Raw genomic sequence first — 57,671 nt, 5'->3', positions numbered from 1 at the left:
TGCATCAGTGCCCCGGCCAGCCCGAGGGCCGCGCCCGCGGTGAGCCCGAGCGCGGTGCGCGGGACGCGCGCCGACCAGACGACGTTGTCCACGAACCGGCTCGGCGCGTCGCCGAACAGAGCCGAGATCACCTGGTCCGGCGGGATGTTGGCCGCGCCGAGCGCCAGTGACAGCAGACACAGGACGGCCAGGACGGTACCCAGCAGTGTCACGAGAAGGACAGGGCGCACTCTCTTGCCCGTCACCTTGCGGTCTCCAACGGCCAGCTCCCTTAGGTTAGGCAGGCCTTAATCGTAGTGGGGATCACGTGGTCCGCCGAGACTGGGCCTTTTGGTTAGGTAATCCTTACCTTAGTATGACCTGCGGTCCTCCGGCTGAGCCGGTTCCGCACACTCTGGAGGCACGGTCAGCTGTGTCCGGTTTCGAATCGCGTGTGTCCGGTGTCGACGAGGTTGACGCGACGGCGTACTGGCGTCGACGGCTCGACCCCCTCCCTCAGGAGGCGGTCCTGCCCGTCGACTTCCCGTATCCGCTCAAGCCCGGCGGCGCGCCGCGCACGATCAGTCGCACCCTGGACGCGACGGCCGACGAGGTCACCCTCCTGTCCGCGTTCGTGGCGCTGCTGCACCGCTACGGCGGCGCGCACGACCTCACCGTCGGGTACGGGGGACTACCGGTCCGGGTGGCTCTCGACGGCGGAACCGGGTTCTCCGAGCTGGTCGGCCGCGTCCGTGCGGCGTGCGAGGAGGCCGTGGCCCACCGCGTCGAACCGGCCGCTCTGGTGGCCGAGTTGAGGCCGGAGCCGACCCGGGGCGGCGGGCTGCTGTTCAACACGTCATTCGGGACGGACGCGGCGTCCGGGGCGGACACGGCCTCTGCGGCGGAGGGGGGAGTCGAGTCCCGGGGCTCGCTCGACCTCGCGCTCGAAGTCCGCGCCGGTGACGTCCGGGTCACCTACCGGCCGGACCTCTTCCGGGACGGGACCGCCCTGCGGACCGCGGGTCACTACGCCACCCTGCTGGCCGACGCGATCGCCCGCCCGTACACCCCGGTCGGTGAACTGGACCTGCTGGACGCCGAGGAACGGCACCGCGTCCTGGAGGAGTGGAACGACACCGAGCACGACATCCCGCTGCGGACCTGGCCGGAGATGTTCGCCGACCAGGTACGGGAGCGGCCCGATGAGATCGCGCTCGTCTTCGAGGACACCAGACTCACCTACGCGGAACTGGACGAACGGGCCGACCGGCTGGCCCACGCCCTCGTCGCGCGCGGCGCCGGACCCGAACGCGTGGTGGCCCTCGCGGTGCCCCGCTCGGCCGAACTGATCGTCGCCGAGGTCGCCGTACTGAAGTCCGGCGCCGCCTATCTGCCGGTCGACACCGACTATCCGGCCGACCGCATCTCGTACATGCTGGCCGACGCCCGGCCCGCCTGCCTGCTCACCACCGCCGAGGTCGCGGCGGACATCCCGCCGTGCGACGGCATGGACGTCCTGGTGCTGGACGCGCCGGACACCGTACGGGAGTTGACGGAGTATCAGCCGGGCGCACCGGCCCGTTCGCTCTCCGTCGGGAACGCCGCCTACGTCATCTACACCTCCGGCTCCACCGGCCGGCCCAAGGGCGTGGTGCTCTCCCACGCGGGCGTCGCCAAGCTGGTCGCCACGCAGAGCGAGCGGTTCGGCATCGGACCGCACAGCCGCGTCCTCCAGTTCGCCTCGCCGAGCTTCGACGTGGCGTTCTGGGATCTGTGCCTCGGGCTGCTCTCCGGTGGCCGACTCGTCGTCGTACCGGCCGAGTTGAGGGTGCCCGGCGCCCCGCTCGCCGACTACGCCCACGCCAACGGCATCACTTTCATGATCCTCCCGCCGGCCCTCCTCGCCGCGATGCCCGAGGACGTCGAACTGCCGCCCGCCACCCTGCTCGCGGGCACCGAACGGGTCTCGCCCGAGCTGGTCGGCCGGTACGCGCGCGGCCGGATGATGTTCAACGCGTACGGCCCCACCGAGGCGACCACCAACTCCACCCTCGGCCTCTGCGACCCCGACACCCCCGCCGGCACCATCGTGCCGATCGGCGTCCCCGACCCCGGCACCCGCGCCTATGTGCTCGACGCCCGGCTCCAGCCCGTACCGGCCGGTGTCCCGGGAGAGCTCTACCTCGGCGGAGCCGGTCTCGCCCGCGGCTACCTCGGGCGGCCCGACCTGACGGCCGAGCGGTTCGTCGCGGACCCGTTCGGCCCGCCCGGCGAACGGCTGTACCGCACCGGCGACCTGGTGCGCTGGAAGGCCGACGGCCGGCTGGAGTTCCTGGGCCGCGCCGACGCGCAGGTGAAGATCCGCGGCTTCCGGATCGAACCCGGCGAGATCGAGTCCGTGCTGCGCGCCCACCCGGCCGTGGAGCAGGCCGCGGTCCTGGTCCGCGAGGACCGCCCCGGAGACCGCAGGCTCGCCGCCTATGTCGTTCCCTCGCTGGACGCCGACCAGGACTTCGGCGAACAGGTCCAGGAGTGGAAGGACCTGCACGAACTGCTGTACTCGGCGGCGGGATCCGAGGGCGCACGGGACGGCTCGGCGGGGCCGGGCGCCGACGCGACCGCGGGCTTCCGGGAGAACTTCGCCGGCTGGAACAGCATGTACGACGGGCTGCCCATCCCCGTCGCGGAGATGCGCGAGTGGCGCGAGGCGACCCTCGCCCGTATCGAGGAGTCGGCCCCGCGCCGCGTGCTGGAGATCGGGGTCGGCAGCGGTCTGATCCTCTCCAGGATCGCCCCCGGCTGTGAGGAGTACTGGGGCACCGACCTCTCCGAGGAGGCGGTACGGGCCCTGCGCGCCCAGGTCGACCGGGCGCCGGAGCTGGCCGGCCGGGTGCACCTGAGCGCCCGGCCCGCGCACGACACCTCCGGGCTGCCCCGGGCCCACTTCGACACCATCGTCCTCAACTCCGTCGCCCAGTACTTCCCCGGCGCCGACTACCTCACCGATGTCATCGGCGCCGCCGCCGAGCTGCTGGCCCCCGGGGGACGGCTGTTCGTCGGTGACGTGCGCAACGCCCGGCTGCTGCGCGTCCTGCGTGCCGCGGTGGAGACGCGTCGTGCGGCCGACCCGGGGGACAAGCAGGCACTGCGGGCCGCCGTGGAACGGTCGCTCGCCTGGGAGGGCGAACTCCTCCTGGACCCGGACTACTTCGCGGCCCTCGACGGCTTCGACGTCGACATCCGGGTCAAGCACGGCCACCACCACAACGAGCTGACGCGGTACCGCTACGACGTGGTGCTGACGCCGGCACGGACCGACGGCGGACCCGCCCCTCAGGGGCGCGGGGAACTGCGCGACCGAGCTGAAAGCGACGACGCCCTTTCAACCGACCTGGTCGTGGGTGACGGAACCGCCCGGCCGACCCCGGCCACGGGCGACGAGATCGCGTGGGCCGACGTGGCCGGCGGCAACGGCGACGCCCTGGACGCCCTCGCCGCCCTGCTCGCCGACCGCACGGCACCGCCCGCGGAACACACACCCCCCTTCCGTGTCACCGGTCTGCCCAACGCCCGTCTCGCCGAGGACCTGGCCGCGCTGTCCGCGCTCGACGACAGCAGCCGCGCCGCGTCCCCCGCCGACGCGCCGGACCCGGAAACCCTCCATGCCCTCGCCGCCCGGTACGGCCTGAAGGCCGCGGTCACCTGGAACGGGGTCGCCGACGACGGCAGCCTCGACGTGGTCTTCGGCCCCGCCGACAGCCTGTCCGCGACCTCGGGCGGGCTGTACCGCCCGTCCGGAACCGCCCCGCACGCCAACCGCCCCGCGCCCTTCCGTGACGTGAACTCCCTGATGAAGGCGCTGCGTTCGTACGCGTCCGAGCAACTGCCGGAGTACATGGTCCCGTCCGCCGTCGTCCCCCTGGACCGCCTCCCGGTCACCCCGAGCGGCAAGCTCGACGGCGCCGCGCTTCCCGTGCCGGACTACGGGGCCCTCAGCTCAGGACGCCCGCCGCGCGACGCCCGTGAGGAGGTGCTGTGCGCGGCCTACGCCGAAGTGCTCGGCCTGCGGTCGGCGACCATCGACGACGACTTCTTCGCCCTCGGCGGCGACAGCATCACCGCCATCCAGCTGCTCATCCACGCCCGCAGGGCCGGACTGCGGCTCAGCTCCCGTGATGTCTTCCGGCACCGGACGGTCGCGGCCCTCGCGGAGGCGGCGACCGTCCGCGCCGACGCCGAAACCGCCACGGGCGGAGGCGCGGGCTCAGGCCCGGACGCGGGTACGGGAACAGGGGCGGGCGCCTCCCATGCGCAGGCCCCGCTCGTGCGGCTCACCGACGCCGAACTCGCCGAGATCCAGGGCGAGTACCCGGTAACCGTGCAGGAGTTGCTGCCCCTGAGCCCCCTCCAGGAGGGCTTCTACTTCCACGCCCTCGTCGACGGCGCAGACCACGACGCCTACGTGGTCCAGCAGGCTCTCGAACTGTCCGGCCCCGTCGACGCCGAGGCCCTGCGCACGGCCGCCCAGCGCGTCCTCGACCGGCACGCCCCGCTGCGCGCCTGCTTCCGCCCGCTCGCCGACGGACGCCCGGTACAGATCATCACCGAGGGGCTCGAACTGCCCTGGCGCGAACTGGACCTGTCGGCGGCGTCACGCGTCGCCGACACGGAAGCCGGCAAGGCAGCCGAGGCGGCGGCCGAAACGGCGGCCGACGCCGTCGCCGCCGAGGAGCGTGCCCGCCGCTTCGACCTTGCCCGCCCGCCCCTGCTGCGCTGCGCCTTCATCAGGCTCGGCGAGGACCGCGCCCGCCTCCTGCTGACGTTCCATCACAGCGTCGCCGACGGCTGGTCGTTGCCCGTCCTGCACCGCGAACTGCTCGCTTCCTACGGCGAGAACCCGGCCCCGCTGCCCGAGGTCGCCCCGTACCACTCGTACCTGCGCACGCTCGCCGCCGCCGACCGGGACGCCGCCCGCGAGACCTGGCGTGACGCGCTCGCCGGGATCGAGGAGCCCACCCGTCTCGTCGAGACGCCCGCCGACGGCACGCCGATCACTCCCGCACAGGTCCGTGTCGAGCTGTCCGAGCAGGTCACCGCCCGCCTGTCGGCCCGCGCCCGCGAGCTGGGGGTCACCCTGGGAACGGTCGTCCAGAGCGCCTGGGGCCTGCTGATCGGACGGCTGACCGCCCGCCAGGACGTGGTGTTCGGCACCACGGTGTCCGGCCGGGACGCCGAGGTAGAGGGCATCGAGTCCATGGTCGGGCTGTTCATCAACACGCTGCCCACCCGCTTCCGTTGGGAGCCCTCGGACACCCTCGGCGGTCTTCTCGGGCGCCTCCAGGACGAGCAGGCCGCACTCCTCGACCACCAGCACCTCGGGCTCGCGGAGATCCAGCGGGTCGCCGGGCTCGCGGGCAGCGGCGAACTGTTCGACACCCTCGTCGTCTTCGAGAACTACCCGGCCGCCACCGGTCTCGCCGACCCCTCCGGCCGGGTCCGGGTCACGGGCCACGAGTTCCACGACGCCGTCCACTACCCGCTCGCCCTGATCGTGAAGCCGGGCCGCCGTCTCGACCTGCGGCTGAAGCATCACGCCCAGCGCCTCGACGCCGAGGCCGTACGCGGGATCGCCGACCGTCTCACCCGCATCCTGCACGCCGTGGCGGTGGACCCCGGGCAGTCGTCCGCCGCGCTGGAGCTGCTGTCGGCGGCGGAGCTGTCCCGGGCCCACCCGTCCGGCGAACGCCACGAGGTGCCCGACACCACTCTCGCCGCCGCCTTCGAGGCCCAGGCCGCCCGCACCCCGGCCGCCACGGCGGTCGTGTACGAGGGCGAAACACTCACGTACGCGGAACTCGAGGTGCGGGCAGCGGAGTTGGCGCGCAGACTCCGCACGGAGGGCGCCGGGCCCGGCGCCGTCGTCGCGGTCGCCGTCCCCCGCTCCGCCGACCTCATGGTCGCCCTGCTCGGCGTGCTCAAGTCCGGGGCCGCCTACCTTCCCGTCGACGTGGACTACCCCGCCGACCGGGTGACCCACATGCTCACCGACTCCGGCGCGACGACGGTCGTCACCACCTCCGGCACCGCGCACCGACTGCCCGAGATCCCGGGCCTCGCCCCCCTCCTGGTGGACGCCCCGGCCGACGAGCAGCCGGAAGCCACCGAGCGACCGGAAGCCGCCACCGCCGTCGTGGCGGGCGCCGACGACCCCGCGTACCTGATCTACACCTCCGGCTCCACCGGCCTGCCCAAGGGTGTCGTCGTCACCCATCGCGCGATCGTCAACCGGCTGGCCTGGATGCAGGGCCAGTACGGACTGGCCGCCGACGACCGGGTGCTGCAGAAGACCCCCGCCAGCTTCGACGTCAGCGTCTGGGAATTCTTCTGGGGGCTGTGCGAGGGTGCCACGGTGGTGCTCGCGCGCCCGGACGGCCACCGCGACCCCGCCTACCTCGCCGAGCTGATCCGCGAACAGGGCGTCACCACCCTGCACTTCGTGCCGTCGATGCTCGAAGCGTTCCTCCAGTCCTTCGAGCCGTCCTCCCAGCGGCCGGACGAGGTCACCTCACCTCCCGCGTGGGCCGCCTCCCTGCGGCGCGTCTTCAGCAGTGGCGAGGCCCTGCCCACCGCCGCGTCGGCCCGCTGGCTGGCCCTCACCGCGGTACCGCTGCACAACCTGTACGGCCCGACCGAGGCCGCCGTCGACGTCACGTACCACCCGTACGACCTCCACGACATCGCGCCCGGCACGACCGTGCCCATCGGGCGGCCGGTGTGGAACACGGACCTGCGCGTCCTGGACACCTGCCTGAGGCCGGTACCCCCGGGCGTGCCCGGCGAGCTGTACCTGACCGGCGTCCAGCTGGCCCGCGGCTATCACGCCCGGCCGGGCCTGACCGCCGAGCGGTTCGTCGCCGACCCGTTCGGCGGGCCCGGCGCGCGCATGTACCGCACGGGCGACCTCGTACGCCGTCGCGCCGACGGCGTCGTCGAGTACCTGGGCCGCACCGACCGCCAGGTCAAGATCCGCGGCAACCGCATCGAACTGGGCGAGATCGAGGCCGCGTTGGCCCGGCAGACGTCCGTCGCTCAGGCCGCCGTCACCGTCACCGCCACCGAGAGCGGCGGCAGCGCGCTCGTGGCGTACGTGGTCCCGGCCCGCGACGCACACCCCGAGCCCGCCGAACTCCGGACGGCCCTCGCCGACTCCCTGCCCGCCCCCATGGTCCCCGGCGCCTATGTCGTCCTGGACGCGCTCCCGCTCACCCCCAGCGGCAAGCTCGACCGCGCCGCGCTGCCCGCCCCGCAGGCGGTACGGGCCGGGGCGCGCGCACCCCGCGACGCGCGGGAGGCCGCGCTGACCGGCATCTTCGCCGCGGTGCTGAAGCTCGACGAGGTCGGTATCGACGACGACTTCTTCATGCTCGGCGGCGACAGCATCACCTCGATCGGCGTCTCCAGCCGCGCCCGCCGGGCCGGCCTCGACCTGAACCCCCGTGACGTCTTCGAGCACCGCACCCCGCTCGCCCTGGCCGCGGCGGCCACCCCGGTCGCCGAGACGCGCGCCCTGCGCTCCGACTTCGCGCTCACCGCCGAGGAGACCGAGCGCGTCCACCGGCTCAGCTCCGGCCCCGTGGACGACATCTGGCCGCTCGCCCCGCTCCAGGAAGGCCTGTTCTTCCACTCGACGTACGACGCCGGCACCCTGGACGTCTACACCGTCCACGAGTCGTTCGACATCGCGGTCCCGCTCGACACCGACCGTCTGCGCACCGCCGTACGGGTGCTGCTGGACCGCACCCCCAGCCTGCGTGCCGGGTTCACCAGCGAAGGACTGCGCCAGCCCGTGCAGTTCATCGTCCGCGACCCCGAGATCCCCCTCGAAGAGGTCGACCTCTCCGACCTGTCGGCCACCGAACAGGACATCCGCCTGCGGGAGTTGACCGAGGCCGAGCGCTCCCGCCGCTTCGACCTGACCCGCCCGCTGCTCTTCCGCATCCTGGTGATCCGGCTCGGCGAGGAACGCGGTGACCGTCTGGTCGTCGGCCGCCATCTGCTCCTGTGGGACGGCTGGTCCGCCTGGCTCTTCCTCGACCAGCTCTTCGCCCTGTACGAGTCCGGCGGCGACCCGAGCGGGCTGGCCGCCCCCGGCTCGTACCGCGACTACCTGACCTGGCTGGAGGTCCAGGACACGGCCGTCGCCACCGCTGCCTGGCGTACCGCGCTGGCCGGACTCGACGAGCCCACCCTGCTCGCCGCCGCCGACCAGGGCCTGGAGCCGGACATCCCGGAGAGCCTCGACGCCTACGTCCCGGACGAGGTCGGGACACGACTGCGCGACATCGGCCGCCGCCACGGACTGACCCTCAACACCGTGCTCAACGCCGCCTGGGGCCTGACCCTGGCGAGCGCGACCGGCCGCAGTGACGTCGTCTTCGGCACCACCGTCGCGGGCCGGCCGAGCGAGGTGCCGGAGATCGAGAACGTCATCGGCATGTTCCTCAACACCGTCCCCGCCCGTATCGCCTACGACCCGGCCGAACCCGTACTCGCCCTGCTGCGCCGCGTCCAGGACGAGCGGCTGGCCGTCATGCCGTACGAGTATCTGGGCCTCGGCGTACTGCAGGCCGAGACCGGGCACCGGCGGCTGTTCGACACCCTCTTCGTGCTGCGCAACAGCGACACCGAGGAACGGCTCGCCGAACTGAGCGACCAGCACGGGGCCACCGCCGTCGCCAACGTCGACGCCACGCACTATCCCGTCAACCTCGTCGTCACCCCGGGCCGCTCCATCCAGGTCACCCTGACCCACCGGGCCGACGTCATCGCACGGCCCCAGGCGCAGGATCTGCTCGACCGGTTCACGCTGCTCCTCGAACGGCTCACCCACGACCTCGACGCCCCGGTCGGACGACTGGACGCCCAACTCCCCGCCGAGCACGTGCGATCGGAGCGCGAAAGGGCCGAGGGACGGGTGCCCGACCCCGAGGACACCATCGCCGACCTGCTGGCGGCACAGGCCCTCGCCACGCCCGACACCACCGCGCTCGTCTTCGGCGACCAGACCCTCACCTACGCCCAGCTCGACGCCCGTATCAACCGCATGGCCCGACTGCTGATCGACCGGGGCGCCGCGCCCGAGCGGGTCGTCGCGCTCGGGCTGCCCCGCTCCCTCGACATGGTCGTCGCGCTCTTCGCCGTCCTGCGCACCGGTGCCGCGTACCTGCCCCTCGAGCTCGACTATCCGGACGACCGGCTCGTCGCGATGCTCCAGGACGCCCGGCCCACTCTGCTGCTGTCCAACACCGCCGTCTCCGAACGGCTGGCGGCGGCCGACACCCCCCGCGCCCTCCTCGACGACCTGGCGGTGACCGTCGAACTGGCCGCCTACCCGGCCGACCTGGAGCGGCGGCGCTTCAGCCTGGAGCACCCGGCGTACGTCATCTACACCTCCGGGTCCACCGGTCGGCCCAAGGGTGTCGTCACGCCCTACCGCGGCCTGACCAACATGCAGCTCAACCACCAGCGGGAGATCTTCGAACCGGCCATCGCCTCGGCGGGCGGACGCGGACTGCGCATCGCGCACACGGTGTCGTTCGCCTTCGACATGTCCTGGGAGGAGCTGCTGTGGCTCGTCGAGGGGCATGAGGTGCACATCTGCGACGAGGAGCTGCGGCGCGACGCCGAGGCCCTCGTCGCGTACTGCGAGACCCATCGCGTCGACGTCATCAACGTGACGCCCACCTACGCCCATCTCCTCATCGAGCAGGGCCTGTTGGAGGGCCACCGGCCGCCGCTCGTGCTGCTCGGCGGCGAGGCCGTGTCCGAGACCGTGTGGAACCGGCTCCGAGACACCGAGGGCACGTACGGCTACAACCTCTACGGGCCGACCGAGTACACCATCAACACTCTGGGCGGCGGCACCCTCGACAGCGCCACCCCGACCGTCGGCCGTCCGATCCGCGGAACCCGCGCCCACATCCTGGACGCCTGGCTGCGGCCGGTGCCCGAGGGCGTCCCCGGCGAGCTGTACATCGCGGGCATCGGTCTGGCCCGCGGCTACCTGGAGCGGCCGGGGCTGACCGCCGAGCGGTTCGTCGCCGACCCCTTCGGCGAGCCCGGCGAGCGCATGTACCGCACCGGCGACCTGGTACGCCGGGGCCCCGACGGCAACCTCGACTTCCTCGGCCGCACCGACGACCAGGTCAAGATCCGCGGCTACCGCGTGGAACTGGGCGAGATCGAGACCGCGCTCTCCCGGCACCCCCAGGTCGCGCACGCCGCCGTGGTCGTCCGCGACGAACGGCTCGTCGGCTATGTCGTCCCGGCCCCGCTCACCGGCGACGACCGCGACGGCGCCGAACGCGAGCAGGTCGGCGAGTGGCAGGAGATCTACTCCGACGAGTACGAGGAGATCAGCACCGCCGTCTTCACCGAGGACTACGCGGGCTGGGACTCCTCGTACGACGGGCAGCCCATCCCCTTCGAGGAGATGCGGGAGTGGCGCGAGGCCACCGTCGCCCGGATCCGCTCGCTGCGACCGCGCCGCGTCCTGGAGATCGGTGTCGGCTCCGGCCTGCTGCTGTCGAAGCTCGCGCCGGAGGCCGAGGCCTACTGGGCGACCGACTTCGCCGCCCCCGTCATCCGCAAGATCGGCGAGGAGCTGGCGCAGGACCCGGAGCTGGCCGCACGCGTCACCCTGCGTGCCCAGCCCGCCGACGACCTGACCGGTCTGCCCGCCGACGGGTACTTCGACACGATCGTCATCAACTCCGTCATCCAGTACTTCCCGAGCATCGACTACCTGACGACGGTGATCGAGGGAGCCATGCGGCTCCTGGCGCCGGGCGGCGCGCTGTTCGTCGGCGACGTCCGCAACCTGCGCCTCGCCCGGACCTTCCAGACGGAGATCCAGCAGGCCAGGACCCGGGGCATCACGGGGGAGGGACTTGAGCGCGCCGTCGAACGCGGGCTGCGCCTGGAGAAGGAACTCCTCGTCGACCCCGACTACTTCACCACCCTCGGCCACCGCGTCGACCTGCGGACCAAGCGCGCCCGCCACCACAACGAGCTGACCCGCCACCGCTACGACGCCGTCCTGTACGCGGGTGAGGCCGACCTCGCCCTGGAGCGCGTGCCGTCCGTCGGCTACACCGAGGACCTCGATCTGACCGACCTCGTCCGTGCGGTCACCCCGCTGCGGTTCACCGGCGTTCCCGACGCCCGCGTGGGAGCCGCCGGGGGAGTGGACCCCGAGTCGCTGCACGACCTCGGCGCGCGGCTGGGCTGCCAGGTCCTGACGACCTGGTCCCGCGAACCCGGCACGTACGACGCCGTGTTCATCCCCGCCACTGCCACTGCCACTGCCACTGCCACCGCCACCGACTCCGTCACCGCCGGCCCCGGGCGTACCGCCGGGTTCTACCTCCCCGGCGGCGGCGAGGCCCCGTACGCCAACGAACCCACCGCGGCCCGGGGAGCGAACAGCCTGGTCCGGCGGCTGCGCGACGACCTCAAGCAGCAGCTGCCCGAATACATGGTCCCGGCCGCGTTCGTGACCCTCGACCGGCTGCCCATGAACGACAACGGCAAGCTGGACCAGCGCGCCCTGCCCGACGCCGAACCCGCGGTCGCCCTCGGCACCGGCCGCGGACCGCGCACCCCGCAGGAAGAGGTGCTCTGCCGTCTCTTCGCCGAGGTACTGGGCCTGCCCGAGGTCGGCGCGGAGGACGGTTTCTTCGACCTGGGCGGCCACTCGCTGCTCGCCACCCGGCTGATCAGCCGGGCCCGCACCGAGCTGGGCGCCGAGCTGGCCATCCGCGACCTCTTCGAGGCGCCGACACCCGAACTGCTCGCTGCACGGGCCGACAGCGGGCGCCCCGCCCGTCCGGCCGTCGCCCCCGCCGTACGCCCCGACCGCATCCCGCTCTCACCGGCCCAGCGCCGGCTGTGGCTGGTCGAACGCATCACCGGCAGCGGTGTCGCGTACAACTTCCCGCTGGTCTTCCGGCTGCGCGGGGAACTCGATCTCGACGCGCTGCGGTCCGCGCTGAGCGATGTGGCGGGTCGGCACGAGGCGCTGCGCACGCTGTTCCACGAGCACGACGGAGAGCCGTTCCAGGTCGTCGTCCCGGCCGCCGAGGCCGCGCCCGGCCTCACCGTGACGGACTGCGCCGAACAGGCACTGGACGGGCTGATCGGGTCGGCGCAGCAGCGCCCCTTCGGCCTGACACACGAACTCCCGCTGCGCTGCGAGGTGTTCAGGGTCGGCCCGACCGACCACGTGGTGGCTGTCGTACTGCACCACATCACGACCGACGAATGGTCCGACCGGCCGTTCCTGGCCGACCTGAACACCGCGTACGCGGCCCGGGTCGCGGGTCAGGAGCCCGACCGGGCGCCGCTGCCCGTGCAGTACGCCGACTACACGCTGTGGCAGGAACAGCTCCTCGCCCAGGTCGGCGACGAACAACTGGCCTACTGGTCGGAGGCGTTGCGCGACCTCCCCGAGGAGCTGGCGCTGCCCCTGGACCGGCCGCGGCCCGCCGAGCCCACCGGACTCGGCGGCAAGGTCCGCCACGAGGTGCCCGCAGAGGTCGGCCGCACCCTGCGCGAGCTGTCCGGCGAGACCGGCACCAGCATGTTCATGCTCCTCCAGGCGGCCACGGCGACCCTGCTGCACCGGCTGGGCGCGGGCGACGACATCCCGCTCGGCGCGCCCATCGCGGGCCGCACGGACAGCGGACTCGACGACCTGGTCGGCTTCTTCGTCAACACGCTCGTCCTGCGCACCGACCTGTCGGGCGTCGACCTGACGTTCCGTCAACTGGCGTCCAGGGTGCGTGAGTCCGCGCTCGCCGCCTTCGAGCACCAGGACCTTCCCTTCGACCGGGTCGTGGAGGCCGTCAACCCGCCGCGGGTGGCGGGCCGCAACCCGCTGTTCCAGGTGATGCTGGGCTACCACTACCGCCCCGACGGCGACCCCGACCTGCTGGGCCTGTCCACCGAGTGGTCCGACATGGACACCGGCCGGGCCAAGTTCGACCTGCACTTCACCTTCGTGGACGAGCGGGACCAGCTGGTCCTGCTGCTCGACTACGCGACCGACCTGTGCGGCGGAACGACGGCGGAACGCCTCGCCGGACGCCTGGTCCGACTGCTGGCCCAGGTCGCCGACGCGCCGGACCTGCCCGTGCGTGACGTGGAGGTGCTGACGCCGCACGAGCGGGCGCTCGTCCTCGCGGACTGGAACGACACGGCCCACGAGACGGCCCCCACCACCCTCCCCGAGCTGTTCCGCGCCCAGGCGGCCCGCACACCCGACACGCTCGCGCTGGTCTTCGGCGAACAGCGGCTGACGTACGCCGAGTTGGACGCGCGCGTCGAACACACCGCACGGGTGCTGGCCGGCCTCGGCGTGGGTCCCGAGCGCACGGTGGCCGTCGCGCTGCCGCGCTCGGCGGACCTCGTGATCGCCCTCCTCGCGGTGCATCGCGCGGGCGGCGCCTATCTGCCGCTGGACGCCGACTACCCGCAGGAGCGCCTCGCGTTCATGCTGGAGGACGCCCGCCCGGTGTGCGTGATCCGCGACGGCCTGCCCGAGGGGCCCGAGGGCCCGCTTCCCGGCGCGTACGACCCGTCGAGCCCCGCCTATGTCATCTACACCTCCGGTTCCACCGGGCGTCCGAAGGGCGTGGTCGTACCGCAGTCGGGCATCGTCAACCGCCTGCTGTGGATGCAGGACGCCTACGGCCTGACCGGCGCGGACCGGGTGCTCCAGAAGACCCCGTCCAGCTTCGACGTCTCCGTCTGGGAGTTCTTCTGGCCGCTGATCACCGGGGCCGCCCTGGTGGTCGCCCGGCCCGACGGACACAAGGACCCCCGCTATCTCGCCGAGCTGATCCAGCGGCAGGACGTCACCGTCGCGCACTTCGTGCCCTCGATGCTCCAGCTGTTCCTGGAGGAACCGGCCGCCGCGGGATGCGCAGGCCTGCGCAAGGTGATGTGCAGCGGCGAAGCCCTGCCCGCCCCGCTCGCGCACCGATTCCACCGGACGCTCGCCTCCACCGAACTGCACAACCTGTACGGGCCGACCGAGGCCTCCGTCGACGTCACCGCGGTCCAGGTGCACCCGGGCGCCACCTCGGTGCCCATCGGACGGCCGGTGTGGAACACCCGCGTGTACGTCCTCGACGGCGCGCTGCGGCCGGTCCCGCCGGGTGTGGCGGGGGAGCTGTACCTCGCCGGTGCCCAGCTGGCCCGTGGCTATCTCGACCGTGCCGGACTGACCGCCGAGCGGTTCGTCGCCGATCCCTACGGCGGGCCCGGCGAGCGCATGTACCGCACGGGAGACCTCGCCCGCTGGACGTCCGACGGTACGGTCGAGTACCTGGGCCGCACCGACGACCAGGTCAAGATCCGCGGCTTCCGGATCGAACTCGGCGAGATCGAGTCCGTCCTCGGGCGCCACGACACCGTCGCCCAGGCCGTCGTCGTCCCGCACGGCCAGCGACTTGTGGCGTACGTCGTCCCGGCGGCGGGGCGTGGCACGGACCCTGCCGTCTCCAGTACCTCTGCGGTTCCTGGCGTCTCCGGAGCCTCCGCTGTCGCCGCGGTCCCCGATGTCTCCGCCGTTCTGCGCAGGCACGCCGCTGCCGAGCTGCCCGAGCACATGGTCCCCGCGGCCTTCATGGCTCTGGACGCCCTGCCGCTGACCCCCAACGGCAAGCTCGACCGCAGGGCGCTGCCCGCGCCCGACTTCGCGGCAGGGGCCACCGAGTCCCTGCCCCGCACCCCGCGCGAGGAGATCCTCTGCGGCCTGTTCGCCGAGGTCCTGGGCCTCGACCGAGTCGGTGTCCACGACGACTTCTTCGCCCTGGGCGGTCACTCCCTGGTGGCCATGCGGCTCGCCGCCCGCGTCCGGGCCGTGCTCGGCGCCGAGGCGTCCCTGCGCACGGTCTTCGACGCCCCGACACCCGCCCGACTCGCCGACGCGCTCCGCGACGGGGCGACCGACGGGGCCCGCGCCGACCTGCCCGTCCTCGCCCCGGCGGACCGGCCGGAACGGCTGCCGCTCTCCTTCGCCCAGCAGCGGCTGTGGGTCCTGTACCGGGTGGAGGGCCCGAGTCCCACGTACAACATTCCGCTGGTCTGGCGGCTTTCCGGGGCGCTCGACGCCGACGCGCTGCGGATCGCGGTCGACGATCTGGTGGCCCGCCACGAGCCGCTGCGCACCGTCTTCCCCGAGGAGGACGGGCGGGCGTACCAGCTGATCCTGGAGCCCGAGCGGGCCGGGATCGCCGTGCGGACCGCCTCCGTGAGCGGTGAGGAGGAACTGGCGGAGCGGCTGGCCGGGGCCGTCGGATACGGCTTCGAACTGGACCGGGAGGCGCCCCTGCGCGTCCACCTCTTCCGAACCGCCGAGGACGAGCACGTCCTGCTGCTCCTGCTCCACCACATCGCGGGCGACGAGTGGTCGGACCGCCCCCTCACCCGCGACCTGGCCGCCGCCTACGAGGCACGCGCGACGGGCCGTACGCCCGCGTGGGCACCCCTGTCCGTCCAGTACGCCGACTACAGCCTGTGGCAGCGTGCGGTGCTCGGCGACGAGAAGGACCCGCAGAGCTTGGCGTCCCGCCAACTCGGCTTCTGGAAGCAGGCGTTGGCAGGGCTGCCCGAAGAGCTGGCGCTGCCCGTCGACCGGCCCCGCCCGCTGGAGGCCAGCTACCGCGGGGGCGTGGTCGACATGGCCCTGGACCCGGAGCTGGCGGCGGGACTGCGCGAGCTGGCCCGGTCCGGCAACGTCAGCATGTTCATGATCGTCCAGGCGGCCGTGGCCGCCCTGCTGACCAGACTGGGAGCCGGTACGGACATCCCGCTCGGCAGCCCGATCGCCGGGCGGAGCGAAGAGGCACTGGAGGACCTGGTCGGGTTCTTCCTCAACACCCTGGTGCTGCGCACCGACACCTCCGGCGACCCGGCGTTCCGCGAACTGCTCGCCCGCGTCCGGGAGACCGACCTGGCCGCCTTCGACCACCAGGACGTGCCGTTCGAGCGGGTGGTGGACGTCCTCAGCCCCGCGCGCTCGCTCTCCCGGCACCCGCTGTTCCAGGTCATGGTCGTGTATCTCGCGGCGGGCGGTACGGGGGACTTCCTCACCGGCCTCGACGCCCGACGGGAGGAAGCCGGCGCGACCGGCGCCAAGTTCGACCTCTCCTTCGACTTCGTGGAACGCGGCGGAGACGACGGCACCGGTGCGGGCGGTGTCGACGGCGTCTTGGAATACAGCACCGACCTCTTCGACCACGCGACCGCCGAGGCGATCGCCGAACGGCTCGTGCGGCTGCTGCGGGCCGTGGTCGCCACCCCCGACACCCCGATCGGCCGGATCGACATCCTCGGCGACACGGAACGCCGACGCATCCTCACCGAGTGGAACGACCGGCCCCTGCTCGCCGGACCGACCACCGTACCGGCCCTCTTCGAACGGCAGGCCGCGCTCTCACCGGACGCACCGGCCGTCGCGTCCGACGGCATCAAGCTGACGTTCGCCCAGCTCAACGCGAAGGCGAACCGGCTCGCCCGGCTGCTCGTCGCCCAGGGCGCCGGACCGGAACGGCTCGTCGCACTGGCCCTGCCCCGCACCGCTCGCACCCTGCTGGCCATCCTCGCCGTGCACAAGGCGGGCGCCGCCTACCTGCCGCTCGACCCGGACGCCCCGACCGCCCACCTGACCGACACACTCGCCGACGCCCGCCCGATCCTGACGCTCACCACACGACAGCTCGCACCCCTGCTCCCCACGGACGGCCCGCCGCTACTGGAACTCGACGCCGAGGCCACCGCCGAACTGCTCGCCGCCCAGCCCGCGACCGACCTCACGGACACGGACCGCCTCGCGGCTCTGACCCCGCGCAGTCCGGCGTACGTCATCTACACCTCCGGCTCCACCGGGCGCCCCAAGGGTGTCGTCGTCACCCACGAGACGGTCGGCAACCTCTTCCACAGCCACCGCGAGACGCTGTACGAGCCCGCGAGGGCGATCACCGGCCGACGGAATCTACGTGCAGGACACGCCTGGGCGTTCTCCTTCGACGCCTCCTGGCAGCCGCAGCTGTGGCTCCTGGACGGACACTGCGTCCACGTCGTCTCCGACGAGACCCGCCGCGACCCGGACCTCCTCGCCGCGGCCGTCGTCGAGCACGGCTTCGACTTCCTTGAGGTCACCCCGTCGTTCTTCGCGCAGATGGCCGAGACCGGACTCGTGCGCGAGGACGGCAGCAGCCCCCTCGCGGTCGTCGGCGTCGGCGGCGAGGCCGTGCCGGGCGCACTCTGGGAACGACTCGGACGACTGAACGGCACCGAGGCGTTCAACCTGTACGGACCCACCGAGTCCACCGTCGACGCGCTTGTGGCCCGGGTGCGCGACAGCGACCGCCCGCTCGTCGGCCGCCCGGTCGCGGGCACCAGCGCGTACGTACTCGACGACCGGCTGCAGCCCGTCCCGCCCGGAGTGACGGGCGAGCTGTACCTGGCGGGCGGCGGCCTCGCCCGCGGCTACCTCGGCCGGCCCGCCCTGACGGCCGAACGCTTCGTCGCCAACCCCTTCGGAGGCGACCCCGGCTCCCGCCTCTACCGCACCGGCGACCTCGCCCGCTGGACGGCCGACGGGCACCTCGACTACCTGGGCCGTGCCGACGACCAGGTCAAGATCCGCGGCTTCCGCATCGAACCCGGCGAGATCGAGTCCGTTCTCACCGCCCACCAGGACGTCGCACAGGGCGTGGTGACGGTTCGTCAGGAGGGCGCGCGGAAACTGCTCGTCGCGTACGTGGTCCCGGCGTCCGGCGCACTGCCCGACCCCGGACGGCTGCGCGCCCACGTCGGCGGACAGCTGCCCGACCACATGGTCCCGGCCGCCGTGGTCCTCCTGGACCGGCTGCCGAAGCTCGCCAACGGCAAGCTGGACCGGGCCGCCCTGCCCGCCCCGGACTTCTCCGCGCTCTCCACCGGGCGTGCGCCCGGGACCGAGCTGGAGAAGACCCTGTGCACGGTGTTCGCCGAGGTGCTGGGTCTGGCCGAGGTCGGTGTCGACGACGACTTCTTCACCCTCGGCGGCGACAGCATCATGGCGATGCAGCTCGTCAGCAGGGCCCGCGCGGCCGACGTGCGGATCACTCCGCGCCTGGTGCTCCGGCACCGTACGGTCGCCGGTCTCGCCGAGGTCGCGACCACCATCGGGGCCGCCGACGCCCGTCCCGCCGACGACGGCACCGGCATCGTGCCGCTCACCCCGGTCATGCACTGGCTGCGCGAACTCGGCGGCCCGTTCCAGGGCTACCACCAGTCGGCCCTGGTCCGCACCCCCGCCGCCCTCGACCGCCCGAAGCTCACGGCAGTCCTGCGAGCCCTGGCAGACCGCCACGCGATGCTGCGCGGCACGCTGGTGCGTACCGCGCCCCTTGAGGGGCGCGGGGAACTGCGCGACCAGCCCTCACTGACCGTCAGCCGACGAACGACCGCAGTCGGCGAGGACGGCAACGGCGGCACCTGGAGCATCGCGGTCCCGCCCACGGACTCCGTGGACCCCGCGTCCTGGATCGAGCGCGTCGACGTCACAGGCCTGGACGCCGACGCCCTGCGGACCGCGGTCGCGGAAGGCGCCCACACCGCCCGCGGGACCCTGGCCCCCGACGCCGGAACCATGGTGAAGGCGGTGTGGTTCGACGCGGGCGACGAACCCGGCAGGCTGCTCCTGATGGCCCACCACCTGGTGACCGACGGTGTCTCCTGGCGCATCCTGCTGCCGGACATGGAGACCGCCTGGCGAGCGGTCGAGGCGGGACGCCCCGTCGAGCTGCCGCCCGTCGACACCTCCTTCCGCACCTGGGCGCGCACGCTCGAAGAACTGGCCCAGGACCCGGCCCGCGAACAGGAACTGCCCTTCTGGACGAGCGTGTTGGAGGGCGCGGCACCCCTGCCGCTGAAGAGCCCGCTGGACCCGGTCCGCGACACGACCGGCACCGTACGGCGGATGGAACTGCGGCTGCCCGCCGAGCACACGGGCCCGCTGCTGTCCGCGGTGCCCTCCGCCTTCGCCGCGAACGTCAACGACGTACTGCTCACCGGCCTCGGCCTCGCCGTGGCCGACTGGCGGCGACGGCACGACGACGGCGCCGGGGGACCGGTCCTGGTGGACCTGGAGAGCCACGGCCGCGACGAGGAGGTGGCCGGGGACGTCGACCTGTCCCGCACGGTCGGCTGGTTCACCAGCATCTTCCCCGTCCTCCTGGACCCCGGCCCCGTCGACCTGGACGCGGCCCTGGAGGGCGGCCCGGCCGTCGAGGAGGCGCTCGACCGGACCCGCCGGCACCTCGCCTCGCTGCCCGCGAACGGCGTCGGCTACGGCATGCTCCGCCACCTCAACCCCCGTACGGCACCGGTGCTCGCGGGCTTCGAGGCGCCGCCGATCGAGTTCAACTACCTGGGCCGCTTCGGCATCCCGGAGGCGACGGACTGGTCGTACGCCCCCGAGGAGGACGTCTCGGACATCGGTCCCGAGCCCGGTATGCGGGAAGGCCACGCGCTGGGCATCAACGTGGTGACCGAGGACCGCGCCGACGGGCCCGTCCTGGCGGCCCACTGGTCCTGGCCGGAGGCGGTCCTGGACGAGGAGGCGGTCCGCGATCTGGCGGAGACCTGGTTCCGGGCGCTCAGGGCGCTGGTCGCCCGCGCGGCGAACCGTGCGGCCGGGACGGCCGGGACCGCCGGTGACTAGTTCCCTCTCTGCCACCCCCCTCCCAGTCACCTCTGTCCCTGTCACCCTCACCAGCGTCACCCCCATCAACCCCCAGCAGAACCAAGCGAGTCGGAGGACCCTCATGAGCACCAACCCGTTCGAGAACCCCGAAGGCACCTACTCCGTGCTCGTCAACGACGAGGGCCAGTACAGCCTGTGGCCCGACTTCGTGGACGTGCCCGCCGGCTGGACCGTCGCGTACGGCCCCGCTCCCCGCCAGGAGTGCCTGGACCACATCGAGGTCAACTGGACGGACATGCGCCCCAGGAGCCTGGTGGAGCGGACGGCGGCGGACCAGGCCGGCTGAGCCCCGCGGATGCTCTCCACACGACTCACCAACGCCCGAATCCTCACCATGGATCCGGACCGTCCCGTCGCCCGCGAACTGGGCATCTGGCGGGGCCGGATCGTGGGCCTGGACGAGGAGGTGGCCGCCCTGCCCGCCCGCAGGGAGGTCGACCTCCAGGGCGCGACCGTGCTGCCCGGATTCATCGACAGCCATGTCCATCTGGCCTGGACCGGCTTCAAGGCCGGCACACCGAGCATCGCGCCGTGCCGGTCGGTCGAGGACGTCCTGGCCGCGGTGGCCGAAGCGGTGGCACGTACCCCGGAAGGAGGCTGGACGGACCTCGCGGGGTACGACCAGCGGGGCCTCGGCCGCCATCTGACCGCCGCCGAACTGGACGCGGTCAGCGCCGGGCGCAAGGTGTTCCTGATGCACGACTCCGGACACGGCTGCATGGTCAACACGGCCGTCCTGGACCTCCTGCCCGCCGAACTCGCCGACGGGGACGGCTTTCTCGCCGAGGGAGCCATGGGGGCCGCGCGGGCCCTGCGACTGCCCTACTCGCAGCAGGAGTTGGCGGACGCGATCGGTCACGCGGCCCGCGGCTGCCTGGCCGAGGGCATCACCGGCTGCGCCGAGGCGGGCATCGGCGGCGCCCTGTTCGGGCACAGTCCCGTCGAGCTGGGCGCGTACCAACTGGCCTCGGAACAGGGGCAACTGCCCTTGCGCGTACAGCTCATGGTGTCCGCGGACCGGCTGCGCCCCGTCGACGCGCACCGGGACGACGGCATCCCCCGCGCCCTCGACCTCGGTCTGCGTACGGGGTTCGGCGGCGACCGGCTCTCCGTCGGCGCGCTGAAGATCTACACCGACGGCGGCATGATGGCCCGTACCGCCGCCCTCAGCCGACCCTACGAAGGGCTCGACCACGCGGGCCAGTTGCAGGAGGACGCCGGGTCGCTCGCGGACACGATCGTCGACGGACACCTCGCGGGCTGGCAGCTGGCCGTCCACGCCATCGGCGACCGGGCGGCCGACGTGGCCCTCGACGCGCTGGAGCGGGCGCAGCGCCTGCGGCCGAGGCCGGGCGCCCGGCACCGCATCGAGCACGCGGGCCTCATCCGGCCGGACCAGCTGGAGCGCCTCGCGAGGCTGGGTGTGACAGCTGTGGTCCAGCCGAACTTCCTGCGGTACTTCGGCGACGACTACGCGGCCGTCATGGGCAAGGAGCGGGCACCCTGGCTGTACCGTGGACGGGGTTTTCTCGACCACGGCATCACGCTGGTCGGCAGCTCGGACCGGCCCGTCGCGGACGGATCGCCGCTCAGGGCGATCCAGTTCATGGTCGAGCGGGCCTCCGCGTCGGGGCAGGTCATCGGCCCGGACGAGGGCATCACCGTCGACGAGGCACTGCGCGCCTACACCGTGGCCGGCGCCTTCGCCTGCCACTGGGAGGACCGCGCGGGCAGCCTCACGCCGGGCAGGAGCGCGGATCTGGTCGTCCTGGGCGACGACCCCACGGGCGTGGAGGTCTCGCGCATCGGTGACATCGACGTGGTCGCGACATTCGTCGACGGCCGGGAGACCGAAGGAGGCGCACTGTGAGCACGCGCATCGACAGCGTGGAGACGTACGCCCATCTGTGGCGGGCGCCCGCGTACCCGCGCAGGTGGGTGCTGTGGGACACCGCGGGGGACGTCCTCGTCTTCGACCGGGACACCAACGGTGTCGTGGACATCGACGACGGGCCGCTGCGGGGCGAGGTCCTGCGCAGGATGCGCGAGGCGGGCGTACCGGAGAGCGACGACTATCCGGGACGCCCTTGCGCGTAGGTCACTCACTGCCGGCTGCCAAGTCCCAACTGTCCACCCTTTGTCGCCTGTTGGCGCGTCCGCGCGGGCGCCGGTCCGTCGCCCCCGGCGCCCGTCACATGCTCTGTGCCGCCCTGCCGTGCAGAAGGTGACGGATCAGCTGGTCGGTGGTGCAGACGACACCGGTCCGGGCGATCCACCGCAGGGCCATGGAGTGGTCCTCGGCGGTGAAGTCGGCCACGGCGTCGGCCACCACGAACGGCTGGATGTCGTGCATGAAGGCGTCCGCGGCCGTGAGCAGGATGCCGAGATGCGCCCGCACCCCGCACAGGATCAGCTGATCGCGCCCCTCGGAGCGCAGCAGCCTGCCGAGATGGCTGCGGAGGAACGCGTTGTGGCGGACGTTGACCATCAGGTGCTCGCCCGCCCGGGGCCTGAGCGGGGCCACGACCGCCGCGTCACCGTCGGGTTCCGGGCCGATGCCTGGCCCCCAGATGTCACGCATCAGACCCCGCTGGCCGGGGCGTTGCCCGGCCGGTTCTGCGCTGAAGACGATCGGCATGCCGAGGGTGCCCGCCAGTTCGCGCAGGGTGGCGATGTTGTCGATCAGTTCCACGACGGGTGAGCAGTCCGGCGGGAAGGCCTGGACGAAGTGGTTCTGCATGTCGTGGACGAGCAGCGCGGCCCGTGCCGGGTCGATCGTCCAGGCCGGGCCGGACGCGGGGACCGCGGAACGGTCGGGCATGGCATAGGAGTTGATGACGGGCAGGACCATGGGCGGACTCCTCCCTGGTGGCGTGGACACCCGAGCCCTAAGGGAAGTTAGCTTAGCCTAAGCTAACTTGATGAGGGGTGGAGTGTCAGGCACCCGATCGAGCCGTGGACCAGGAATTTCTAGGGCGAGGGGGACCGGATCATGGCCGGCAGTACGTACCGGGACGCCTGGGGCATCCCACATCTCCGGGCCGCCGATCCACTGCGGCTGGCCTTCGCCCAGGGAGGGAACGCGGCACGCGACCGTGCCTGGCAACTGGAACTGGAACGGCACCGCTCCCAGGGCACCACCGCCTCCTTCCTCGGTGCGGACGCCGTCCCCTGGGACCGCTTCGCCCGCCGGGCCCGGCTCGACGACACGGCCCGGCGCTGCTTCGACGCACTGGAGGAGGAGACGGCCGCCTGGGTCCGCGCCTATGTCGAGGGGGTGAACGCCGGTCTGGCGCGCGCGGCGGCGCGCACACCCGAATTCGCGGCCACGGGACTCGCCCCGGAACCCTGGAACAGCTGGACACCTCTCGGCGTGTGGCTCACCCACCACATCCTCTTCGCGGGATTCCCGACCAAGCTGTGGCGCGAGGGGGTCGCCCGCCAACTTGGCGACGAGGCAATGGAGTTGTTCGCCACGGACGATCCCGGTACGGCGGGCTCGAACGGCTGGACGGTCTCGGGCGACCGCACCGCCTCCGGGTTCCCGCTGATCGCGGGGGACCCGCACCGCTTCCTCCAGAACCCCGGCTTCTACCAGCAGATCCACCTCTCGTGCCCGGAGTACGACGTCGTGGGTCTCGCCGTCCCCGGCGTTCCCGGCATCGCCCACTTCGGCCACACCGGAACCGTCGCCTGGGCCATCACCAACGCCATGTCCGACTACCACGACCTCTACCGGGAGCGGCTGCGCCGGACGGGCGACGGCGCGGACGGCGGCGCGGACGGCGGCATCGAGGCGCTGGGCCCTTCGGGATGGCGGCCGGCCACCCACCACCGCGAGACCGTCCAGGTCGCGGGAGGTGCCCCGGTCGTGATCGACGTGATCGAGACGGAACGCGGCCCGGTCGTCCTGGACGACCCCGATGCCGACCCCGATGCCGACGGGCCCCTAGGGGGCGTCAGCCTCCGCTACCCGCCCCGCGTCACCGAGGAACTGGGCTTCGACGTGCTCCCGGCCCTCCTGCGCTCCCGTACGGTCGCGGACCTGGACCGGGCGCTCGACCGCTGGATCGAACCGGTGAACGTCGTGCACGCGGCGGACTCCTCCGGCGGCCTGCTGCACCGCGTCGCCGGATACGTGCCCGCCCGTCACCGGGACAACCGGCTGCGGATCGTGCCCGCCTGGCGGACCGGCCACGACTGGCGGGGCCGCCACGACACCCCGCGCGCCGAGGTCGACGGCATCGCGGTGATGGCCAACGAGCGGGGCCTCGCCGCCGCGCTCGGCACGGAGTTCGCCCCGCCCCACCGCGCCGACCGCATCGCCGACCTGCTGCGGAGGTCACGGGAGTGGACGCCCCGGGGCATGGCGGCCATCCACATGGACACCCATCTCGCGGCAGCCGCACCGCTGTTGGGGTTCGTGGAGCGTCTCGACGGTCTCGTACCCGAGGCGGCACAGCTGAGGGAACGGCTGCTGTCCTGGGACCGGCACATGGACGCCGACGGCTTCGCCGCCGCGGACTACGCCCGGCTGCGCTCCGCCGTCGTACGCCGGATCACCGCGACCCCGGAACTGGCCGGGCTCGGGGCGCTGAGGTCGGCGTACCCCGTGGTGTTCGAGCCATGGCTGCACCTCGCCGGGAAGGTCGCCTTCGCGCTGGAGAACCTGCTCGCCACCGAACTGCTCCCGGGCCTGGACCGGACGGCGGTCGTACAGGCCGCGCTGGCGGAGGTCGCCACAGCGGAGGCCGTGACCTGGGGCGAACTGCACCGGCTCGCGCCCGTCCGGCTCCTCCCGGCCACCGAGGGCGAAATCCTCCCGGACACCCAAGGCGAGCCGTGGCCGGGCCTCGGGGGAGACCACGACTGCGTGCTGGCCACATCGAGCACCCCCGGCGTCACCGACCTCAGCTCCCGAGGCCCCTCCGCCCGGTACGTATGGGATCTCGCCGACCGCGACAACAGCCTCTGGGTCGTCCCCCTGGGCGCCCACGGAACACCGGGCAACGCACACCACCGGGACCAGCTCCCTCTCTGGCTGCACGGTGAACTGGTCCCCGTCGTCACCGACTTCACCCAGCTCGTCGAGGAACCCGACGACGACTGAGGGCGCCGTACTGTTCAGCCGTACTGTTCAATAGAGGTGAACGCCCCCGCACACGTCACCACTGCGAGAGGAGCCGCCCGTGCCCCCTGTCGTGGTGCCGCCGGTCGGCGCGCGCATCCGCCGGGCGCGTACGGCGCAGGGCATGAGCCTGCGCGCGCTGGCCCGTGAGATCGGGGTGTCCGCGAGCCTCGTCTCGCAGATAGAGACCGGCAAGAGCCAGCCGTCGGTGAGCACCCTGTACGCGATCACCACCGCGCTCGCCATCCCGGTGGAGTCGCTCTTCGACACCGAGGACGATCCGGCCCCGGCTCCCGCCCCCGTCCCGGCGCCCGCTCCGGTGGGCGCACGGCCCGGTGAAGGCACCGTCCTGCACGCGCTGGCCGCCTTCGCCGCCGACCCCCGCCGCAGGATCGGCCCGCTGGTCAGCGCCGGTGAACGGGAGGTGCTTGAGCTGGACTCGGGTGTCGTGTGGGAGCGCCTCGGCCGGGTCCCCGGAACGGACGTCGACTTCCTGCTCGTGACCTACCGCCCCGGCGGAGCCTCCTCCGGCGCGGGCGGCCTCATGCGGCACGCCGGGACCGAGTACGGCTATCTGACCTCCGGCGAACTGGTCCTCACCCTCGGCTTCGACGAGTACGTGATCCGCCCCGGCGACGCGGTCAGCTTCGAGTCGACGACCCCGCACCGCTATCGCAACGACGGCGACGAACCGGCCGTGGGTGTCTGGTTCGTGTTCAGTATGCCTTGACACTTTCCCCGGACGGTCGTTCACTCCGGATGAGGGTGGTGGTCGTCATGACAATCCGCACCTACGGACCGAACGCCGTCGACTGGGAACAGCGCATCGACCTCGACCGGCTCCGCACGGAACGCCTGAGACGGCTCCACGCGGCCCTGGACCGCAGCGAGTTGGGCGCACTGCTGAGCTTCGACTTCGCCAACATCCGCTACATGTCGTCCACCCACATCGGCACCTGGGCGATGGACAAGCTGATCCGCTTCGCGCTCCTCGTCCGCGGCGGCGAACCGGTCGTCTGGGACTTCGGCTCCGCCGCCCGCCACCATCAGCTGTACAACCCGTGGCTCGACCACAGCGAGGGCAAGGAAGGCCCGCCCACCGGCGCCCGCGCGGGCATCTCCACCCTGCGCGGCGCCTTCCACCCGGACGCCGGGATCGGCGCCGACGTCGCCGCGAAGGTGGCCGAAGAACTGCGCGAACACGGCCTGGCGGGCGCACCGTTGGGTGTCGACCTGGCCGAGATGCCCGTCCTGCACGCTCTCAAGGAGCAGGGCATCGACGTCGTCGACGGCCAGCAGGTCTTCCTGGAGGCCCGCAGGGTCAAGACACCCGACGAGATCTCCCTGCTCACCCAGGCCTGCTCGATGGTCGACGCCGCCTACGAGGAGCTGTACGGCCACCTACGGCCGGGCGTGCGCGAGAACGAGTGCGTGGGACTCGTCAGCAAGGTCCTCTACGACCTGGGCAGCGAGTACGTCGAAGGTGTCAACGCGATCTCCGGTGAACGCTGTTCACCGCATCCGCACGTCTACAGCGACCGGTTGATCCGCCCTGGCGACCCCGCCTTCTTCGACATCCTGCACAGCCACCTCGGCTACCGCACCTGCTACTACCGCACGTTCGCGGTCGGCAGCGCCTCACCAGCGCAGCGCGACGCGTACATCCGCTGCCGCGCCTACATGGACGAGTCGATCGCCCTGGTCCGGCCGGGCGCCACCACCGCGGACATCGTCCAAGTCTGGCCACGGGCGCAGGAGTTCGGCTTCCCGGACGAGACCGCCGCGTTCGCCCTGCAGTACGGGCACGGAGTGGGCCTGTCCATCTGGGAGAAGCCCGTCTTCAGCCGTCTGGTCTCGCTCGACCATCCCGAAGTCCTCGAAGAGGGCATGGTGTTCGCGCTGGAGACGTACTGGCCGGCCGCGGACGGCTGGTCGGCGGCCCGGATCGAGGAAGAGGTCGTCGTCACCGCCGACGGGTGCGAGGTGATCACCAAGTTCCCGGCGGAGGAACTTCTCGTCGCGGGCCGCAAGTACTGGACCGTCGGCGGCGAGCTGAACACCCGCCGCGAGTCCCAGTCCCATCTGAACACCCGCGAGGGCAGGGGCGGACGATGACCGCCGCCCAGCGGACCGCGGACAGCCCGGACACTGTCGAACTCCTCGCGCTCTACGAGGAGATGGCCGTCATCCGGCGCACCGAGAAGGCCGCCCACGACCTGTTCCTGTCCGGCCTCGTCAAGGGCACCACCCACCTCGCCGCCGGACACGAGGCCGTCGCGGTCGGCGCGAGCGCGGCCCTGCGCGACGACGACTACGTGTTCGCCACCTACCGCGGCCACCACCACGCCCTGGCCCGCGGCGCGACCCCCGAGGAGTGCCTCGCCGAACTGATGAGCCGTGCGAGCGGCCTTTGCGGGGCCAAGGGCGGCTCGATGCACCTCACCAAGGCGTCGGGCAACATGCTCGGCTCGTACGCGATCGTCGGCGCCCATCTCCCCATGGCGGTCGGCGCCGCCTGGTCGGCCCGGCTCAGAGGGACCGGACAGATCGCCGTGGCCTTCTTCGGCGACGGGGCGACCAACATCGGCGCCTTCCACGAGGCCCTCAACCTGGCCGCCGTATGGAAACTGCCCGTGCTGTTCGTCTGCGAGAACAACCTCTACATGGAGTACACCCCCATCGCCGACGTGACCGCCGTGGCCCACCCCGCGGCCGACCGGGCGCCCGCCTACGGCATCCCCGGAGAGATCGTCGACGGCAACGACGTGGTCGCCGTACGGGAGGCGGTGGACCGGCTGGCGGGCCGGGCCCGGGCGGGGGACGGGCCCGGCCTCCTTGAGGCGCAGACCTACCGGCACTTCGGCCACAGCCGCGCGGACCCCGCGACCTACCGCCCGGCCGAGGAGGTGGAGCGCTGGCTCAAGCACGACCCCCTCGACGTGGCCCGCGGCCGGCTCGCCGAACTCGGGGTGCCCGCCGGGACGGTCACCGCGGCGGACGAGCGCGCCGAAGCCGTCGTACAGGCGGCGGTCGAGGCCGCGAAGAACGCGCCCCCGCCCGATCTCCGGGAGGCGCTGACCGACGTATGGGCCGACGGAGGTGCGCGATGGCGGACGTGATCACCTACCGGCAGGCCGTCGCCGAGGGCATCGCGCGGGAGATGCGGCGCGATCCGGCGGTGGTGTGTCTGGGGGAGGACATCGGCGCGGCGGGTGGGGTGTTCAAGACGACGGCCGGGCTGCACGAGGAGTTCGGCTCCGGGCGGGTGTGGGACACGCCGATCTCCGAACAGGCCATCGTCGGGGCGGCGATGGGCGCCGCGATGACCGGCATGCGGCCTGTCGCGGAGATCATGTTCTCGGACTTCCTCGCCTGCTGCTGGGACTACCTCGCCAACGAGATCCCCAAGGTCCGCTACATGACGGGCGGTCAGGTCACCGTCCCGCTGGTGGTGCGCACGGCCAACGGCGGCGGCCTAGGCTTCGGCGCGCAGCACTCCCAGGCCACCGAGAACTGGGCGCTGACCGTCCCCGGACTGAAGATCGCGGCACCCGCCACGCCCGCCGACGTGATCGGCATGATGGCCGCCGCCATCCGCAGCGACGACCCCGTGGTCTTCTTCGAGCACAAGGCGCTGCTCGCCACCAAGGGGCCGCCCGTGCCGCCCGACCACGTCGTCGAACTGGGGCAGGCGGCCGTCGTGCGCGAGGGCGACGACGTCACACTCGTGGCCCTCGCCTCGACGGTGCCCCTGGCGCTCACCGCCGCCGAGCGGCTGGCCGAGGAGGGCATCGACGCGGAGGTCGTCGACCTGCGCTGCCTCGTACCGCTCGACGCGATGACCGTGCTCGGCTCCCTCGCGAAGACCTCACGGCTCGTGACCGTCGAGGAGAACCCCTACCAGGGCGGCTGGGGCGGCACCCTCGTGTCGATCGTCGCCGACGAGGGCTTCGGCCTCCTCGACGCACCCGTCAGCAGGGTCACCGCCGCATGCGTACCGCTGCCGTTCGCGGACGTGCTCGAACAGGAGGTCGTCCCGACCGTCGCCAAGGTCGTGGCGAAGGTCCGCGACCTCAGCGCGTACTGAACCGGGCCTTCGACGGCTCACCGAAATCGGAACTCGGCATGGAACTCGGCATGGAGAGAGGCGAGTTGGGCGATGACCAACCGAATGCTGCTGCGCTCGGGCCACGTGCTGTCGATGGACCCCGCCATCGGGGACCTGCCCGGCGGTGACGTCCTGATCGAGGACGGAAGGATCGCCGCGGTCGCCCACGGCATCGACGCGGACGCGGAAGTGCTCGACATGACGGGCCGCATCGTCCTGCCCGGCTTCGTCGACACCCACCGGCACACCTGGGAAACACCCATCCGCGGCTGCGCGCCCGACGCCACACTCGACGACTACTTCGTCGAAGTCCTGGACACCTACGCGCCGGTCTACGGCCCCGAGGACGTGTACGCGGGCAATCTGGCCGGCTCGCTGGAGTGTCTGAACGCCGGCATCACGACCCTCGTCGACTGGTCCCACATCAACAACACCCCCCAACACCCCGACGCGGCGGTCCAGGCCCTCAGCGAGACCGGCATCCGCGCCCAGTACGCGTACGGAAGCGCCAACACCTCGCTCGCCGACTACTGGTACGAGAGCAAGATCGCGATACCCGGCGACGACGTACGCAGGGTCCGCGAACGCCATTTCTCCTCCGACGACGGCCTGTTGACGATGGGCCTCGCCACCCGCGGCCCCGGCTTCTGCATCAACGACGTCGTCGAGGCCGAATGGCGCCTCGCCCGCGAACTGGGCATCCCCCTCACCGTGCACGCCGGCATGGGACGGCTGGCGGGCCGCTTCGGCATGGTGAAACAGCTCCACGGACTCGGTCTGCTCGGCCCCGACACCACCTATGTGCACTGCTGCTACTTCAGCGAGGAGGAGTGGCGGATGGTCGCCGACAGCGGCGGCACCATCTCCGTCGCCCCGCAGGTGGAGACACAGATGGGGCACGGCTGGCCGCCCGTGATGAAGGCGATCGAGTACGGTCTGCGACCCTCCCTGTCCATCGACGTCGTCACCACCGTGCCCGGCGACATGTTCACCCAGATCCGCGCGGCCTTCGGCGCCGAACGGGCCCGCGTGAACGCCGAGTGCTGGCAGGCCGACAGCCCCATCCCCGACACCATGTTGACGGCACGTCAGATGCTGGAGATCGCGACCGTCAACGGCGCGCACGTCGCCGGACTCGAAGACCGGACCGGCTCGCTGACCCCCGGCAAACGCGCCGACGTCGTGGCGATCGACGCGACGGCGCTCAACGTCGCGCCGCTCATCGACCCGGTGGCCGCCGTGACGCTGAGTGCGGACGTCTCCAACGTCGAGACCGTCATCGTCGACGGCGTCGTCCACAAGCGCGACGGCAGGCTGCTCGCCGACGTCGGGCGGGCACGGCGCCTGGTCGAGGAGTCCCGCGACCGCCTCGCCGCGGCGGCCGGGGCGCGTGGGAAGCGACAGCAGGCATGACACACCACGTGATCCGGCGGGCGGCGGACGCCACGTTCGCCGCCCCACCCCAACTGCCCTGCGCGAGCCGGGGATTCACGCGGTGGTCGGTGGTGGGGGAGGAGGACGGCTCCGTACACACGGGCTTCGGAGTGTGCGAACTGACGCCGGACGGGACAATCGGGGCCCACGTCCACTCGTACGAGGAGTCCTTCCACCTGCTCTCGGGGACCGTGGTCCTCGATACGCCCGAGGGCTCGTACCTCCTCGAAGAAGGTGACTACGGGCTGCTGCCGACCGGCGTCCCGCACGCCTGGCGCGGCGGCGGGGACACCGTCGCGCGCTGGGCGGACATGCTCGCGCCGGTGCCGAGGGCACGCTACGGGCACGACACCCAGGCGGTGCCCGCCCTGCCCGTCCGCGAGCCGGTCAGGATCGACGTACGCGACCCGCGCACCCGCTCCTTCGGCCACTTCGAGCCCGCGCAGATGGACCCGGGAAAACAGTCCCAGGACCTTCTGTCGGTGTCGGCCAGTATGCGTACCGCGCTGCTCGTCTACAGCGGGATCACCGTGAAGATGATGGTGGACGCCGACCTGGGCGCGGTCGCCTCGACCATGTTCATGGTCCAGTACGCGGCCGACGGCGTCGCGGGCGCGCACGACCACCCCTTCGAGGAGACGTATCTGATCGTCGAGGGAGTCGTGGACGCCACCTTCGACGGCGAGCACCACCGGCTGGGAGTGGGCGACGCCGCCTGGGCGGGCGCCGGATGCGTCCACGGCTTCAGCAACGCCGGTACGGGGCCGGTGCGTTGGCTGGAGACCCAGGCTCCGCAGCCGCCGTCGCGCCACTCCTACCGGTTCGCACGCGACTGGGACCACCTGCGGGACGTACTGGATGGACCGGAGGCAAGGGAGGAGCAGCCATGAGCGGTGTTGTCGTCGTCGGAGGTACGGCCGGTATCGGTCTCGCGATCGCCCGCGCCCGCGCGGAACGCGGTGACGACGTCGTCCTCACCGGGCGCGACGCCCACCGGGCCGACACGGTGGCCAAGGAGATCGGCGCGCACGGGCTCGCCCTGGACCTCTCCAGGCCGCAGGAGATCGCGCCCGCGCTGGCCGGTGTCGAGCACGTCGGCCATCTGGTGCTCGCCGGAATCTCGCGCGACCGGAACACCGTCACCGAGTACGACGTCGAGGCCGCGCTGCGCCTCGTGACCCTCAAACTCGTCGGCTACACCGAGGTCGTCCACACGCTGCTGCCGCGGATGACCGAGGAGAGCGCCGTCGTGGTCTTCGGCGGACAGGCCAAGGAACGGCCCTACCCCGGCGCCACGACGGTCGCGACGGTGAACGCGGGCGTCACCGGCCTCGTGCGCACGCTCGCCCTGGAACTCGCCCCGATCCGCGTCAACGCCGTCCACCCGGGCATCGTCGGCGACAGCCCGTTCTGGGCGGACAAGCCCGCCGACGTGCTGGAGGACTACCGCGCGCAGACACCCACGGGACGGCTCGCGCGCATGCGGGACGTCGTGGACGCGGTGGACTTCCTGCTCCGCAACGCGGCGGTCAACGGCGTCGACCTCGCGGTGGACGGCGGGTGGACCCTGCGCTGAAGCGGGAGGTCCCTGTGCTGAAACGGTGGGACCCGGCGCCCGAGGGGCGCACCGGCCGCACCGCTCACAGCTGCGGCCGGCTCGGGTCGTGGCCCAGGGTCATCAGCCGATGGCGGCGCCGGGTCTCCTCGGCCTCGGACACCTGCCCCGCCCCCTGCTCGGGGCCGGTCTCGGCGGTGACGGTGTCCACGACCTCGTACATCACGTCGAGGTCGTCCTCGGTGAGATCGATGCGCCGCTTCTGCAGGATGGCCAGCACATGCTCGCCGGTCGGCGCGCCCGCGTGCTCGGGCGGCGCCACGGACTCCTCGGACGCCTCGTTCACCTGGAGCCAGGCGGCCAGCTCCTGTGAGGTCATGTTCACCACGCGGTGGAACTCGGCCCACAGCGCGTCGAGTTCGAGGGCGTCGGCCATCGGATGTCCCTTTCGTTCGGAGCTTCTCGTTCACAGGCTTCGTGTGCTGCCTGCCTGCCCGGCGGGAGCGGTTTCACGCGAGCACGTCGTCCACGAAACGTGTCACATCGGCCAGGACCGTGTCCTTGACCGTCTCGTTGAACACCTCGTGCTGGGCGCCCGGGTACACGCGCTCGTCCCACTCGGTGCCGCGCAGCTCCTCGATGCCGGCCCGGCTGGCGGCCAGGGGCACGATCCGGTCGTCGTCCCCGTGCAGCCACAGCAGCGGGAGAGCACCCACGTCACCGCTCTTGGAGATGGTGTCCAGGGCACGCACGAACGCCTGCAGCGTGGGCCGCTTGAACGGTCCGTGCCAGACCAGGGGGTCCGCCGCGTACGCCCGTCCGACCGCCGGATCGCGCGAGAGCGCCGTCGGGTCGATGGGGACCTCGGGCAGCGGATCGAGAGCGAGCAGCTGCTGGAGCGGCCCCCAGCTCCCGATCACCGGCCCGGACAGGACGAGCGCGGCCAGCCCGTTCCCGTACCGCTGGGCGTACCGCGCCGCGACGAGGCCGCCCATCGAGTGGCCGATCAGCACGACCGGCACGCCCGGGTACGCGTCCCGGGCCAGCAGCTCCACCGCGTGGACGTCGCTCACCACGTCCTCGAAGTCCTCGATGAGCACGCGCTCGCCGCCGGATTTCCCGTGCCCCAGGTGGTCGGGGCCGAACACCGCCGCGCCGTGTCCGTGCAGCACCTCGGCGACGTACGCGTAACGGCCGATGTGCTCGCCGTATCCATGCGCCAGCAGCGCCACGTACCGCGGCCGTTCCCGTGGCCACTCGCGTGCCGTGATGCTGCTCCGGGTGCCCGTCAGGGTGTGTTCGCGGGAGTCGGCCATGGGTCCTCCATCGACGGCGGCGAAGGTACGGGGACGATCAGGGACGGACGGGATGATCGGGGGCGATCTTTCCAGGGGGCGAGGAGACGGTCCAGAGCGCGCGGCCGGTGGCGCCGGCAGGGGACACCTGTCGGGGTCACCTGTCGAGACGCCCCTGACACGGCCGGATAGGTGGGCATAGCATCGGTCCCCGCATGAACACGATGACGCTCTGGAACATCACTCCCTGGGAGTTCGCCGCCCTCGCCGCCGCGGCGCTGCTCGTCGGCTTCTCCAAGACCGCCGTGAGCGGGGCCAACACCGTCAGCCTCGCGATCTTCGCGGCGGTCCTGCCGGCCAGGGCGTCCACGGGGGTGCTGCTGCCCATCCTGATCGTCGGGGACGTGCTCGCCGTACTCACCTACCGGCGGCACGCGCACTGGCCGACCCTGTGGAAACTGTTCCCCGCGGTCGCCGCGGGCGTGGTCGTCGGCACGGTGTTCCTGGTGTGGGCCGACGACGCGATGGTGCGTACGTCGATCGGCGCGATCCTGCTGTTCATGGCCGGGGTCACCATGTGGCGCCGCCGGAAGGCCGACGCCGCGGAGGCGGCCGAGGAGCCCGACTCGGTGGCCACGCGGACCGGCCGGATCAAGGCCCGCTCCTACGGGGTGATGGGCGGCTTCACCACGATGGTCGCCAACGCGGGCGGCCCGGTGATGTCGATGTACCTCCTCTCCGCGGGCTTCCGCAAGCTCGGCTTCCTGGGCACCTCCGCCTTCTTCTTCCTGATCGTCAACGTCTCCAAGGTCCCCTTCAGCGTCGGCCTCGGCCTGATCGACGGCCACTCCCTGCTCCTGGACGCGGCCCTCGCGGCGTTCGTCCTCCCGGGCGCCCTGATCGGCAAATGGGCGGTGGACCGCATCAACCAGCGCCTGTTCGAACGCCTGGTGATCGGAGCGACGATCCTGGGCGGCCTGCAACTGTTGCTGCGCTGAACAGCGCCGTGCGGTGGCGCCTGACCGGCCGCTCGTCGACTGCGGGCCGATGGGGGCGGGCCGCGCAGTTCCCCGCGCCCCTGAAAAACGGGGCTGCGCCCCAGTTCTTCGCCCTGAAGGGGCGCGGGGCTGTGACATGTGCGGCTCCGCCGCGTGGGCGCGATCAGCCACATCGGACCCGCAGAAAACCGACAATCCCCCCAGTGGAACGTCTACCCTGAGCCCATGTCCGAGGCATCCGCGCACCAGGACCCACCGACATCAGGTCACGGCCAAGACCACGGCCAAGACCACGGCCACTACCTCCCGATCGCCGACCACGGCCTGATCGGCGACCTCCGCAGCGTCGCCCTGGTAGGCATCAACGGCACCATCGACTGGTACTGCTGCCCCTCCTTCGACGCCCCCAGCGTCTTCGCCTCGATCCTCGACGCGGACAAGGGCGGCTCCTTCGAACTGGCCGCCGCCGTCCCGGCCAGGACCAAGCAGTTCTACTTCCCGGACACGAACGTCCTGCTCACCCGCTTCTTCACGGAGGACGGCGTCGGCGAGATCCAGGACTTCATGCCGGTCGAAGGCGACGGCGACGGCGACGGGAACAGCGACGGCGGCGGGACGGAGGCGGACCGGCACCGGCTGATCCGCCGCGTGCTGTGCGTACGCGGCTCGGTCCCGTTCCACGCGCGCGTGGCACCCCGCTTCGACTACGCGGCGCAGCCGCACACCGCCCGCCTCCACGACGACACGGTGGTCTTCGAGTCCAAGAACCTGTCGCTCGCCCTGACCTCCACCGAGCCGCTCGCCTGCGACGGGCTCGACGCGACGGCGGACTTCAAACTCCACGAGGGCGAGTCGGCGGTGTTCGCCCTCGACCAGGTCAGCGGTGCCATAGAGCCCCGTGGCTGCCCGCGCGCCGAGGCGGAGCAACTGTTCGGCGCCACCGTGGCGTTCTGGCGGAACTGGCTGACCGCCTCCCAGTACCGCGGCCGGTGGCGCGAGATGGTGCACCGCTCCGCGCTGACCCTCAAACTGCTCACCTACGCCCCGACCGGCGCGATCGTCGCCGCCGCGACGACGAGCCTGCCCGAGCAGATCGGCGGCGAACGGAACTGGGACTACCGGTACGTGTGGGTGCGCGACGCGGCCTTCTGCGTGTACGCCCTGCTGCGGCTGGGGTTCACCAGCGAGGCCAAGTCGTTCATGGCGTTCACGGCCCGGCACATCAGCCCCGGCGACGGCCGCCCCGCGGGCCCGCTGCAGATCATGTACGGCATCGACGGGCGCACCGACCTGCACGAGGAGGAGCTCGGCCACCTGGAGGGGTACCAGGGCTCCGCCCCCGTCCGCGTCGGCAACGCGGCGGCCGACCAGCTGCAGCTCGACATCTACGGCGCCCTCATCGACTCGGTCTACCTGTACGACAAGTGGGCCGAGCCGATCTCCAGCGACCAGTGGGACGACATCTGCGCGCTGGTCGAGTGGGTCTGCGACCACTGGGACCAGCCCGACGAGGGTGTCTGGGAGACCCGTGGCGGCCGGAAGAACTTCCTCTACTCCCGGCTCATGTGCTGGGTGGCGATCGAGCGGGCGATCAGGCTGGCCAACCGCCGGGGCCTGCCCGCGGACCTCCCGCGCTGGCGCGGCGCCCGCGACACGATCTACCGGCGGATCATGGACCGCTGCTGGTCACCGGAGCGCAAGGCCTTCGTCCAGCACGAGGACGACGACGTCCTGGACGCCGCGGTGCTGATGATGCCACTGGCCAAGTTCATCTCGCCGACCGACCCGAAGTGGCTCTCCACGCTGGACGCGCTCACCGAGGACCTGGTCTCCGACTCGCTGGTCTACCGCTACGACCCGAAGGTGAGCCCCGACGGCCTGCGCGGCGAGGAGGGCACGTTCTCGATCTGCTCCTTCTGGTACGTCGAGGCGATGACCCGGGCCGGCCGGCTCGACGAGGCACGCCTCGCCTTCGAGAAGATGCTCACCTACGCCAACCACCTGGGCCTGTACGCCGAGGAGATCAGCCACACCGGCGAACAACAGGGCAACTTCCCCCAGGCCTTCACGCACCTGGCGCTGATCAGCGCGGCCTTCAACTTGGACAAAGCTCTGGGCTGACAGGCCCCGGCCCCGTCAGGGGCGCGGGGCTGTGACATTGTGCGGCTGTGCCGCGTGGGCGCGACCAGCGCCCGATAGGGGCGCGGGGAACTGCGCGACCAGCCACGACGCACTCGCAGTGGGCGTACGAGGTGCAGGGGCAGGTCCGGTCCGCTTTTCGACTGCGGCTGCGTGGGGGCTGGTCGCGCAGTTCCCCGCGCCCCTTACGGGGCTGGGGCCGGGGCCGTGGCGAGGGCCCCGGGAACCTGCCCCGCCGACGCCCCGTCCGTCAGATCCTCCACCAGCAACCGCTTCGCAATGCTGTCGACGGCGACCCGAAGCTCCGCGCCCGAGGGACGACCGAGGTCCTGTTCGACCCGGTCGGCCAGCCAGCGCCCCCACGCCTCACCGATGACACGCGCTTCGCGCGTCCCGGCCTCGGTGTGGGAGAAGAGGCTGCCCTCATGAGTCAGGTATCCCTCGTCCACCATCCGCTGGAAGACGGGCACCAGCACCTCCGGCGGCACCCGCCGGCGCGCGGCGATCAGCGACAGGTTCGCATGACCGACCATCCGGGTGAACATCTCGACCTGCATCACGGACCAGGCCCCCGCGATGTCCAGCCGCGTGTCCGCCCCGATGACGATCCGGCGCAGTTCGTCGGGCCGGGTGCCGCCGAGGATCTTCCCGACCGTGGCCTCCAGCCGCTGCCGGTTGTCGGCCGCTGACGGGGTCGCGAACCCCTCGCCCATGTCGGTCGACCCCATCCGCGCACTGTCGCGCAGCTGCACCTGCTTGAGGAACAGCGAGACCAGGAAACCGAGCGCCGCCACGGGCACGGTCCACAGGAAGACGGTCTGCAGCGTCTCCGCGTACGCCTTGACGAGCGGCGCGGCGGTCGCCGACGGCAGATCGTGCAGCCCCTCCGGGCTGGTCGCCGCCTTGGTGAGCGTCCCGGGATCGGTCCCGCTCGTCCGGGCCGCCTCGGCGATCCCGTCTGCCAGGTTCGGCTTCAGCGTGTTGGCGTAGATCGTGCCGAAGACCGCGGTCCCGAAGGAGCTGCCGAGCGTACGGAAGAAGGTGACGCCGGACGTCGCGGTGCCCAGGTCGGTGTACTCGACGGTGTTCTGCACGGCGATGGTGAGGACCTGCATGCACAGGCCGATCCCCGCCCCGAGCACGAACATGTAGAGCGAGGAGAGCCAGGTGCTGGTGCCGCTGTTCATCAGGGAGAGCAGATAGAGCCCGACGCCCATGACCAGCGAGCCGATGATGGGGAAGATCCGGTAGTGGCCGGTCTTGCTGATGACGTTGCCGCTGAAGACCGACGCGATGAGCAGTCCGACGACCATGGGCAGCGTGCGTACGCCGGAGATCGTCGCCGAGTCGCCGTCCACGTACTGCAGATACGTCGGCAGGAACGTCATCGCGCCGAGCATCGCGAAGCCCACGATGAAGCTGAGGATCGAGCAGACCGTGAAGACGGGGTTGCCGAACAGGCGCATCGGCAGCATGGGTTCGGCCGCGCGGGTCTCCACCCAGCAGAAGCCCGCGAGGGCGACGACACCGCCCGCGAAGAGGCCGATGATGGTGGGCGAGCCCCAGGCGTACTCGTTGCCGCCCCAGCTTGTCGCCAGGATCAGGGCGCTGGCGCCGATCGCCACCAGCGCGATGCCCAGATAGTCGATGACCGGCCGGGACGGCGACTTCACCACCGGGATCGTGCGGGCCGCGGCGACCACCACGAGGATCGCGATGGGGACGTTGACGTAGAACGCCCAGCGCCACGTCAGATGGTCGGTGAAGAGGCCGCCGAGCAGGGGCCCGATCACGGTGGCGACCCCGAACACCGCGCCGATCGCACCCTGGTACTTGCCGCGCTCCCGCAGCGGGATGACGTCGGCGATCAGGGCCATCGCGGTGACCATCAGACCGCCCGCGCCGATGCCCTGCATGGCCCGCCAGGAGATCAGCAGGAGCATGTTCGAGGAGAGGCCGCACAGGAACGAGCCGGTGATGAAGATGATGGCCGACGCCTGGAAGACGAGCTTGCGGCCGAACAGGTCGCCGAACTTGCCGACGAGGACCGTGGCGACGGTCTCCGCCAGCAGATAGCTGGTGACCACCCACGACATGTGTTCCGCGCCGCCGAGGTCCGACACGATCGTGGGCAGGGCGGTGCCCACGATCGTCTGGTCCAGCGCGGCCAGCAGCATGCCGAGCATGATCGTCACGAAGACGACGTTGCGGCGCCGCTTGTCCAGCACGGGCGGCTGCGTGGCGGGCGCTTCGGCGGCGGGCGGTCCGGCAGGGGCTCCGGCGGTGTCGATGGTCGTCACACCGGTCAGCTTCACACCGGCCGGTGGGGTGTGCATGCGGGGCCGTCCGCATGGGGGTGCGGACCGCTGCCGCGGGCCGGCGGGGCCCTCCGGCTCAGCCCGGCCCGGGAACGCCCTCGTCTCCGGAGGCTTTCCCGCCTTCGTCCCCGAGGTGCCTGCGCAGCAGATACGTGTCCATGATCCAGCCCTTGCGCTCGCGGGCCCGGGTGCGGACCTCGATGATGTGCGGCGCCGTCTCGGCGAGGGGCCCCGAGACGAGGATCTCGTCCGGGGTGCCCAGATAGGCGCCCCAGTAGATGTCGATGTCCTCGCCGGTGTCGGCGTACCCCTGGAACGTCTGGTGGGCGTCCAGCATGACGACCACGTCGTCGACGCCCTCGGGAAGGCCCTCGGCGAGCCGGCGGCCCGTGGTGATCTGCACGGGCCGTGCCACCCGGTTGAGGCCGGTGCGGTGACGGGCGGCGAGGGACGACACGCTGCTGATGCCGGGCACGACGTCGTACTCGAAGGCCACGGCACCCCGCTCCAGGACCTCCTCCAGGACGCCCAGCGTGCTGTCGTACAGCGAGGGGTCGCCCCAGACGAGGAACGCCCCGGTCCCGTCCTCGTCCAGTTCCCCGGCGATCAGCCGCTCGAAGACGCCTGCGCGGGCGCTGCGCCAGTCCCCGACGGCGGGGGAGTAGCCCGCGCCCTCCGCCGTACGGTCGCGCTCGGGGTCGCGCGCCTCGACCGTCCGGTACGTTCCCTCCGGCAGATGCGCGCCGAGAATGTCACGGCGCAGCCGCACGAGGTCCGATTTCACCTCGCCCTTGTCCAGGATGAAGAACACGTCGGTGTCCCTCAGCGCCTTGACCGCCTGGAGGGTCAGTTGGTCGGGGTCGCCCGAGCCGATGCCGATGACATGAATCTTTCGCACGTCCAGAGTCTGCCGCACGGCAGCACGGCCCCGATCACCCCACCCGGCCGCGGACGGCCCGTGAACGACTCAGAGGTCGCCGCCATCGCGCAACCGCGGCGCCCACACCGACGCGTCCACGGCGGCCTCGTCCCGCTCCACGACATCCGCCAACTCGCGGGCCCAGGAGGCGAGTTCGGCCAACGCGAGCCCGTACGGACGCGGAGTCCCGGAAGCGGCACCCCACTCCTCGACCGCCCCGGCCCCGCGCCGCAGCAACCGGGCCCCGCCCGTCACGTTCCCCCGGGCCGAGTGCGTGAGCCCCACCGCGAGCTGGGCGAGCCCCCGCCACAGCGCCCGCTCCTCGTCGGGGCCCGACTTCCAGGCGTCCTCGAAGACCTCGTGCGCGTGGAACGGCTTCCCCGCCGCCAGCAGCGCCTGGGCTTCGGTGACGGTGTCCCCGGGAGCGCGCACCACCCCCTCGGGCTGCCGTTCCACGCCGTCCACCCCGTACGGCAGGGGCCGCCCGAGGCCGTCGCGGGGCCGGGCATTGCGTGCCCGGCCCTCCGTGTCCCGGTCCCGCCGGTCGCCGGAAGTGTCGCCAGAGGTGTTGCTCATGCACCGATTGTCCCCCTCACTCGCCGTCTTCGAGGCACCCCTCTGTGTGCGGTAAGGTTCTGTTCGCGCGATCACGCGGTTCACCGCGGCGAGACGCATCGGGACGTGGCGCAGCTTGGTAGCGCACTTGACTGGGGGTCAAGGGGTCGCAGGTTCAAATCCTGTCGTCCCGACTGGAGGCAGTCGCAGGTGAGGGCCGGTTTCGGAGAAATCCGAAACCGGCCCTCACCTTCTCTCGGGCCGGGCGGCGAGCGCGTCGTGCCATCGGCATCCACGGGTACCTGTCGCCGCCGCTCTCCGTCTCACCGGCAGGTGGGCACCTCGGAGACCGAGGGGAGGAAGCGGCGCCACTCGGACGCGGTGAGCGGATCACCCCGCGTTTCGCACAGCCGGTCGGCGGTGGCGTCCGCGTCGGTGTCCCACAACCGGACGGTGTGGTCCTCGCCCCCGGCTGCCAGCGTGGTTCCGTCGGGGCTGAAGGCGACCGCGTACACATGGCCGGTGGCCGCGGTGAGGACCGCGTTGAGGTCGGGAGACCTGGGGTCGGAGACATCGAAGAGCCAGACGGTCGTGTCCGTGCTGCCGGCGGCCAGGGTACGGCCGTCCGGGCTGAAGGCGACCGAATAGACGTAGCTGGTGAAGCCGGTCAGATCGGGACCCACCCGCTCCGGACGGCGGATGGTGCGGACGTCCCACAACCGGACGGAGCGGTCCGCGCTGCCTGCGGCCAGGGTCGAGCCGTCGGGACTGAACGCGACCGACCACACGTAACCGGTGGGGCCGCGCAGGGTGACCAGCGGGTCCGTCGTCTTCCCGGACACGCTCCAGACGCGCACGGCGCGGTCGATGCTGCCTGCCGCGATGTGCCGCCCGTCCGGTGCGAAGGCCACCGACAGCACCGCGTCCGTCGCCCCGGTGAGGGTGCGCAGGGCCCTGACCCGGTCCGGACTGCCGGTGTCCCACAGACGTACGGTGGCATCGTCGGCCCCGCTGGCCAGTACCGTGCCCTTCGCGTTGAAGACCAGGGACTCGACCGTGCCGCTCCTCGCCACCCGGAACGGCTTTCCGCGCGCGGTCAGTTCGCCGGTGAGCGTGTAGGAGAACAGGCGGACCAGGCCGTCGCTGTAACCGACGGCCAGGATCCGGCCGCGCGGCGAGAACGTCACCGACTGGACGAAGGTGTCGCCGCCCGGTGTCCAGGGCCGGCCGACGCGTTCGTGCCGGGCGAGGTCCCACAGCTGCAGGTTCAGGGTGCCCACGGCCATCAGCCGGCTGTCGGGGCTGTAGGCGAGGGCGTTGACGCCCTGCGCCGACGCCAGCACGGGGGAGGGCAGCGACCACAGCCGGATGACGCCGTCCGAACAGCCGGTCACGAGCGTCCGCCGGTCGAACCACGCCACCGACGTCACCGCGCCCGGGTGCGGCAGGGTGGCGGCGTTGTATCCGGCCGTGCGGTCCCACAGCCGTACGGCGTCGTCGCTGCCCCCGGTGGCGAGCACCGCCCCGTCCGGACTGAACGCCAGGGCGTTGACCCAGCCGTCGGCCTTGTCCTCGGGGGAGGCCGACCGTCGTGGACGTGCGGGGTCCGAGACGTCCCACAGCCGAATGGTGCGGTCCTGGCTGCACACGGAGAGGAAACGCCCGTCCGGGCTGAAGGCGACCCCCAGAGCGGGCCCTTCGAACGTCCCCAGCTTCGCCAGTGGGACCGTACGTCTGCTGCCGTGCGTACGCCACAGTCGGGCGCTGCCGTCGCGTCCGGCGGCGGCGATCAGTGAGCCGTCGGGGCTGAACGCCACCGACTGCTGATAGTCGACGCCCCGGTACACCACGGGTGCGCCCGCTGTTTCCGCGGTGCGTGCGTTCGTCCACAGCCGCACCGTGTTGTCCGAGCAGGCCGCGGCCAGACCGTTCCCGTCGGGGGCGAACACCAGCGCGTAGACGGTCGCGTCCGGGCTGCCCGGCAGATCGGGCAGCCGGTGCGGACGACGCGGTTCCGAGACGTCCCAGCGATGCAGCAGCCCCTTGCCGCCGCCGGCCACGAGCGTGTTGCCGTCAGGGCTCAACGCGACGGCGAACACGGCTAGTTCATCGGAGATGGGCAGCCTTGCCAGCAGCCGGGGCCGGGTACGGTCCGCAGTGCTCCACAACCGGACCGAGCCGTCGGACGAGCCGGCGGCCAGCAGGGTGCGGGCGCTGTCGAAGGCCACCGCCTGGACCAGCCCGGTGAAGCCGGTCAGCCGGGTCGCCGAGGGAGAGGCCGAGGAGTCCATCAGGCCCGCGCGCGCCTCCTGGGTGCGTGCTGTTCGGTAGGCCGCCAGCGCGAGCTGGGCACTGACGGACGGGTCGTGCTGGCCGATCCGGGCCGCTTCCGCCGCCAGTTGACGTGACTCCGCCTCGGCCCGGGACCGGTCGGCCCGATCGCGCTCCCCCTGCGCGTACAGGAACAGCCCACAGGTGACGAGCAGCAGCACCACTGCCGCGCTGAGCAACTGGTACAGCCGCCGCGTGCGGTTGCGGGCGGCCCGGCGCTCCTGCGCCTGCTGGCGCAACGAAGTTTCCAGGAAGGCGCGTTCGTCGGCGTTCACAGCGTCGCTGTGGGCGGCGTCGGCCGCCCACTCACCGGTCAGCGCGAGAGCGGTGCCGCGCAACAGCAGACCGGGGTCGCGCTCCGCGTCCTTCCAGTGGTGTGTGGCCTCGGTCAACCGCCGGTGGATCCGGAGCCCGGCATGGTCCGCCCCGATCCATTCCCGTAATCGGGGCCACACCGTCAGCAGCGACTCGTGGGAGATCTCGACGGTGTCGCTGTGGGCGGTGATCAGCCGCTGCTCGACGTACGCGGCCAGGACGGCGGTGGGCTCCCCGGCCTGCGGACCGTCCGGGTCGAGCAGTTCCGCGAGGTGCACCCGACGTCTCGTGGTCAGGGCGTCGTCGGAGACGTTCACCAGCCGGAGGAAGACCTGGCGGGCGATGTCCCGCTGTGCGTCGGAGAGTTCGGCGAACACCGTGTCCGCGGTGCGGGCCACGGCGTGGTGAATGCCGCCGCTGCTGCGGTAGGCGTCGACAGTGAGGTGGCCGCTGGGTGCCCCCTGCCAGGTGGCGAGCAGGGCGTGGGACAGCAGGGGCAGTGCACCGGGGTCATGGGCGGCATCGTCCCTGTCGGTGCCGTCGCCCGGTGACGATCGCGGAGCCAGATCGCGCAGCAACAGTTCCACCAGGCCACTCTCGACCTCCAGCCCGGCCTTGCGGGCAGGCCCGACGATGGCCTGGCGCATCTCCTCCTGCGCCAGGGGCCCCACCACCAACTGCTGGGTCTGCAAAGCCTCGGCGAGCGGCGGGAACTGGAGGGCCTGCGCGTAGAAGTCGGCCCGCAGCCCGATGACGACGAGACCGGGACGCTGCCGGCCCAGCAACTCCATGAAGCGGGCTCGTTCGTCGGGGTGTGGGCACATGGTGAACAGTGCCTCGAACTGATCCACCACGATCAGCGGAGCGGCGGCGTCCACCGCCTGCAGCAGGGCGGTCAGTTCGTCCGCCGGATGACTGCCCGGAGTCATCAGGACCACAGGGCGGGCGCTTTCCCCGTCTTCGGCATCGCCCTCCAGCACCCCGCGGCGGACCGCGGGAATCAGCCCGGCGCGCAGCAGTGAGGACTTACCGGAGCCCGAGGGGCCGACCACGGCCAGGAGACCGCCTCCGGACCCGGCGAGCACGCGTAATCGCTCGACCAGTGTGGCCGTCAACTCGTCCCGGCCGAAGAACCACTCCGCCTGTTCCTCCTCGAAGGCACGCAGTCCCCGGTAGGGAACAGGCGCGTCGGCCCGGGGCCGACCCGGTGTGATCCGCAGTCGCACCAGAGCCTCGTGCCAGTGCTCCAAGTCGTGGGGATCGTCGACACCGCAGGCGAGAAGGATGTCGGTGAGTAGTTTCGTCGCCCGTACCGGAGGCAGATGACGGCCCGAGAAATAGTCGCCGGCCGTGCTCGGCGCGATGCGTACCAGGCCGGCCACATCGCGCACGGTGAGTCCCGCGCGCAGGCGTGCCCGAGTCAACTGGTGGGCGAAATCCGAGACCGACCCGATCGCCTCCGGGTCGGACTCCTCATGGTGTCGACGGCGTCTGCTGTGCTCCTTCGGCATCTGCCCCCCCGACGGCATCCGGGCCGGTGGCGCACGCCACGGTCCTGTCCGACTTTGTCCGACCACTGTCGGGGTTCGTCCGGGGTTTGGGCAACAGGCTGTCGTCCGCCCCGGACCACGGGTTCTGCTCATGTCCGGGGGCCGCCGCGCCGCCCGGTGCCTGGAGGGGAGCCTTGCCGGGCGGCGCGGGGGTCACGCAGGACCCGACCAGAAAAGAAGGGAGGGAAGCATGCACAACGCCGGTCACAGCAAGTCTGCCGATCCGGAAGAGCCCGACGACATCCGTTGAGCCGCCGGCCGGTCGCCCGCCCTCTCACCGGGGCAGCAGCGAAGACACACCCGGATCGTCTCGGAGAGTGGGCGCCCACTCCGACAGCAGGCCGGGCCGTAACATCCCCGAGAGTTTCGGTCCCCGCCGATGGGCCGTCAGGTCGAGCCATTCCAGCACCGCCCAGGCCAGCCTGGGCTGGAGGTCGGCCACGATGTCCGGCCAGCCCCAGCCCCGCACCCGCAACGGGCTCGTCGGTTCAGGTACCTGGATGAGCAAGGTCCGATCCGCAGTCCGCGCGCTCAGCACGCTCTCGATCCTGTCGTACGCGCGCAGCTCCCGTGCCACCCATGCCCGCGCCTCCGCGTCCCCGGCGGTCTCCGAGCCCGTCCGGCGTGCTGCCCACCAGCGCAGCGTGGTGTAGGAGGGCCGCACGGAGACGATGTGGGCCGGCAGCCGACGCAACTCGTCCAGCGGCAGATCGGCGTCATGTCCCTGTCCGGCGAAGACGTAGGGACGCGTCAGGACGACCGCGGGCCAGGGATTACCGGCCGCCGCCCGGGTGCGCAGATGCCTCGTCACGGACAGCCACGCCTCCACCCGCCCCGGGACCGGGCTCCGCAGGACCGGCAGGAACAAACCGTCGGCGACGATCTCCTCGCCGGACCGGGGCAGGACGTACTCCAGCCCCAGCGTCTCCGCGAGCAGCGCGGCGGCGCCCCCTGCCAGCGGACGATGACCGATCACGACGATCGGCGGGATCGCCCGTTCGGCCCACCGTCCGGCCGCCGCCGGAACGGCTTCCCGGCGTACTCCGGCGATGCGGTCCTGCACGAGCAGATGGCGAGGACGGTATCCGTCGTCCGCGTCCAGCCAGAGTCGCGCACCGGGCCCGCCCTGCCAGCTGTACTCGCCCCGGTACTGCAGCGCCCGCTGGGCCAGCGCGGTCAGTTCGAGCCGCACCGACCAGTAGTCAGGGTGCTCGGCCATCTCCTGGCGGCGGGCCGTGGTCAGTGTGCCGCGCAGCAGTCCGCCGTCGGCGAGGGCGACGGCCCGGTCCAGGGACAGCGGCCTCACCCCCGGTCGCAGGTGGAACTCGGCGACGTCCATCAGGGCACAGCGGTAGTGATGGCCCGCCTCGACCGCCGACAGCGACACGGTGTACCGGCGGGCGCCGTCCTCGTTCGTCAGCACCGCCGCCGCGGCGGCAGCCGGGGCGCGGTCGAACCATGGCTCCGCCGCTTCCCGGGCCAGTTGCCCGGCCGCCGTGATGCCCGTACGCAACTGCCGCACCAGGTGGAGCACGCTGGGGTCGGTCGCCTCCTCAGGGGGCAGCCAGCCCAGGTGTACGAAGACCTGGGCCACCGGAACATCGGCCAGCCGGGCCAGTCGGCGTACGAAGTCCGGTTTGGGCTCCCGCGTGCCGTTGAGCATCGACCTGACCATGGAGTCGGACAAGTCGTAGTCCGGGTGGGCCGTGCGAAAGGCGCCTACCGTGGCCATGGTCCCGGAGATGCCGCGCTGGTGGAGAGCCGCCAGGCACAGGTCGATCCCGGCGGGAGTTCCTGGTCCGTTGCGCCCCTTCGACATCCACTGCCTCCTCGGTCGCGCCACCGATCGGAGACTAACCGCGCGCCGCCGGATACAGCGATGCCCGATGCGGACACAAACGTGTCTTGCCGCGGCTCGGCCGCAACCGCTTCAGTCGGAGGGACATCATCCGGCACGACTCAGGTGAAAGAGGACTCGCGAGTGAACACCCTGTGCGGGCGCCTCGGTGTCGTCGTGCACGACGTACGACGGGGCCGCCACATTGAGGCGTACGTGCTCTTCCTTCGCGGCCTGGTCCTCGTCGGACCCGGACGGTCCGACGTGGTCGACAGCCGGCATCCGCCACAGTTCACCGCAGTCGCAGTCGCAGCCGACCTGGCGTTTCTCGTCTTCCGTACGGCAGCGCCGTCCGGGTTCACCGGTTCCACGGCCCACAGCGTCGACCCCGGGGCGGTCCCGCGGTGAGCGCCCCGGACTCCGTTGTGGCCGACGCCACCAGGCTGCTCGCCGGACTGCGGCCGGACCAGGTGCTGCTGTGGTCCGGAGCCGGAATCTCCGTCGAGGGACCCACCAGCCTGCCGAGCGGCCCGGAGCTGACCCGGCGGGTCTTCGGCACCTTCTTCGAAGCGGGCGCTCTCGACACGGTGCTGACGTACCACCAGGTCGTCGGCCTGCACACGAACCCACTGCGCGCGTACGACACCAGCCCGCACGCCTCTCAGCTGCCCGGGCTCGGGACGGCGCTGGACGCCGCGGCACGCGCCCGCCCGGAGGGCTCGCCGGACACCTTCGCCATCCTGGACGACGTCAGGAAGGCGGTACCGAACCGGCTGCACGCCTTCGCGGCCGACCACATCGCGCTGGGCGGTCGCCACATGACGGCCAACTTCGACACCTGCATCGAACAGGCCTACGAAACCCGGCAGGGAAGGCCGGTACCCGACAGCGCGGTTCACCACTTCCACGGCTCCTTCGCCCATGCGCTCGACAGCAGGGGGATCGGCGCCACCCTGGGTCGCATCCGGACCGGCTTCCCGGCGGAGGAGGCGGAGCGCATGTACCGGCTGTTGCGCGCTCACCGGGCGGTGATCGTCATCGGATACAGCGGCAGGGACCACTTCGACGTGGACCGGCTCGTGGCCGGGCTCCCGTCCGACGGACTGCGCGGACTGCGCCTGCTGTGGGTCATGCACTCCGGACACCCGGCGCACGTGCCGGACCGGGACACCGTGCCCCTCCACTTCCTGCTGCGCGAGGCGGGAGCCGACGTCCACATCGTGTGTGGCCGCACCGATCAGCTGCTGGCTCAGGTCGCACGGGACTGGGGCCTGCCGGCGCCGGCCGATCCGCTGCCCCGGGCCCCGGCGGATCCGCAGCTCCGCGTCACAGACGACCAACGGCACCGGGCCAGCTTCCTGCTGTACCGCTCGCTCGGCCTGCACCGCGAAGTCCGCAGGCTGCTGCGCGAGGGCGGTACCGGCGGGGACACCCGTATGGACCTCGTCCTCTGACTGCGCGGCGTCGACGAACTCGACCACCACCCGGACCACAGCCTTCAGGTGCTCGTGAGCCGCAGCCACCTCCACCAAGAACCGCCCGTCAGGGCGGACGACGCTCCGCAGCGTTGCCCGCCCTGATACCCACGGCACCTGGAGACGCGACACCGCGAGACACGGCACCGGGCGGCATGGTCCGGCGCGGCTCGGACGACTTCGGCGCGCGGTGATGATCCCGACCTGATGGGTCGGCTGCTGACCGATCCACAGGAAAGGCTTCCACTCTTCATGGCGCGAGCGGGTGATTCACGTTCTTGGAGACACGACCGATGCCCGTTCCGCGTCGGCAAGGACGTGCCTTCCGGCGGACCGACGAAGTGTCGAGCCGGCAATTTCGTGCGTGCCCGCCCAGTTGCTTATGATCTTGCCCGTGACTGCGCAGAACATCGACAAGACGGCGTCCCGTAAGCAGCGGCTGCAGGAGAAGCAGCGTCGTCAGCTGGCGGTGGTCGACACCGTGGACAAGGCCGAGATCAAGGTCCGCAAGGCGGAGGCCGAGCTGGCCGTGGCCGTCGCCGAGGCGGTGCAGGTGTTCGGTGACGAGCAGTCCGCGTCCGACGGGCTCGACATGCCCGTCGAGACGATCCGCCACTTCCTCGGCATGGCGGAGAAGGAAGCCGCCGACGCCGACAAGGAAGCCGGTAAGGAAGCAGGTAAGGAAGCGGAGACCTCCGACGCGTCCTGACTCCGGTGCCGTCCGGACGGTCGCTCCGCCAAACGTCCGGACGGCAGGCCACAGACGTTCAACTCCCCGCCATCGCCCGGTTGTGGCGGGTGAGGAGCGTACGGGCTGCCGACCGGTCCCGTCCGGTCCTGTCCTACGGAGTGTCCATGACTGCGGCAGAACCTCAGAAGCCCCCGCACCCCCTGCACAGACGCGCCCTGCTGCGCGTCGCGGCAGCCCTGCCCGTGGCCGGCGTGGGCGTCGCCGCCTTCGAGGCGACCGCGCAGGCCGCCACCGGCTCGGCCCCCACCGGCGCCGGAGCCACCGTCACCGCATCTGCCGCGCACGGCGGCCGTTTCGACCCCGAGAGCCCGCGGTTCGTGCTGGCCGTCCTGCCCGACACCCAGTACCTCTTCGACGCCGACAGCGCCGATCCCGCCCCGCTGCGGGAGGCCTTCCGCCATCTGGTCGCCGAGCGCGGCGAGGCGAACATCGCCTTCATGACGCACCTCGGCGATGTCACGGAGCACGGCACCGAGGACGAGATCGAACGCGCCGCCGACACTTTCCGGACCCTCCACGGCAAGGTGCCCTACAGCGTCCTGGCGGGCAACCACGACATCGACTCAGGGGACGACCAGCGCGGCGACTCCGCGTACCTCGACGCCTTCGGGCCCGCCCGCTACAAGTCGATGCCGACCTACCGCGGCGCCTCGTCCGACGGCTACAACACGTACCACGTGCTCAAGGCCGCGGACCGGTCCTGGCTGGTCCTCGCCCTGGACTGGCGGATCTCCGACAAGGGGATGGCATGGGCACAGGGCGTCCTCGACGCGCACCCCACACTGCCCGCCGTCCTCACCACCCATGACATCGCCTGGGCCGACGACGACGGCAAGGCGCAGCTCTCCGACAACGGCAAGCGCCTGTGGGACGGCCTCATACGCGGCAACGACCAGATCTTCCTGGCGCTGGGCGGCCACTACTGGCCGCCGGGCCGCACGGTCCTGCGCAACGACTCCGACAACGATGTCCACGTCCACATCACCAACTACCAGGACCGCTACTACGGCGGCGCCGGCATGATCCGCACCTACGGCTTCGACCTGGCCCGCGGGGTCGTCGACGTCGAGACCTTCTCGCCGTGGCTCCTCGCCAGGGACCCGGAGAAGCGGTCGCCGCTGGAGGCCGAGACCATCGAACTGACCGGTGACGCCGACCGGTTCAGCCTGGACATCGACTTCGACGAGCGGTTCAAGGGCTTCGCCCCCGTCGTCGTGCCGAAGCCGCGGCCCGCCTCCGCGGTCATGCCGCGCGGCACGGTCGCGTACTGGCGGTTCGACGCCGCCGGGACCTCGGCGGGCGGCACCGCGGGCAAGTCCGTCGCGAACGGTGCCGTCGTGCGCGACCTCACCGGCAACGGCAACGACCTGACCGTGAGCCGGCTGGCGTCGAGCGGCTCCGACGCGCTCACCTGGTCGGCCGACCACCACCCCGGCCAGCCCGCGCACGCCAGTCTCCGCTTCGACGGCGGCAAGAGCCCGGACCGCGGCGCGATCCTGACGACCGCCGCCCGAGCCGCCCTGAACAGCGAGAAGTTCCTCCGCGGCTACACCATCGAGACCTTCGTCCGGCTGCCCGAGCCCTTCGAGGGCGACCACTCGTGGATGGGCATCCTCAGCTGGGAGGGCCGCAACGGGGACGCGGGCAAGACCACGGGCTGGTCCCCGCTGGAACCCACCTGCAGCCTCAACCTGTCACCCGAGCGGTTCCTCCAGTTCGTGGTCTATCCGCAGCGCCAGGACGCCGACCCCACGTCGTGGAGCCACGCGGTGCCCGTGGGCCGCTGGATGCACATCGCCCTCGTCAACGACGGCCGCCGTACGGTGATGTACGTGGACGGCTCGAAGATCGCTCGCAATCCCTCGCAGCCGTCCACCGGCATCGCCACCCTCGGCAAGCCCTTCGTGCTCGGAGCCACCCAGTTCGACGAGAGCTTCGGGCAGGGCTTCTACGGCTGGATGGGCGACACGCGCATCGTGAACAGGGCCCTGTCCGTGGGGGAGTTCCTGACCCCTTACGCGTAGCCGCCCAACCAGCCTTTCAGCGCTACGAGTTGAACGCCTCCGCTGTCAGGAGCGGCTGGTGCGAGGCGAGTGCCCGGGCGGGCCACGACAGCGTGACCGTCCGGGACTCGCCGGGCAGCAGCCACAGGTAGTTGTCGCTGTAGAGGGTCGGCAGGACGCGATGGCCCGTCTTCTCGTCCAGCAGCGACAGCCGGACCATGGCGGCGACGGCGGAGCCCTGATTGCGCACGGTGGCGGTCAGTTCGTGCCGGGCCCCCGACCGGGACACCCGGGTGACCTTCGAGGACACCTTGGCGCGCGGCACCCGGGTCAGGGCCCGCATGGCGGCCGGGGTGCGGTAGCGCCAGTAGGTGTTCCGCGACAGCTCACGGCCGTCCCCGTCCTCCAGGGTGAGCCGCAGGAAGTGCAGGTCGGGAAGGTCGTCGCTCCATCCGACGGTGAATGCCTTCCCGATCGCGGCCGGTGCCACGTCCAGCCGGGCGCTCCTGGCCTTGCCGAGCCGCTTGCCCGACAGGTCGAGCAGCCGCGCCGAGACGACGGACCCCCGCAGCTCCTTGCGCGTGTGGTTGACCGCGATGACCTGCCCCGCCGGGTCGGCCTGGACGTGCAGCGGTTCGCAGGCCGAACGGGCCCCGTAGTACGTGCCGTTGACGTCGAAGTCGTAGTCGTACGTCTGCCAGACGGTGCTGTGCCACGCCGGATGGGACATCCACAGCATCAGGCCGCTGGCGTTGTCCCACAGGTTCGCGTTCCACGCCTCGAACATGGCGCGGGTGTTCTCGTAGTTGACGAACTGGGCCTTGCGGGCGAAGTCGTCCAGGTCCGTGACCGTCCCGAGCCGGGCCTCGATCGCGGCCCGGTAGTTCTGCGGCGCCTGATTCCCGCGCTCGCTCCAGTCGTGGTAGTACCACGCGCCGCGTATCGGCCACTCGGGCTCGTCACCGGTCATGTTCCGCATGCTGGCGGCGGTGGAGACGACGGGCATGCCGATCTCGGTGTGGAATCCGAAGTCCTTGCTGCCGTACGTGGACGGGTCGAAGTACCTGTCCGGCTCGACCCAGCCGTAGGGGCCGCCGCCGGTGATGATCCCGCCGGCCGAGTTGTTCTGGTAGAGCAGACCGGGCGCCTGCTCCTCGACGGCGGCGCGCATGCCCTTGTCGATGGCGGCGGGCGGATTGCCCTCGTTGGCCCCGCACCAGACGACCACGCTCGGGTGGATCCGGTAGCGCAGCACGGTGTCCCGCGCGATCGAGTTGAAGGCCTCGTGGTCCGGCGGGTCCATCGCCCAGGCGTTGGGGAAGTCGTTCCACACCAGGATGCCGTGCTCGTCGCAGGCGGTGAAGAACTCCTCCCGGTCGCAGGTGCCGACCCAGTTGCGGATCATCGTGAAGTTCATGTCCCGGTGCATCCGCACCGCCGCGTCCATCCGTTCCGGCGGCATCCGGCGCAGCAGTTCGTCCCAGCCCCAGTTGCCGCCCCGGGCCAGGACCCGGACGCCGTTCACGCTGATCCTCAGCGGGTCGGGGGTGTTGGACACGGACTTCACGTCGGTCCAGGTGTCCCCGTCGTCGGACACCTGGATGACGTACGTCTTCGGGTAGGCGGGCTCCCACACGATCGCCACCCGGTCGAACCGCTTCGCGGAGCCGAGGTCGACCTGGATCCACTGCTGGTCCTCGTACGCCGACGACCAGCGTGTTCCCGTGTCGCCGTCGGTGGCGTTCGCGGCCGGGTGGTCGGACTCCTCGGTGGACGCGGTCGCCTTCTGCCGAAGGGCGAGGTCGGTGCCCGGCTCGGCGCTGTCGATGACACCCAGCGACCACAGGGAGTTGCCCCAGCTCGTGTTGCGCACCCCGCAGGCGATCCGGACGTGACGGGCGGTGCGCGGCGCGAAGTCCTCGACCTGGAGACTTGCGTTGCCGTTGTTGAAGGGCAGGGGGATCGCGCCGTTGTCCACCGACGTGACATCGGTCCAGGTGTCGTCGTCGGAGGAGACCTGCACGACGAACGTCTTCGCGTACGCCTGCTCCCAGGTCAGGTCGACCCGGTCGAACGACTGCTGAGAGCCCAGGTCGACCCGGATCCACTGGTCGTCCTCGTAGGCCGACGACCAGCGGGTGCCCGGATCGCCGTCGGTCGCGTTGGCCGGACCGCGGTCGCCCCCGTCCTCGCTGGACGCCTCGGCCGGTGCGTGCAGGGCGAGATCGGTCGAGGCCCGGTCACTGTCGAACACGGCCAGCGCCCACAGCGAACTGCCCCAACTGGTCGCCCGTGTAAGGCACTTCACGCGTACGTATCGGGCGTCCCGCCGGTCGAAGGTCACGGACTGGGTGTACGCGTCGCCGGTGGACGTGAACGGCAGCGGCACCTCGAACTCGTAACCGAACTGGCGGATGCCGAACCTGGTGGTGCGGCGGTCGCTCTCGGCGCCGTCGACCGACGCGGTGAGGGTCAGTTCGTGCAGGGCGGGGTCCCCGAGGCCGTTCGGCCACCACAGCTTCGGGTCGCGCACCCGCAGCCGGCCGTAGGCGTCCGGGGCGAAGATGACGTCGACGCTTCTGCCCGCCGGGACGGTGACGACCTTGCTGACGCGTACGGCGCCGAAGGACGCGGAGACCGTCGTGCGGTGGTCGGTGGTGTCGGCGTTGCGGACCGGGACGACGATCGTCAGCTCGGCCACCGACACGTCGGGCAGTTTCGGCAGCACGGTGTCGACCCGTGGGTCGCCGATCACGACCTGGCCGGTGGATCTCAGCCGGACGTGGTTCCAGATGCCCGCGGCCCGGTCGCGTACCGCGGGCATCCAGTCCCAGCCCGAAGCGGCCAGGTAGGTGGGCGAGTTGAGGTTCATCTGGTTCGCGCCCGCGTCCACCCAGGCCTCACCCGCGGGGCCCTTGTCGCCGGGGCTGCCGGGCACCGGCATCGGCGTGATCCGCACCGCGAGCGCGTTGGCCCCGCCGCCCGCTGCGAGCAGCTTGGTCACATCGTGCGCCGAGCGGGCGAAGGGGTACGTCAGCTCGCCCACGCGGTGGCCGTTGAACCAGATGTCGGCCGTGTGGTTGATGCCGTCGAACTCCAGCCAGATCCGGCGGCCGGGTCCGGTACGCAGGCCGCGCGGCACCTCGAAGTCCCGTTTGTACCACCAGGAGTGGCGGGACAGGGCTTCGGGGATGTGGAGGTTGTTGAGCCCGGCCACCGGGTCGGGGAGCTTGCCCTGGTCGACGAGCGAGGCCAGTACCGTGCCGGGCACGGTGGCGGGCAGCCAGCGACTGGTGTCGACGGACGTCTTCGACAGCTCCTTGCCGTCCCCGCCCTTCCCGCTGTCGCTGTCGCCGTCCGCCCAGTCGTCGAGGGTGAGCCGCCAGCCCGACTCCACCGGCACCGTGCCGTCGACGGCCACGGTCAGCTTCGGCGCGGGGCCGGTGCGGGTGCCCCAGTCCGTCCAGCCGGTGGCCGACGGCCGGTGCCCCTCGGCGCTGCCGTGCACCTCGAAGCCGTTCAGGCCCAGTGGGTTGGGGCTGGAGCGTCTGCGCGAGGTCATCCGCACCCAGCGCGCCGGAACCGGCCGGGGGAGCTGGATGTCCACCACGCCACCGGTGCCGGCCGTCGTGCGGTACACGCTGGTCCAGGACCTGTGGTCGGTCGAGGTCTCGACGACGAAGTCGACCGCGTAGCTCGACTGGATCTCCTTGCCCGTGGTGCCACTGGCCGGATTTCCCGTGGTGGGAGGCGTGAACACCGGGTCGTTCGCGTCGCCCTCGAAGGTGAGCCGGATCGAGGTCACCTCGCACCGGGCCTGCAGATCGACCGAGATCCACTGCGGGTCGCCCGCCCCGGCCCGCCAGCCGCTGCCCCGGACGCCCCGCGAGGCGAGCCGGTCCACCACGAAGGAGCCCGGCGTCGCCGCGTAGGCCGTGGAGGAGACGGTGACCGGGCGGTGCAGGGCGAGTTCGGCGGGCGGGGCGGACCCTGTCGGCCCCTTGCCACCTGCGGCGGCGGCAGCCGGCAGGGGAGCCAGGCCGCCCAGGCCGAACCCTGCCAGCAGGGTCGAACCCGTGGCGACGACGGATCGCCGCGAGAGCTGACGCGGCGAACTCGACTGATCTGTCATGAGCGTGATGTCCCATCGGAAGACAGCGGCGCGGGCCGGACCCGACACGGCGCGCGGGAGGCACTGACAACGTTGCCAAAGGCTGGGACCCGGGAACTTTCCTGTCAACCCCTGCGACAGACCCGGTCTCTCTTTCTATTAAATTAGGAATTAATATTGACAGGGTTTCCGGCCACGGGCCACAGTCTTCGCCGTGACGCCGACGGCCGCTGCCACAGCGCGGCCCACGTCACGCCCTCGTGCTTCCCAGCGCTTTCGTGCTTCCCAACCATCGGGAGAGGCAAGTGATTTCACACCCGCAGGTCCGCACACCCGCGGCTCGGAGACTGACCCGTCGCACCACCACGGCCGCGATCGCCACGGTCCTGGCGGTGACCGCGGCCCCCGCGGCCACGGCCGGCACCGGCAGGGCCGAGACCGGGACCGGCGTCGACCAGGGCGCGCCCGAGTACTACGACAGCGGTCTCGCGCCCACGCCCTACATGGGCTGGAACACCTACTACGGCCTGGGCGCGCCCACCGAGAAGGAGGTGCGCTCCGTCGCGGACAAGCTGGTCAGCAGTGGTCTGCGCGACAGCGGCTACGACATCGTGTGGCTCGACGGCGGCTGGCAGGCCGACAACCCGCGCGACGCGCAGGGGAACCTGGTCGCCCACCCGGACCGCTTCCCCTCCGGCATCCCGGCGCTGGTCTCGTACCTGCACAAGCGGGGCCTGAAGGCGGGCATCTACACCGACGCGGGCGCCTACGACGGCGGCAAGAGCTGCGGACTCGGCAGCAGGGGCCATTACGACGAGGACGCACGGCAGTTCGCCGGCTGGAAGATCGACGCGGTCAAGGTCGACTTCCTGTGCGGGATCGGGGCCAAGCTCGATCCGGGCCCGGCGTTCAAGGAGTTCAGCGACGCGGTCGCCAAGTCCGGCCGCACGATGCTCCTGAACCTGTGCAACCCCCTCACCGACGACTGGGGTGTGCCGCACACACCCGAGCAGGACGCGCACAACTCGTACGTCTACGCCCCGACGATCGCCGACTCCTGGCGCACGGGCACGGACATCGCGTGGGGCACCCCGAGCCCCGGCCAGTGGCCCAACGTGCTGCGCAACTTGGACGCCAACGCCTGGCACCCCGAGGCGCAGGGGCCCGGCCACTACAACGACCCCGACTACCTCATCCCCACGCGGCGCATGAGCGACGGCTCGCTGGAGCTGACGGAGGAGGAGTCGACCACGCAGTTCGTGATGTGGGCCGAGATGGCCTCGCCGCTCGTCCTGGGTTCCGATCCGCGTACGTTGTCGCCTTCGATGCTCAGGACGCTGCGCAACCCGGAGATCGTCGCCGTCGACCAGGACCCGCTGGCCGTCCAGGGTGTGCGGGTCGCGAGCGACTCCGTGGGTGACGTCTACAGCAAGGTCCTCCAGGGCGACGGCAGGCGTGCGGTCGTGCTGCTCAACCGCTCCGACAAGCCGGCCGAGCGCACGGTCCGGTTCTCCGACGTCGGGCTCGGCGGGGCGGTGGACGTCCGTGACCTGCGGGCCCGTGCGAACCGGGGTGCCCACAGCGACACGTACACGGTCGAAGTGCCCGCGCACGGCACCGCGTTCCTGAAGCTGACCGGCGCCGACGCCCTGCCCGGGAGCAGCCTCGGCCGGAAGGCCTCGGCGAGCCCCGCCGTGGTTCGCGACGGCGACACGCTCACCACGTTCCTGCGCGGACCGAACGGCTCCCTCGTCCAGCACACCACCACGTCCGACGGCAGCGGACGGGGCGGCCGGACCCGGGACCTCGGCGGTCCCACGGGAGGCAGGTTCCTCGGGCAGCCCGCCGCGTACGCCTCGGCCGGCGGCCGGATCGACGTCTTCGTGCGCGGCACCGACTCCCGCGTCCACCGGCGGGTCCTCGCCGACGGACGCTGGGGCGCGTGGCAGAGCCTGGGCGGCGTGGTGACCGACGCGCCGACGGTGGCGTTCACCGACCCCGGCCACTGGACGCTGGTCGCCCGCGGCACGGACGGGGAGGTCGTGCAGCGCGGCCCGTCGACCGGATGGTCCTCGCTCGGCGCACCCGACGGGCGGTCGACGTACGGGCGGCCGTCGGCCGTCACAGGCTCGGACGGGCGGATCCACGTGGCCGTCCGCACCGCCGCCGACGACGTGTGGACGCGCACCCGGACGGCGACGGGGGAGTGGTCGCCGTGGACGTCACTCGGCGGAACCGTCAGCGGCAGCCCGACCCTCGTCACGGCCGGGGACAGCGTCGTGCTGTACGCGCGCGCCGCCGACTACACGCTCTGGCAGCGGCGTTACGAGGCCGGAGCCTGGCAGGGCTGGACGAAGCGGGACGAGTTCCCGAGCGCCGCGTTCGAGGGCTCGCTGGGAGCGGTGGCCGGTGTGGCCGGGCCTGACGGCACGGTCGGTGTGGACGCGGTGTACCGGGGCGTCGACGGTCGGGTTCACCTGACGTCGTTCACCCCGTCCAAATAAATTAGTAATTATTCTTGACGTGGCGTGAGCGTCACGCGAATCTGGATCAGCGCGGATCCACAGGGAGCCCTCCATGACGAACCACCAGACCAGCAGACGCCGGTTTCTCGCCGGTGCCGGCGCCGCCGGGACAGCGGCGCTGCTCAGCGGCTGTGTCACCGCCACCTCCACCGGCAAGAGCTCGTCCAAGGGCTCGGTGACCCTCCAGTCCAACCTCTCCGCCCCGCAGGCCAAGGCCGCGATGGAGGACGTCGTCGCCGCGTACGCCAAGAAGGGGTCGGCGAAAGCCAGCCTCAACACGGTCGCCGCCGAGACCTTCCGCACCCAGCTGCCGACCTACCTCACCTCCGCCAACCCGCCGGACGTCTACACCTGGTACCCCGGGTCGGTGGCGGACGCGTACGCGAAGAAGGACCTGCTGCTGGACCTCGGCGAGGTCTGGTCCTCGCCCGGCCTCAAGGGCTACTCCAAGGCCCTGAACAGCCTCTGCACCTCGGCCTCCGGCAAGAAGGTCTTCGTGCCGACCACCTACTACTGGTGGGGCATG

The 57,671-nt window shown here is 71.7% G+C and carries 30 protein-coding genes and 1 tRNA gene (2 of these 31 only partly in view); 21 read left to right on the top strand and 10 right to left on the bottom strand.

The annotated features are described in order from the left end of the window. Window positions 1-245: the beginning of a FecCD family ABC transporter permease gene (locus ACZ60E_RS05685; RefSeq protein WP_469438519.1), read on the bottom strand. 778 nt of this gene lie to the left of the window's left edge; the window shows 245 of its 1,023 coding nt (coding positions 1-245); it begins with the start codon at window positions 243-245; the stop codon falls past the left edge of the window. 188 nt (window positions 246-433) lie between these two features. On the opposite strand from ACZ60E_RS05685, the gene ACZ60E_RS05680 reads away from it, so the two are divergent. The 4 genes from ACZ60E_RS05680 to ACZ60E_RS05665 all read left to right on the top strand — a co-directional run bounded on the left by ACZ60E_RS05680 (window position 434) and on the right by ACZ60E_RS05665 (window position 21,895). Then, window positions 434-19,756, top strand: coding sequence for an amino acid adenylation domain-containing protein (locus ACZ60E_RS05680; RefSeq protein WP_469438518.1), 19,323 nt, complete (start codon window positions 434-436; stop codon window positions 19,754-19,756). 103 nt (window positions 19,757-19,859) lie between these two features. After that, entirely contained in the window at window positions 19,860-20,084 is a 225-nt protein-coding gene (locus ACZ60E_RS05675) for an MbtH family protein (RefSeq protein WP_469438515.1), read from the top strand. 9 nt (window positions 20,085-20,093) lie between these two features. Next, complete coding sequence (locus ACZ60E_RS05670) at window positions 20,094-21,668, top strand: amidohydrolase (protein ID WP_469438512.1); 1,575 nt, start codon at window positions 20,094-20,096, stop codon at window positions 21,666-21,668. Further along, a complete protein-coding gene (locus ACZ60E_RS05665; protein WP_469438509.1) occupies window positions 21,665-21,895 on the top strand; it encodes a hypothetical protein in 231 nt (76 codons plus the stop codon). Before ACZ60E_RS05670 ends, ACZ60E_RS05665 begins: the two co-directional genes overlap by 4 nt. A gap of 94 nt (window positions 21,896-21,989) precedes the next feature. Here the strand turns inward: ACZ60E_RS05665 and ACZ60E_RS05660 are convergent, their stop codons facing one another. Beyond that, window positions 21,990-22,649 (bottom strand): isochorismatase family protein, encoded by a 660-nt coding sequence (locus ACZ60E_RS05660; protein ID WP_469438507.1) that lies wholly within the window; start codon window positions 22,647-22,649, stop codon window positions 21,990-21,992. A gap of 141 nt (window positions 22,650-22,790) precedes the next feature. Here ACZ60E_RS05660 and ACZ60E_RS05655 point away from each other — a divergent pair, with 141 nt between their 5' ends. From ACZ60E_RS05655 to ACZ60E_RS05620, 8 genes are all read left to right on the top strand, one after another. After that, window positions 22,791-24,908, top strand: a complete 2,118-nt coding sequence (locus tag ACZ60E_RS05655) for a penicillin acylase family protein (protein WP_469438504.1) — start codon at window positions 22,791-22,793, stop codon at window positions 24,906-24,908. 79 nt (window positions 24,909-24,987) lie between these two features. Next, window positions 24,988-25,656 carry a helix-turn-helix domain-containing protein gene (locus ACZ60E_RS05650; RefSeq protein ID WP_469438502.1) on the top strand — a complete coding sequence of 223 codons (669 nt, stop codon included), beginning with the start codon at window positions 24,988-24,990 and terminating at the stop codon, window positions 25,654-25,656. A 47-nt stretch (window positions 25,657-25,703) separates the two neighbouring features. Further along, the gene (locus tag ACZ60E_RS05645; RefSeq protein ID WP_469438499.1) at window positions 25,704-27,041 is read left to right on the top strand and encodes a M24 family metallopeptidase; all 1,338 of its coding nucleotides are present in this window, start codon (window positions 25,704-25,706) and stop codon (window positions 27,039-27,041) included. Then, the gene (locus ACZ60E_RS05640; protein ID WP_469438496.1) at window positions 27,038-28,045 is read left to right on the top strand and encodes a thiamine pyrophosphate-dependent dehydrogenase E1 component subunit alpha; all 1,008 of its coding nucleotides are present in this window, start codon (window positions 27,038-27,040) and stop codon (window positions 28,043-28,045) included. The genes ACZ60E_RS05645 and ACZ60E_RS05640 overlap by 4 nt, the downstream gene beginning before the upstream one ends. After that, window positions 28,033-29,013: an alpha-ketoacid dehydrogenase subunit beta gene (locus tag ACZ60E_RS05635; RefSeq protein ID WP_469438494.1), complete on the top strand. Its 981-nt coding sequence runs from the start codon at window positions 28,033-28,035 to the stop codon at window positions 29,011-29,013. Before ACZ60E_RS05640 ends, ACZ60E_RS05635 begins: the two co-directional genes overlap by 13 nt. A 72-nt stretch (window positions 29,014-29,085) precedes the next feature. Next, window positions 29,086-30,447, top strand: coding sequence for an amidohydrolase family protein (locus ACZ60E_RS05630; RefSeq protein ID WP_469438490.1), 1,362 nt, complete (start codon window positions 29,086-29,088; stop codon window positions 30,445-30,447). Further along, on the top strand, window positions 30,444-31,358 hold the full coding sequence (locus tag ACZ60E_RS05625; protein ID WP_469438488.1) for a cupin domain-containing protein: 915 nt from the start codon (window positions 30,444-30,446) through the stop codon (window positions 31,356-31,358). The genes ACZ60E_RS05630 and ACZ60E_RS05625 overlap by 4 nt, the downstream gene beginning before the upstream one ends. Further along, a complete protein-coding gene (locus ACZ60E_RS05620; protein WP_469438486.1) occupies window positions 31,355-32,044 on the top strand; it encodes an SDR family NAD(P)-dependent oxidoreductase in 690 nt (229 codons plus the stop codon). Before ACZ60E_RS05625 ends, ACZ60E_RS05620 begins: the two co-directional genes overlap by 4 nt. A gap of 64 nt (window positions 32,045-32,108) precedes the next feature. Here the strand turns inward: ACZ60E_RS05620 and ACZ60E_RS05615 are convergent, their stop codons facing one another. Next, entirely contained in the window at window positions 32,109-32,459 is a 351-nt protein-coding gene (locus tag ACZ60E_RS05615) for a DUF3140 domain-containing protein (RefSeq protein ID WP_469438484.1), read from the bottom strand. Window positions 32,460-32,532: 73 nt separating this feature from the next. Then, the gene (locus ACZ60E_RS05610; protein WP_469438482.1) at window positions 32,533-33,339 is read right to left on the bottom strand and encodes an alpha/beta hydrolase; all 807 of its coding nucleotides are present in this window, start codon (window positions 33,337-33,339) and stop codon (window positions 32,533-32,535) included. A gap of 194 nt (window positions 33,340-33,533) precedes the next feature. Here ACZ60E_RS05610 and ACZ60E_RS05605 point away from each other — a divergent pair, with 194 nt between their 5' ends. Beyond that, window positions 33,534-34,316: a sulfite exporter TauE/SafE family protein gene (locus tag ACZ60E_RS05605; RefSeq protein ID WP_384804099.1), complete on the top strand. Its 783-nt coding sequence runs from the start codon at window positions 33,534-33,536 to the stop codon at window positions 34,314-34,316. A 225-nt stretch (window positions 34,317-34,541) separates the two neighbouring features. After that, window positions 34,542-36,437, top strand: coding sequence for a glycoside hydrolase family 15 protein (locus ACZ60E_RS05600; RefSeq protein ID WP_469438478.1), 1,896 nt, complete (start codon window positions 34,542-34,544; stop codon window positions 36,435-36,437). Window positions 36,438-36,640: 203 nt separating this feature from the next. Here the strand turns inward: ACZ60E_RS05600 and ACZ60E_RS05595 are convergent, their stop codons facing one another. The 3 genes from ACZ60E_RS05595 to ACZ60E_RS05585 form a co-directional block, all read right to left on the bottom strand. Continuing rightward, window positions 36,641-38,791: an MDR family MFS transporter gene (locus ACZ60E_RS05595; protein WP_469438476.1), complete on the bottom strand. Its 2,151-nt coding sequence runs from the start codon at window positions 38,789-38,791 to the stop codon at window positions 36,641-36,643. A gap of 58 nt (window positions 38,792-38,849) precedes the next feature. Further along, window positions 38,850-39,671 carry a precorrin-6A synthase (deacetylating) gene (gene cobF / locus ACZ60E_RS05590; RefSeq protein ID WP_385836540.1) on the bottom strand — a complete coding sequence of 274 codons (822 nt, stop codon included), beginning with the start codon at window positions 39,669-39,671 and terminating at the stop codon, window positions 38,850-38,852. 69 nt (window positions 39,672-39,740) lie between these two features. Further along, complete coding sequence (locus ACZ60E_RS05585) at window positions 39,741-40,268, bottom strand: DUF309 domain-containing protein (RefSeq protein ID WP_469438472.1); 528 nt, start codon at window positions 40,266-40,268, stop codon at window positions 39,741-39,743. A 99-nt stretch (window positions 40,269-40,367) separates the two neighbouring features. On the opposite strand from ACZ60E_RS05585, the gene ACZ60E_RS05580 reads away from it, so the two are divergent. Then, a tRNA-Pro gene (locus ACZ60E_RS05580) sits at window positions 40,368-40,441 on the top strand. Between the two features lie 129 nt (window positions 40,442-40,570). On the opposite strand, the gene ACZ60E_RS05575 is transcribed toward ACZ60E_RS05580, so the two are convergent. Together ACZ60E_RS05575 and ACZ60E_RS05570 are read right to left on the bottom strand one after the other, a co-directional pair. Continuing rightward, on the bottom strand, window positions 40,571-44,404 hold the full coding sequence (locus ACZ60E_RS05575) for an nSTAND1 domain-containing NTPase (RefSeq protein WP_469438470.1): 3,834 nt from the start codon (window positions 44,402-44,404) through the stop codon (window positions 40,571-40,573). 313 nt (window positions 44,405-44,717) lie between these two features. Beyond that, the gene (locus ACZ60E_RS05570) at window positions 44,718-46,262 is read right to left on the bottom strand and encodes a hypothetical protein (RefSeq protein ID WP_469438468.1); all 1,545 of its coding nucleotides are present in this window, start codon (window positions 46,260-46,262) and stop codon (window positions 44,718-44,720) included. Between the two features lie 162 nt (window positions 46,263-46,424). Between ACZ60E_RS05570 and ACZ60E_RS05565 the strand changes: the two genes are divergently transcribed. The 4 genes from ACZ60E_RS05565 (at window position 46,425) to ACZ60E_RS05550 (ending at window position 50,530) form a co-directional block, all read left to right on the top strand. Then, on the top strand, window positions 46,425-46,688 hold the full coding sequence (locus ACZ60E_RS05565; protein ID WP_469438466.1) for a hypothetical protein: 264 nt from the start codon (window positions 46,425-46,427) through the stop codon (window positions 46,686-46,688). Beyond that, complete coding sequence (locus ACZ60E_RS05560) at window positions 46,685-47,734, top strand: SIR2 family protein (protein ID WP_469438464.1); 1,050 nt, start codon at window positions 46,685-46,687, stop codon at window positions 47,732-47,734. The genes ACZ60E_RS05565 and ACZ60E_RS05560 overlap by 4 nt, the downstream gene beginning before the upstream one ends. A 415-nt stretch (window positions 47,735-48,149) precedes the next feature. Next, entirely contained in the window at window positions 48,150-48,464 is a 315-nt protein-coding gene (locus ACZ60E_RS05555; protein ID WP_384807382.1) for a hypothetical protein, read from the top strand. Window positions 48,465-48,610: 146 nt separating this feature from the next. Continuing rightward, on the top strand, window positions 48,611-50,530 hold the full coding sequence (locus tag ACZ60E_RS05550; RefSeq protein WP_469438460.1) for a LamG-like jellyroll fold domain-containing protein: 1,920 nt from the start codon (window positions 48,611-48,613) through the stop codon (window positions 50,528-50,530). Window positions 50,531-50,552: 22 nt separating this feature from the next. On the opposite strand, the gene ACZ60E_RS05545 is transcribed toward ACZ60E_RS05550, so the two are convergent. Next, on the bottom strand, window positions 50,553-54,641 hold the full coding sequence (locus tag ACZ60E_RS05545) for a discoidin domain-containing protein (RefSeq protein ID WP_469438458.1): 4,089 nt from the start codon (window positions 54,639-54,641) through the stop codon (window positions 50,553-50,555). 284 nt (window positions 54,642-54,925) lie between these two features. Between ACZ60E_RS05545 and ACZ60E_RS05540 the strand changes: the two genes are divergently transcribed. Further along, on the top strand, window positions 54,926-57,124 hold the full coding sequence (locus ACZ60E_RS05540) for a DUF8189 domain-containing protein (protein WP_469438455.1): 2,199 nt from the start codon (window positions 54,926-54,928) through the stop codon (window positions 57,122-57,124). 73 nt (window positions 57,125-57,197) lie between these two features. Continuing rightward, a protein-coding gene (locus ACZ60E_RS05535) for an ABC transporter substrate-binding protein (protein ID WP_469438453.1) crosses the window boundary here: on the top strand, window positions 57,198-57,671 show its start. It continues 813 nt past the right edge of the window; only the first 474 of its 1,287 coding nucleotides appear in the window; it begins with the start codon at window positions 57,198-57,200; its stop codon lies off the right edge, out of view.

This window comes from Streptomyces sp. NPDC102514 (genome assembly GCF_055584525.1).
The sequence above is the reverse complement of the archived record's forward strand: the minus strand, read 5'-3'. Positions and strand labels throughout refer to the sequence as shown.

Excerpts from the sequence above, each read along its gene's own strand:
- ACZ60E_RS05610 (WP_469438482.1), bottom strand. The coding sequence starts at position 33,339 with ATGGCCGACTCCCGCGAACACACCCTGACGGGCACCCGGAGCAGCATC.
- ACZ60E_RS05655 (WP_469438504.1), top strand. The coding sequence starts at position 22,791 with ATGGCCGGCAGTACGTACCGGGACGCCTGGGGCATCCCACATCTCCGG.
- ACZ60E_RS05670 (WP_469438512.1), top strand. The coding sequence starts at position 20,094 with ATGCTCTCCACACGACTCACCAACGCCCGAATCCTCACCATGGATCCG.
- ACZ60E_RS05585 (WP_469438472.1), bottom strand. The coding sequence starts at position 40,268 with ATGAGCAACACCTCTGGCGACACTTCCGGCGACCGGCGGGACCGGGAC.
- ACZ60E_RS05570 (WP_469438468.1), bottom strand. The coding sequence starts at position 46,262 with ATGTCGAAGGGGCGCAACGGACCAGGAACTCCCGCCGGGATCGACCTG.
- ACZ60E_RS05660 (WP_469438507.1), bottom strand. The coding sequence starts at position 22,649 with ATGGTCCTGCCCGTCATCAACTCCTATGCCATGCCCGACCGTTCCGCG.
- ACZ60E_RS05550 (WP_469438460.1), top strand. The coding sequence starts at position 48,611 with ATGACTGCGGCAGAACCTCAGAAGCCCCCGCACCCCCTGCACAGACGC.
- ACZ60E_RS05635 (WP_469438494.1), top strand. The coding sequence starts at position 28,033 with ATGGCGGACGTGATCACCTACCGGCAGGCCGTCGCCGAGGGCATCGCG.
- ACZ60E_RS05625 (WP_469438488.1), top strand. The coding sequence starts at position 30,444 with ATGACACACCACGTGATCCGGCGGGCGGCGGACGCCACGTTCGCCGCC.
- ACZ60E_RS05645 (WP_469438499.1), top strand. The coding sequence starts at position 25,704 with ATGACAATCCGCACCTACGGACCGAACGCCGTCGACTGGGAACAGCGC.
- ACZ60E_RS05575 (WP_469438470.1), bottom strand. The coding sequence starts at position 44,404 with ATGCCGAAGGAGCACAGCAGACGCCGTCGACACCATGAGGAGTCCGAC.
- ACZ60E_RS05620 (WP_469438486.1), top strand. The coding sequence starts at position 31,355 with ATGAGCGGTGTTGTCGTCGTCGGAGGTACGGCCGGTATCGGTCTCGCG.
- ACZ60E_RS05595 (WP_469438476.1), bottom strand. The coding sequence starts at position 38,791 with ATGCACACCCCACCGGCCGGTGTGAAGCTGACCGGTGTGACGACCATC.
- ACZ60E_RS05600 (WP_469438478.1), top strand. The coding sequence starts at position 34,542 with ATGTCCGAGGCATCCGCGCACCAGGACCCACCGACATCAGGTCACGGC.
- ACZ60E_RS05675 (WP_469438515.1), top strand. The coding sequence starts at position 19,860 with ATGAGCACCAACCCGTTCGAGAACCCCGAAGGCACCTACTCCGTGCTC.
- ACZ60E_RS05640 (WP_469438496.1), top strand. The coding sequence starts at position 27,038 with ATGACCGCCGCCCAGCGGACCGCGGACAGCCCGGACACTGTCGAACTC.
- ACZ60E_RS05605 (WP_384804099.1), top strand. The coding sequence starts at position 33,534 with ATGAACACGATGACGCTCTGGAACATCACTCCCTGGGAGTTCGCCGCC.
- ACZ60E_RS05630 (WP_469438490.1), top strand. The coding sequence starts at position 29,086 with ATGACCAACCGAATGCTGCTGCGCTCGGGCCACGTGCTGTCGATGGAC.
- ACZ60E_RS05545 (WP_469438458.1), bottom strand. The coding sequence starts at position 54,641 with ATGACAGATCAGTCGAGTTCGCCGCGTCAGCTCTCGCGGCGATCCGTC.
- ACZ60E_RS05615 (WP_469438484.1), bottom strand. The coding sequence starts at position 32,459 with ATGGCCGACGCCCTCGAACTCGACGCGCTGTGGGCCGAGTTCCACCGC.